Origin of the sequence: Archangium sp. (genome assembly GCF_036277355.1) — a bacterium.
Lineage (GTDB): Bacteria > Myxococcota > Myxococcia > Myxococcales > Myxococcaceae > Archangium.
The window spans coordinates 1-57,671 of record NZ_DASUNC010000148.1 but is presented as its reverse complement, the minus strand read 5'-3'; the positions used below and the strand labels follow the sequence as shown (position 1 = coordinate 57,671).

Annotated in this window: 35 protein-coding genes (1 of these 35 running past the window's edge); 19 read left to right on the top strand and 16 right to left on the bottom strand. The window is 69.8% G+C overall.

Annotated features, from left to right (window positions below):
* Window positions 1–1,243, top strand: the 3' portion of a protein-coding gene (locus VFZ09_RS36740) for a sensor histidine kinase (RefSeq protein WP_329732431.1). The gene continues 311 nt to the left of window position 1, outside the view; only the last 1,243 of its 1,554 coding nucleotides appear in the window; its start codon lies off the left edge, out of view; it ends in the stop codon at window positions 1,241–1,243.
* An 18-nt stretch (window positions 1,244–1,261) separates the two neighbouring features.
* Here the strand turns inward: VFZ09_RS36740 and VFZ09_RS36735 are convergent, their stop codons facing one another.
* Window positions 1,262–6,163 carry a hypothetical protein gene (locus VFZ09_RS36735; protein ID WP_329732430.1) on the bottom strand — a complete coding sequence of 1,634 codons (4,902 nt, stop codon included), beginning with the start codon at window positions 6,161–6,163 and terminating at the stop codon, window positions 1,262–1,264.
* 241 nt (window positions 6,164–6,404) lie between these two features.
* Here VFZ09_RS36735 and VFZ09_RS36730 point away from each other — a divergent pair, with 241 nt between their 5' ends.
* Both VFZ09_RS36730 and VFZ09_RS36725 read left to right on the top strand, forming a co-directional pair.
* Window positions 6,405–9,278 carry a PAS domain S-box protein gene (locus tag VFZ09_RS36730; protein ID WP_329732429.1) on the top strand — a complete coding sequence of 958 codons (2,874 nt, stop codon included), beginning with the start codon at window positions 6,405–6,407 and terminating at the stop codon, window positions 9,276–9,278.
* A 268-nt stretch (window positions 9,279–9,546) separates the two neighbouring features.
* A complete protein-coding gene (locus VFZ09_RS36725; RefSeq protein WP_329732428.1) occupies window positions 9,547–12,045 on the top strand; it encodes a PAS domain S-box protein in 2,499 nt (832 codons plus the stop codon).
* Between the two features lie 59 nt (window positions 12,046–12,104).
* Here the strand turns inward: VFZ09_RS36725 and VFZ09_RS36720 are convergent, their stop codons facing one another.
* The 3 genes from VFZ09_RS36720 to VFZ09_RS36710 form a co-directional block, all read right to left on the bottom strand.
* Window positions 12,105–12,374, bottom strand: coding sequence for a GlsB/YeaQ/YmgE family stress response membrane protein (locus VFZ09_RS36720; RefSeq protein WP_329732427.1), 270 nt, complete (start codon window positions 12,372–12,374; stop codon window positions 12,105–12,107).
* An 82-nt stretch (window positions 12,375–12,456) separates the two neighbouring features.
* Complete coding sequence (gene rpiA / locus VFZ09_RS36715) at window positions 12,457–13,164, bottom strand: ribose-5-phosphate isomerase RpiA (RefSeq protein WP_329732426.1); 708 nt, start codon at window positions 13,162–13,164, stop codon at window positions 12,457–12,459.
* Window positions 13,165–13,227: 63 nt separating this feature from the next.
* Window positions 13,228–14,823 carry a M20/M25/M40 family metallo-hydrolase gene (locus VFZ09_RS36710; RefSeq protein WP_329732425.1) on the bottom strand — a complete coding sequence of 532 codons (1,596 nt, stop codon included), beginning with the start codon at window positions 14,821–14,823 and terminating at the stop codon, window positions 13,228–13,230.
* Between the two features lie 303 nt (window positions 14,824–15,126).
* Here VFZ09_RS36710 and VFZ09_RS36705 point away from each other — a divergent pair, with 303 nt between their 5' ends.
* Window positions 15,127–20,496 (top strand): trifunctional serine/threonine-protein kinase/ATP-binding protein/sensor histidine kinase, encoded by a 5,370-nt coding sequence (locus tag VFZ09_RS36705; RefSeq protein ID WP_329732424.1) that lies wholly within the window; start codon window positions 15,127–15,129, stop codon window positions 20,494–20,496.
* Between the two features lie 12 nt (window positions 20,497–20,508).
* Here VFZ09_RS36705 and VFZ09_RS36700 read toward each other — a convergent pair whose 3' ends face one another.
* Entirely contained in the window at window positions 20,509–21,825 is a 1,317-nt protein-coding gene (locus VFZ09_RS36700) for a vWA domain-containing protein (RefSeq protein WP_329732423.1), read from the bottom strand.
* Window positions 21,826–22,523: 698 nt separating this feature from the next.
* Between VFZ09_RS36700 and VFZ09_RS36695 the strand changes: the two genes are divergently transcribed.
* Window positions 22,524–22,799, top strand: coding sequence for a hypothetical protein (locus VFZ09_RS36695; RefSeq protein ID WP_329732422.1), 276 nt, complete (start codon window positions 22,524–22,526; stop codon window positions 22,797–22,799).
* Window positions 22,800–22,820: 21 nt separating this feature from the next.
* Here the strand turns inward: VFZ09_RS36695 and VFZ09_RS36690 are convergent, their stop codons facing one another.
* The gene (locus tag VFZ09_RS36690; protein WP_329732421.1) at window positions 22,821–23,993 is read right to left on the bottom strand and encodes an FAD-dependent monooxygenase; all 1,173 of its coding nucleotides are present in this window, start codon (window positions 23,991–23,993) and stop codon (window positions 22,821–22,823) included.
* A gap of 54 nt (window positions 23,994–24,047) precedes the next feature.
* Window positions 24,048–24,743 (bottom strand): hypothetical protein, encoded by a 696-nt coding sequence (locus tag VFZ09_RS36685; protein WP_329732420.1) that lies wholly within the window; start codon window positions 24,741–24,743, stop codon window positions 24,048–24,050.
* 82 nt (window positions 24,744–24,825) lie between these two features.
* On the opposite strand from VFZ09_RS36685, the gene VFZ09_RS36680 reads away from it, so the two are divergent.
* The 5 genes from VFZ09_RS36680 to VFZ09_RS36660 all read left to right on the top strand — a co-directional run bounded on the left by VFZ09_RS36680 (window position 24,826) and on the right by VFZ09_RS36660 (window position 30,028).
* Window positions 24,826–25,356, top strand: a complete 531-nt coding sequence (locus tag VFZ09_RS36680; RefSeq protein ID WP_329732419.1) for a M12 family metallopeptidase — start codon at window positions 24,826–24,828, stop codon at window positions 25,354–25,356.
* 88 nt (window positions 25,357–25,444) lie between these two features.
* Window positions 25,445–26,326, top strand: coding sequence for an MliC family protein (locus VFZ09_RS36675; protein ID WP_329732418.1), 882 nt, complete (start codon window positions 25,445–25,447; stop codon window positions 26,324–26,326).
* 387 nt (window positions 26,327–26,713) lie between these two features.
* Window positions 26,714–28,015, top strand: coding sequence for an AAA family ATPase (locus VFZ09_RS36670; RefSeq protein ID WP_329732417.1), 1,302 nt, complete (start codon window positions 26,714–26,716; stop codon window positions 28,013–28,015).
* A 68-nt stretch (window positions 28,016–28,083) separates the two neighbouring features.
* Window positions 28,084–28,707 (top strand): HNH endonuclease, encoded by a 624-nt coding sequence (locus tag VFZ09_RS36665; RefSeq protein WP_329732416.1) that lies wholly within the window; start codon window positions 28,084–28,086, stop codon window positions 28,705–28,707.
* A 127-nt stretch (window positions 28,708–28,834) separates the two neighbouring features.
* Entirely contained in the window at window positions 28,835–30,028 is a 1,194-nt protein-coding gene (locus tag VFZ09_RS36660; RefSeq protein WP_329732415.1) for a cytochrome P450, read from the top strand.
* A 12-nt stretch (window positions 30,029–30,040) separates the two neighbouring features.
* On the opposite strand, the gene VFZ09_RS36655 is transcribed toward VFZ09_RS36660, so the two are convergent.
* The 7 genes from VFZ09_RS36655 to VFZ09_RS36625 form a co-directional block, all read right to left on the bottom strand.
* The gene (locus VFZ09_RS36655) at window positions 30,041–35,317 is read right to left on the bottom strand and encodes a trifunctional serine/threonine-protein kinase/ATP-binding protein/sensor histidine kinase (protein WP_329732414.1); all 5,277 of its coding nucleotides are present in this window, start codon (window positions 35,315–35,317) and stop codon (window positions 30,041–30,043) included.
* 162 nt (window positions 35,318–35,479) lie between these two features.
* A complete protein-coding gene (locus VFZ09_RS36650; RefSeq protein WP_329732413.1) occupies window positions 35,480–36,814 on the bottom strand; it encodes a sensor histidine kinase in 1,335 nt (444 codons plus the stop codon).
* Window positions 36,815–36,919: 105 nt separating this feature from the next.
* The gene (locus VFZ09_RS36645) at window positions 36,920–37,078 is read right to left on the bottom strand and encodes a DUF1427 family protein (protein WP_329732412.1); all 159 of its coding nucleotides are present in this window, start codon (window positions 37,076–37,078) and stop codon (window positions 36,920–36,922) included.
* Window positions 37,075–37,302 (bottom strand): DUF1427 family protein, encoded by a 228-nt coding sequence (locus tag VFZ09_RS36640; protein WP_329732411.1) that lies wholly within the window; start codon window positions 37,300–37,302, stop codon window positions 37,075–37,077. The genes VFZ09_RS36645 and VFZ09_RS36640 overlap by 4 nt, the downstream gene beginning before the upstream one ends.
* A complete protein-coding gene (locus tag VFZ09_RS36635) occupies window positions 37,299–38,924 on the bottom strand; it encodes an MFS transporter (protein ID WP_329732410.1) in 1,626 nt (541 codons plus the stop codon). The genes VFZ09_RS36640 and VFZ09_RS36635 overlap by 4 nt, the downstream gene beginning before the upstream one ends.
* Window positions 38,914–40,773 (bottom strand): amidohydrolase, encoded by a 1,860-nt coding sequence (locus tag VFZ09_RS36630; RefSeq protein ID WP_329732409.1) that lies wholly within the window; start codon window positions 40,771–40,773, stop codon window positions 38,914–38,916. The genes VFZ09_RS36635 and VFZ09_RS36630 overlap by 11 nt, the downstream gene beginning before the upstream one ends.
* Window positions 40,774–40,854: 81 nt before the next feature.
* On the bottom strand, window positions 40,855–41,514 hold the full coding sequence (locus VFZ09_RS36625) for a hydrolase (protein WP_329732408.1): 660 nt from the start codon (window positions 41,512–41,514) through the stop codon (window positions 40,855–40,857).
* Window positions 41,515–41,778: 264 nt separating this feature from the next.
* Here VFZ09_RS36625 and VFZ09_RS36620 point away from each other — a divergent pair, with 264 nt between their 5' ends.
* Window positions 41,779–42,411, top strand: a complete 633-nt coding sequence (locus VFZ09_RS36620) for a response regulator transcription factor (protein ID WP_329732407.1) — start codon at window positions 41,779–41,781, stop codon at window positions 42,409–42,411.
* A gap of 49 nt (window positions 42,412–42,460) precedes the next feature.
* Window positions 42,461–45,511, top strand: a complete 3,051-nt coding sequence (locus VFZ09_RS36615; protein ID WP_329732406.1) for a sensor histidine kinase — start codon at window positions 42,461–42,463, stop codon at window positions 45,509–45,511.
* Window positions 45,512–45,540: 29 nt separating this feature from the next.
* Here VFZ09_RS36615 and VFZ09_RS36610 read toward each other — a convergent pair whose 3' ends face one another.
* Window positions 45,541–46,452: a LysR family transcriptional regulator gene (locus VFZ09_RS36610; RefSeq protein ID WP_329732405.1), complete on the bottom strand. Its 912-nt coding sequence runs from the start codon at window positions 46,450–46,452 to the stop codon at window positions 45,541–45,543.
* 84 nt (window positions 46,453–46,536) lie between these two features.
* Here VFZ09_RS36610 and VFZ09_RS36605 point away from each other — a divergent pair, with 84 nt between their 5' ends.
* The 6 genes from VFZ09_RS36605 to VFZ09_RS36580 all read left to right on the top strand — a co-directional run bounded on the left by VFZ09_RS36605 (window position 46,537) and on the right by VFZ09_RS36580 (window position 56,037).
* Window positions 46,537–47,514 (top strand): NAD(P)-dependent alcohol dehydrogenase, encoded by a 978-nt coding sequence (locus VFZ09_RS36605; protein WP_329732404.1) that lies wholly within the window; start codon window positions 46,537–46,539, stop codon window positions 47,512–47,514.
* Window positions 47,515–47,627: 113 nt separating this feature from the next.
* Window positions 47,628–49,118, top strand: a complete 1,491-nt coding sequence (locus VFZ09_RS36600) for a hypothetical protein (RefSeq protein WP_329732403.1) — start codon at window positions 47,628–47,630, stop codon at window positions 49,116–49,118.
* A gap of 111 nt (window positions 49,119–49,229) precedes the next feature.
* The gene (locus VFZ09_RS36595) at window positions 49,230–49,535 is read left to right on the top strand and encodes a hypothetical protein (RefSeq protein WP_329732402.1); all 306 of its coding nucleotides are present in this window, start codon (window positions 49,230–49,232) and stop codon (window positions 49,533–49,535) included.
* On the top strand, window positions 49,532–50,104 hold the full coding sequence (locus VFZ09_RS36590; RefSeq protein WP_329732401.1) for a hypothetical protein: 573 nt from the start codon (window positions 49,532–49,534) through the stop codon (window positions 50,102–50,104). The genes VFZ09_RS36595 and VFZ09_RS36590 overlap by 4 nt, the downstream gene beginning before the upstream one ends.
* Window positions 50,094–50,576 carry a hypothetical protein gene (locus tag VFZ09_RS36585; RefSeq protein ID WP_329732400.1) on the top strand — a complete coding sequence of 161 codons (483 nt, stop codon included), beginning with the start codon at window positions 50,094–50,096 and terminating at the stop codon, window positions 50,574–50,576. The genes VFZ09_RS36590 and VFZ09_RS36585 overlap by 11 nt, the downstream gene beginning before the upstream one ends.
* A gap of 130 nt (window positions 50,577–50,706) precedes the next feature.
* The gene (locus VFZ09_RS36580) at window positions 50,707–56,037 is read left to right on the top strand and encodes an ATP-binding sensor histidine kinase (RefSeq protein WP_329732399.1); all 5,331 of its coding nucleotides are present in this window, start codon (window positions 50,707–50,709) and stop codon (window positions 56,035–56,037) included.
* 4 nt (window positions 56,038–56,041) lie between these two features.
* On the opposite strand, the gene VFZ09_RS36575 is transcribed toward VFZ09_RS36580, so the two are convergent.
* A complete protein-coding gene (locus VFZ09_RS36575; protein ID WP_329732398.1) occupies window positions 56,042–57,028 on the bottom strand; it encodes an alpha/beta hydrolase in 987 nt (328 codons plus the stop codon).
* A gap of 267 nt (window positions 57,029–57,295) precedes the next feature.
* Between VFZ09_RS36575 and VFZ09_RS36570 the strand changes: the two genes are divergently transcribed.
* Window positions 57,296–57,671, top strand: a 376-nt coding sequence (locus VFZ09_RS36570; protein WP_329732397.1) for a hypothetical protein, incomplete at its 3' end; no start/stop codon positions are given.

Genomic DNA, 57,671 nt, shown 5'->3' with positions numbered 1-57,671 from the left:
GCTCGGAGGCGCGGACGGCTACCTGGTGGCGCCGGTGGAGCCCGAGGAGCTGGTGGCCACGCTGCGCACCGTGCTGCGCACGCACGAGGTGGCCCGGGAGCGCGCGCAGCTGCTGGCGTCCGAGCGCGCGGCCCGCGCCGCGTTGGAAGCCGCCAACGCCCAGCTGCGCACGCAGGTGGACATCCTCGCCAACGTGCAGGACAGCATCATCGTGTCGGACCTGTCCGGCCGCATCACCTACTGGAACGAGGGGGCCACGCTGCTCTTCGGCTACGACGCCGCGGAGATGCTGGGCCAGTCGGTGGCGCTGCTCTACCCGAGCCAGGCCTCCCAGGAGCTGGCGAAGGGTCTCGCCGACGTCATCACCACGGGCGAGCGCTCGGGCGAGTGGCTGGGAAGGCGCAAGGACGGGAGCGAGGTATGGGTCAGCGTCCGCACCGTCCCCATGCGCTCGGCCCAGGGAGCGCCCACCGGCTTCATCGGGGTGAGCCGGGACATCACCGAGTTGCGTGCCCTGCGCGCCGACGCGCTGCACCGGGCGGAGCTCGCGCAACAGCTCATGGGCATCGTCAGCCACGACCTGCGCAACCCGCTCACCGCCATCACCCTGGCGGCGGAGTCGGGCCTGCGCAAGGAGGGCCGGGACGAGGCCGCCCAGGTGCGCCTGCTCACGCGCATCCGCAGCAGCGCCGAGCGGATGACGCGCATGGTGAGGGACCTGTTGGACTTCACCCAGGCCAGCATCGGCGGCGGCATCGTCCTCAACCTACAGCCCATCGATCTGCACGAGCTGACGCGGCAGGTGGTGGAGGAAGTGCAGTTCGCCCACCCCGGGCGCAAGCTCCGGGTGGAGTGCACGGGCGACGGCGAGGGAACGCTGGACGCCGACCGCGTCGCGCAGGTGCTGACGAACCTGTTGACCAACGCCCTCCAGTACAGCCCGTCCGATACCCCCGTGACCGTGCGCAGCATCGGCGAGGATGGGACGCTGCGGCTGTGCGTGCACAACCTGGGGACGCCCATCTCCCCCGAGGACCAGCGGCACATCTTCGAGCCCCTGCAACGCGGAGCGGACAGGACGGACAGCGCCCAGCGCAGCATCGGTCTGGGGCTGTTCATCGTGAATCACCTCGTGCGCGCCCACCACGGCGACATCCAGGTGCGCTCCAGCCCCGAGGAGGGCACCACCTTCCAGGTGCGCCTTCCTCGCCACGTAGGGGACGCCGGGTCCTCGAAGGACTGACCCGGCCGTCCCCTCGCCTCACGGACAGAAGCGGGTGTCCGCGTGCCGGCACGCGTGCAGGTTGCGAGGCACCTCGAGCCAGGAGATGTCCGGCGTGGTGTTCTTGCGCTCCCGCAGCGTCTCGCTCACGGGAGCCTGTCCCACGCCCGGCATCACCACCTCGTAGCGGATGCCGCCCGTCGAGGACACGGAGACGACCGCCGCCGGCTCCGGAGGCGGCGCGAACGCATCCAGCGTCTTGGCGGGCATGTACCCGAGCAGCCTGCCGTCCTTGTCCGTCACCCGGTAGCCCTCCGCCTGGTCCGGCATCCCGGTGATGACGTCCGCCTGCCACGAGCGGCTGATGTCCCCGCCCCCCGACAGCTTGCAAGCGGAGACGGTGGCCGACGCGGGAGGCGAGAAGCTCGGCCAGAACACGATGCCACCCAGCACGGCCGAGCCCGCCGCCGTCTTCTCCTGCAGGCCGCCATACCGGAGGAACCAGCCCGGCCCCTCCATCGTGCCCCGCGGGAGCGACGCGAGCGTGCTCGTGGGGACGTAGCGCTGAGGCCCCAGCTCCGGGTGCACGTACGTCGCGTAGGCGCTGTCCGGAAGGGTGACATCCACCAGCGAGCAGGCGACACCCGCGCCGCACGCGAAGGCGGTGTCCGTCACGCGCTTCTGGTCGAACGCGACGGCCTCGGTGGCGCTCTCGAAGTGGCGCTGCCAGCCGCCGTACGCGTGGAAGCCGAAGTAGCGGTTGTGCGGCACCTTGTCCGCGTCCGCGCCCAGGTTCAGGTCCCCGTGCGAGTCCGTGGGAAGCGTGGCCAGCGTGCACGACCACTCACCGCCCGCCTTCGCGCACTCGGCATCCGTGCTCGCGGGCGCAGAAGCTCCCGCCGCGGGGAAGTAGTAGGAGCCGCTGCCCAGCGCCGTGCTCTTGTCACACCGGATGCGCAGCCCCGTGAGCTCCATGCGCGCGGACGAGCACACCGGCGCCACCGAGCCCGTGAGCGCTCCCGTGTTCTTCACCAGCACCCCGTTGTCGTACTCGATGACGGACGTGCGCAGCAGACCGTTGATGTCCGCGGTGAGCTCCGCCTCCACGTCGCACTTCATCCGCACGCAGGCCAGCAGATCATCCGGGCCGCAGTTGGTCCCCTCCTTGGAGCGCAGGTGCTGCCGGTCTCCCGTGCCCAGGAAGGCACGCAGCCAGCCCGTCTCCGGCTGACGCACGGTGGAGGCGATGTGGAAGAACGGCTGCTTCTCGAAGTCCTTGCCACCACGCGCCATCTCCAGCGAGCGCGCGCCGAACCAGTTGTTCACCCGGCCATCGCTCCCGAGCACGCCCGGCGCATGGAAACGGAACGTCCACACCTGGCCTCCCATGTCACCTGCGACGAGCGTGTCGAAGAAACCATCCAGGTCCATCTGCACGCTCTCCGCGTCACCGATGTCCACCAGCGCGGGTGCCGCCGCGATGGGCAGCATCCGGTTGAGCACCTCCGTCGTGTACGCATCCGGCGAGGCCACACCGGGCCGCGCCTCCGCGGACCACAGCGTGTCACCCGTCCACGCATCCAGCATGTACACACCGCGGCCGCGCGACAGGTCCGTGCTGTACCCGCCGTTGAGCACCGCCACCCAGCGCTCCTCCCAACCGCGCGCATTGCTCTTCGCGAGCCGCACCGGGCCGATGGGCGGCGGCTTGGGCGCGAAGTTCGTCCACGACTGGCCCACCATGGCCGACTCCGGCTCGCACGCGTTGGGGAACATCCACCGGAAGGGCTTGCCGTCCGGCTTCAACATCTCGCGCGGGTTCGTCAGGTCCAACGCCGCGAAGCGCTGGCCCCCCGAGCGCTCGGTGAGGATGGCGAGCGTGTGGAACTCGCCCGCCTCCTTCACGCCGTTGCCCGTGGCGCCCGCCGAGCCGTCCGTCCAGACGTCGCGCACCATGGCCGTGCCGTCCACGAAGTACTCGTGACCGTTCATCATCAGCCCCAGCTTGGGCAGCAGGTCCGGCGGGATGAAGCCCCACAGCTCCTGGCCCGTGCCCAGGTCGTGCACGTCATCCACGGCGCTCGTCTTGTCCCGCGCGAGCGCCGTGCCCGCGTGCACGGCGTGCAGCATGCCGCCGTTGGAGCCCACCAGCACGATGCGCTCGCGCTTCGCGTTCGTCTTGCGGAACACGTCATAGGAACCGAACCGGCTCGCGCTGGAGCCGCGCGGTGGATCCATCGGCGTGGCCGCGTAGCAGGGCGTGCCCGCGGACGGCGTGGCGCACGACGTCTCGGACGACACCGAGGCCGTGAAGTCGTCGTAGAGCGTGGACAGACACTGGCCACTCAGCCCCAGCGAGCACAGGAAGGGCTCGATGGGCGGCTCCACCGTCACCGGCGTGGAGTGGAAGATGTCCGCGAGCTTGCACGAGCGCGACGTGCTGCCCGAGCACGGCCGGTCCTCGCCCGTGAGCAGGTCCCCGTCGTAGTCGAACACGTCCACGCCGCGCACGAAGCGGATGAGCGACTCCACGCACCCGGTCCGCTCCGCGGGCGTGCCCGTCCAGGCCTTCTTCATCTTCGCGAAGGCCACGGCGCAGAAGCCGTCCCCCGCCGACAGCAGGTACTCCTCCAGCTCGGCGCGATGGGCCACGTCGAAGGGCATGGGCGGGTTGTCCGCCGCCGTGAAGCGGCCATCCTTGTCACGGTCCACGAGCGTGAAGAGGCAGCGGCCTCCCGTGGGGTTGAGCGGATCCGCCGGGTCGCACGGCGCACTCGCGCTCCGCTGGCCGAGCGTCTCCGCCAGATCCCAGAAGGGCTGGGCCGGCGTGCCTCCCACCAGACGGCCATCGCTGGAGAGCGAAGCCGTCCGCACCTTCACCCAGACGCCCTCGGTGTTCTCCTGGACGATGTTGGCGCGCGTGAAGCTCGCGGGGTCCACCACCGCGCCCGGCGCGGGCGTGAAGCCCGCCGGCTTGTCGAGGAAGAAGGAGTCGTCGCAGTCCTTGTCTCCATTGAGATCGCGCGGGTCTCCCAGCGGGCTCCGGGCCAGCGACAGCTGGCAGCCCTGCGAGAACTCGCTGAAGAAGAAGAAGCGGTAGAGGTGGCCCTCGTAGGGACGGCCCCGGCGCGGCGTGAAGCGCGGCACGTACGAGGACTGCGAGCCTCCCGCCTGCACGCTCGCGACACTCGCGGACGAGAACGCCGTGGAGACCTCCTTCACGTCCCCGAGCGCGGCCATGAGCGCATCGCGCAGCTCTCCCGCGTTGTTCGCGCGGAAGAACCGGCCCTTGCCCGCCTTCGCGATGCTCTGGAGCATCGGGCTGTTGTCGCCGTAACCAATCGTGTACGTGCGCACCGACTGGTCCCCGTCGAGGTCGTCGCGCAGGTCCGCGTTGGCCAGGAAGAAGGCCACGTCGTCCATGAAGTTCTTGTTCGTCTTCGCCAGCCCCGTGGGCCAGTTCGCGTAGTCGCAGTCCTCCTTCGTCGCGCCGAACTCGTCGCAGTAGTTCACCCCACCCGGCGCCGGGTTCGTCTCCGGGCTGCTCGGGTCGAACGTGAGCGGCGTGCCGTCCGCGTGCTTCGCGCCCCGCGCCTTCAGCACCTCCATCATCTTCGTGATGGGCACCGTGTTGTCGTACCGGGGCGCGCCATCCGCCAGCACGATGATGGAGCTGGCCTGGCAGGCCGAGCACACGGAGCGATCCGTACCCGTGCCCTCCCACGGCTGCGTGTCCTTGAGCCACTCGTCCGGCGACTGCGCGCCCCACGGCTTGCCGTCCTTGCCCGTGAGCACGTCATCCACCGTGCCGCCATTGCAGCACCCCGGCCAGCCCCAGCCCGGGCTGATGGGGTTGGTGAACCACCTGGCCCACCGCCCGTCCACCTTCTGCGAGGAGAAGTACCCGCCCAGTCCGAAGAGCGCCTCGCCGATGGAGCGCTCGTCGTTGCGGAAGGAGATGGAGTTGATCGCCTTGCGCAGCTCCGCCCGCCCCAGCGCCGTCTCGTCCAGCACCGGCAGGGACTTGTCACACGAGGGCTTCAGCGGACGCAGCAGCACCGGTGGATCGAACCAGCCGTGGTCCGGGCCGAACGTGGCCACGCCCATGCGCAGGTCCACCGCCGTGGAGACCACGTCCTTGAGCACCTTGCGCGCCACCACGAACTTCGGCGGACGCACGTTGAGCACGCGGCCACTCAGCACCCACCTGCGCCGCGCCTCCACCGGCAGCGTCTCGCCCGCGGAAGGCGTGGGCGTGCTCGCCAGCGGACCTCGCCACCAGCCCTTGTCCGTCAGGCACTTCTGGCACTCCGCGTACACGGGCGAGCCCCACGGCTCGCTCCAGTCCAGGGCGTTGCCGCACACGTTCATCGTGTCCGTGAAGCCCAGCGTGCTCCGCATGTCCACCGGCAGCGAGTACGGGCCCTCCTCCACCTGCCACGCCAGGCGCCGCCCACGCGAGTGGTAGTACTTGTCCGGATCGAAGAAGTGCGTCTGCGTCGTGGAGAAGTCCGGATCCGCGTCGAACGGAATGGAGCCATTCAGCGCTGGATCCGCGCTCCCACGGTCGAACCACTTCATCGCGTCCACCAGCGCCGGGTCCGAGCAGCCCGGCTTCGAGGTGTCACCCACCTCGGGCAGGTACTGCGCGTACTCCTGCATGGACGCGTTGTTGCCCACCAGGAAGAGGGCGCCCGGCGGGCTCGAGGGCACCTCGAAGAACTCCTTGTCGCCTCCTCCCGAGGCGTTGATCATCGTGTCACCCAGCGCGGCCGCGCCCGTGCAGCACGCGGCCTTCCCGGGCACCGGCACACTGCCCGTGCGGCCAGGCAGGGCCAGCAGCCCCACGGCTCCAGCGGCCACCAGCCCCACCGCCAGTCCCACGCGACGGTTGAACCACCGCTTGCCCGCACGTCCCACTGCGTCGAAATCGATGCGCATATCCAGGCTCCCAGAGGACGGCCTCCCCCCACGGACTCCCTTCCACCTCGCATCCAGACAGCGTCGGGCCGCCCCCCTCCAGCAGAGTCCGGAGCCCTGACACCCCACACCCACCGTGAGGGTAAATGTGCCGTGGCATCGAATCCGCCCGGATTGAGGTCATAATGGGCCCGGCTCGGTGAGGACTTCCCTCGGCCCGGGGGATTGACATGGGCGGCCGGGCCCTTCTGGAGACCTGTTCATGCTCGCTCTGGCGCTCCCCGCACGTGACACCCTCCGCGTCCGTGCACTCCTGGCGGATACCCACCGGCTCGTCTGGGTCGTGGACGAGGCGGGACGGATGCAGGAGGCCTCACCCTCGTGGGCGGCCTTCACCGGCCAGTCCCCCGGTCAGATGATGGGCTGGCACTGGCAGCACGCCATCCACCCCGAGGATCGCGGTCCGTTGGACCCGGAGGGCGAGCTGCTCGGGCCCGGCAACTCCACGGGAGGGGAGCTCACCTTCCGCGTGCGCCGCGAGGATGACGTCTGGCGCGACGTCCAGGCGCGGGCACTGCCCGTGAAGGACGAGTCGGGCCGGACCGTGGAGTGGCTCTTCCTGGGCGAGGACATCACCGGGCACGCCAGCGCCGAGCACACCGCGGAGGCGCTCAACGAGAGCGAGGAGCGGTTCCGCTCGCTGGTGCAGACGTCGGCGTCGGCCATCTGGACCACCAACGCCCAGGGCCTGCCCGTGGAGGACGCACCCACCTGGCGGGCCTTCACGGGCCTCACGCTCGAGCAGTGGCTGGATGGAACCTCGTGGCTGGAGGCCATCCACCCCGAGGATGCGCCGGCCGCCCGCGAGGCCTGGAGGAACGCCGTCACCACGAAGACGCCGTTCGCCCGCGAGTACCGCCTCAAGCACGCCAACGGGAGCTGGCGCTGGGTCATGTCGCGCGCCGTGCCCATGTTCAACCTGGACGGCGAAGTGCGCGAGTGGGTGGGCACCAACACGGACATCTCCGAGCGGAAGAACGCCGAGGCCGAGCGCGACCGGCTGATGGCGGAGCTGGAGACGAACGAGCGGCTGCTGTCGGCCATCCTCGAGCAGATGCCCTCGGGCTTCCTGCTCGCGGGGCCCCATGGCGAGCTGACGTACGCCAACGCCCAGGCGGAGGCCATCTGGGGCCACGAGCTCATCCAGTCGCCGGACGTGCGGGGCTACGCGGCCTACCACCAGCACCGCCTGGATGGCACCCCGTACCCGCCCGAGGAGCTGCCGCTGGCGCGCAGCGTGCTGCACGGCGAGGTGGTGCGCGGCGAGGTGCTGTGGCTGCGCCGCCCGGACAAGGACAACCGCTTCATCAAGGTCAACTGCGCCCCCATCCGCGACGAGCGCAGCCGGACCATCGCCGCGGTGATGGTCTTCGACAACATCACCGAGGCCCGGCAGGCCGAGGAGCACGCCGCGCGCTTGCAGGTGGTCACCTCCGCCCTGTCCCAGGCCCTCACCCAGGCCGACGTGGCCCGGACGGTGCTGTCCGTGGCCGTGGGCGGCATGGGCGCCGAGGCCGGAGCCGTCTACCGCCAGCGCGCGGATGGCTCGCTCGAGAGCCTCCATGACGTGGGGTACCCGGAGCGCTTCGTCCGTCACGTGCGCGACCTGACTCCCGCGGCGAACAACCCCGTCGTCGACGCGGTGCGCACGGGCCGGGAGATCTGGCTGCGCTCCACCGCGGACATGCAGGCGAATTACCCGGAGATCGTCACCCTGCGGGCCTCCGAGCGGGACCATGCGGTGGCGGTGTTCCCCATGTGGGTGCATGGACAGTCCGTGGGCGCGCTCGTGCTGAGCTACCCCGACCCGCGCATCTGCGTCCCCGAGGAGCTGCAGTTCCTGCAGATGCTCGCGCAGCAGTGTGGCCAGGCCCTGGAGCGCGCGCGCCTGTACGAGGCGGCCGAGGCGGAGCGCCAGCGCGCCGAGCAGGCCAGCCGCCTCAAGGACGAGTTCCTCGGGGTGCTCTCGCACGAGCTGCGCACACCCCTGACGGCCATCCTCGGCTGGGTGCAGATCCTCCGCACGCGGCAGCTGCCCCAGGACAAGCGCGAGCGCGCCCTGGAGACGATCGAGCGCAACGCGCGGGCCCAGACACAGCTCGTGGAGGATCTGCTGGACGTCAACCGGATCGTCAGCGGCCGGCTGCGGCTGGACGTGCGCCCGACGCACCTGGAGAAGGTCATCGAGAGCGCGGTGGACGTGGTGCGCCCGGCCGCCGAGGCGCGAGGCATCCAGCTCCAGGTGTCGCTGGTGCCGCAGACGGTCTCCGTGCAGGGGGACCCGGACCGGCTGCAGCAGGTGGTGTGGAACCTGCTGTCCAACGCGGTGAAGTTCACGCCCCAGGAGGGCAGCGTGTCGGTGTCGCTCTCGTGGCGGCCCGCGCACGTGGAGATCCAGGTGCGCGACACCGGAGACGGAATCGCCCCGGGCTTCCTGCCCCACCTCTTCGAGCGCTTCACCCAGGCGGATGCCTCCTCCACGCGCCGCCACGGCGGACTGGGGCTGGGACTGGCCATCGTGCGCCACCTGGTGGAGCTGCACGGCGGCACGGTCGAGGCCCAGAGCGCCGGCAAGGGACAGGGCGCCACCTTCACCGTCCTGCTGCCCCTGGTGGCCCCCCGCCCGGACACGGCCGAGCCGGCCCGCGCCCTTCCCCAGCACCCGCCCCAGCTCCCCGCCGACTACCCGAAGGCGCTCCACGGGCGCCACATCCTGGTGGTGGAGGACGAGAAGGACACGCGCGAGCTGGTGGCCACGCTGCTCCAGGAGGGCAAGGCCCGCGTCTCCAGCGCGGAGAGCGCGGCCCAGGCGCTCGAGCTGCTGAACCGGGAGCCGCCGGAGTTGATCATCTCGGACATCGGCATGCCGGGGATGGATGGCTACGCGCTCATCCAGGAGATCCGCACCCGGGCCCCCGAGCAGGGCGGACGGGTGCCCGCCGTGGCGCTCACCGCCTATGCCCGTCAGGAGGACCAGGCCGCGGCGCTGCGGGCGGGCTTCGACTCGCACGTGGCCAAGCCGCTCGAGCCCGCGGAGCTGCTGTGGGTGGTGGCCACGCTGCTGAAGCGCTCCTGACGGTGCGGACTCCCCCCCTGCCGGTGGGCAGGGGGGCGAGTGAAGTCAGGCACGAGACGATTGCATCCATTTTCACGCGGCGGCTGTTCACTGCACGCTCCGGAGTTTCATGCGCAGGGCCCTGAAGCGGGCCCTCCTCCCGGGCATCATGCGCACCATCGGTCAGGGAGTCGTTGCCCGGCCATGGGGCCTTCGAGCGGCCGGTCATGAGGTCAGCCCACAGGAGATACGCTGGGATGAAGACGCCATCGCTGGAGAGGCCATCGACGTGAGCGGTCAACCCTGCAAGCTCCTCATCATCGCCCGTCATGCCGGGCTTCGCGCCGAGCTTCGTCAGTTGCTGGAGCAGGACACCGGGAGCCGGTACGAGGTTCTCGAGCTCGAGACCAGCACGGCCGCGGTGCACGCCCTGGAGGCTGGAGGGCTCGCGCCTGACTGCCTGCTCCTCGCCCATGAGCCGCCTGGCCTGGATGCGCTGGAGGTGCTGGCCGCGCTCCGGGCGGAGCGTCCTGTTCCCCCCTGCCCGGTCGTCCTCTTCCCGGCCGGCCCGGTGGACGGGCGCGACACCCGGCGAGCGGCACTGCGGGCCGGCGCCATGGAGGTCCTCGAGAGCAGCTCGCTGAATGCCCGGGCGCTCACCCACGCCATCGAGGACGCCATCGAGCGCTTCACCCCCTGGCGGACGGCGCGGGACGCCCATCGAGACGATCCCACCGGAAACAGCCGGGCGCAGCTCGAGGCCGTTATCGAGCGGAAGCACACAGAGGAGGCCCTCCGCCAGAGCGAGGCCCGCGCGCACCAGGCCGCCGCCAGGGCCGAGGCCGAGAGCCGCCTGCTGGACGCCGTGCTCGAGGCGGTGCCCACCGGCATCATCGTCGCGGACGCGAACGGCAAGCTCGTCCGGATGAACTCCGCCAATGCGCGGCTGTGGGGGCCCGCCCCCGCTTCCACGAGCGTGGACGAGTACCGCGAGTGGAAGGGCTGGTGGGCCGACGGCTCGGAGCGGCATGGGCGCCGCCTGGAGCCGGGTGAGTGGGCCATGGCCCGGGCCCTGGGCGGGGAGCTCGTCCCGGGCGACCTCGTGGAGCTCGAGCCCTTCGACGCACCGGGGACACGCCGCACCATCCTCAACTCCGCCGCGCCCGTACGGGACGAGGCGGGAAGAATCCTCGGCGCCGTGGTCGCGCAGATGGACATCACCGACCGCGTCCAGGCCGAGGCGGCCGTCCGGAGGAACGAGGAGCGGCACCGGCTCGTCAGCCGCGCCACCAACGACGTCATCTGGGATTGGGATCTCACCACGAACCGGCTCGAATGGAACGAGGCGGTGCGCGCGCATTTCGGCTGCACGCGGGAGGAGCTCGGCCCCACCATCGAGGGCTGGTACGGCCGCATCCACCCCGAGGACCGCGGCCGGGTGGTCTCCGGCATCCACGCGGCGATCGACGGGGGCCAGGACTCCTGGAGCGACGAGTACCGCTTCCGCAGGAGCGACGGCTCCTACGCCGCCTTCCTGGATCGCGGACACATCGGCCGCGACGCCTCCGGCAAGGCCATCCGCATGATCGGCTCCATGCTGGACCTGACCGAGCGCCACCGCACCGAAGCCGCCCTGCGCGAGAGCAAGGAGCGCTTCGAGGCCCTCGCCGACAACATCTCGCAGCTCGCCTGGATGACGGACGAGACGGGCTCCATCTTCTGGTACAACCAGCGCTGGTTCGACTACACGGGCACGACGCACGAGGAGATGCAGGGCTGGGGCTGGCAGAAGGTGCACCACCCGGACCACGTGCAGCGGGTCACCGAGCGCTTCGTGCGGCACATCGCCTCGGGCGAGGTGTGGGAAGACACCTTCCCGCTGCGCAGCAGCACGGGGGAGTACCGCTGGTTCCTCTCGCGCGCCCACCCCATCCGGGACGGCTCGGGCCAGGTGCGCCGCTGGTTCGGCACCAACACGGACATCACCGCGCAGCTCGAGGCCGAGGAGCAGCTCAAGGAGGCCCTGCGCTCGCGCGACGAGTTCCTCTCCATCGCGAGCCATGAGCTGAGGACGCCGCTCACGTCGCTGAAGCTGCAGATGCAGATGACCCAGCGCCGCATCGAGCGGGGGGACGCCGCCGCCTATGAGCCGGAGCGGGTGAGCAGGCTCGTGGAGCAGTCGAACCAACAGCTCGCGCGGCTCACGCGGCTGGTCGGCGACATGCTCGACATCGCGCGCATCCGGACGGGACGCCTCGGCCTCGAGCCGGTCCCGGTGGATGCCGTCGAGCTCGTCCGCGAGGTGATGGAGCGCCTGGGTCCGCATCTGGCCGAGGCACGCACCCCCGCCACGCTGGAGGCCCCGGAGCGGCTCGAGGTGGAGTGGGACCGCTTCCGCATCGAGCAGGTGGTGACCAACCTGCTCACGAACGCCATGCGCTATGGCAATCACCAGCCGGTGGCCGTAAAGCTGCGGCCGCGGGAAGGACGCGTGCTGTTGAGCGTGGAGGACCAGGGGCTCGGCATCGCGAAGGAGAGCCAGGAGCGCATCTTCAACCGCTTCGAGCGGGCCATCTCCGCGAGCGACGTGTCGGGGCTGGGCCTGGGGCTCTTCATCAGCCGGCAGATCGTGGAGGCCCACGGCGGCCGCATCTGGGTGGAGAGCGAGGGCCCGGGCCGGGGCTCCGCGTTCTTCGTCGAGCTGCCCGTGTTCCCCGACGTCAACCCGCTGAAGCTCGGAGGCCCGGAGCTGGGTGGGGCCTCGCGCCGCCCGAGCGTCAGGGCGTGAGCGGGTGGGGATGCCCGAGCCCCTGTGAGGCTCGGGCCCCCTCTCCCCCAGCATTCACCTCATGTCGCGCGGTAGCGCGTGCGGTGGATCGCCCTGAGCAGCAGGAGCAGGACACACGCTCCCACGAAGGCGACGATGATGGTGGACACGATGCCGCTTCCGGGTGCGCCGATGCCAAGTGCCCGGAAGAGCCAGCCACCGATGAACGCGCCGACGATGCCGACGACGATGTCTCCCACGATGCCGTAACCGCCGCCCACCACCGCCGAGGCCAACCAGCCCGCGATGAGGCCGACGACAAGCCAGATGACGAGTGTTTCGATGGTCATGAGAAGTACCCTCGAGTGCGAGTCCCCCTACAAGTAAGCACCCGAGCACGCGGAGCCGAGGGGACAGGCAGCCAGGAGAGCGTCACTTCGGCCGGCGATGCTCCACCCCCGAGGGACCGGCCACCACCAGCTCGGAGGTCAGGCCGATGAACAGGCCATGCCCCACGATGCCGGCCCGGGCCTCCAGCCGCGTGGCCAGCTGCTCCGGCTGCTCGAGGGGACCGAACGCGCAGTCGAGGATGAAGTTGCCCTGGTCCGTCCGGGAGAGCGCCCCGTCCCGCCCCCGCCGCGGGGTGATGCGCGCGCCGAGCCCCTCCAGGAAGAGCGCCTGCGAGCGCCAGCCGAAGGGCAGCACCTCCACCGGCACCGGCCAGCGCGTCCCCAGCCGGGGCGACAGCTTGCCCGCGTCCACCACGATGAGGACCCGCCGGCTCGCCTGGGCGACGATCTTCTCGCGCAGCAGCGCCCCTCCCCCGCCCTTGATGAGCCGCAGCGCCGGATCCACCTCGTCCGCCCCGTCGATGGTGAGGTCCAGCACCGGGTGCTCCTCCAACGTGGTGAGGGGCACCCCCGACGCGCGCGCCAGTTCCTCCGTCCCCACCGACGTGGGCACGCCCACCACGTCCGTCAGATTCCCCTCGGCGCGCAGGGCCGCCAGCCGGTGCACCACGAAGGCCGCGGTGCTGCCCGAGCCGAGCCCCACCACCATGCCCGGTTGGATGGACTCCACCGCCCGCTCGGCGGCCTGGCGCTTGTAGCGGGCGACGTCTCCCTCTCCGGTCGTGGACATGGCGGACACTCCCTTCAGATCTGCACCGCGCCCGTGTCCAGCAACGTGGCGGGGTGGGTGGGGCTATTTCGCGAAGCGGCGGAAGAAGCTGGTGTCGTTCCAGTGGGGGCGCTCAGGGGCGTTGGCCACGGTGCGGGCGAGGCCGGCGAGCAGCCGGACGAACTTCGCCGCGCCCTCCTTGTCCACCGGCTGGGCCAGGTCATCCGAGGGCGCGTGGTAGCGCTCGGAGTACCAGCCGCGCAGCGTCTTCTCCTCGGGGGAGCCCGGCACGGCGCCGAACTTGAAGGCCAGCGCGGGCACGCCCTCGCGGATGAAGGCGTACTGGTCGCTGCGCACGAAGCCCATGCGGTTGGGCTGCGGGTCCGGCAGCACCGTCACCCCGTGGGCCGCCGCCACCTGCTCGAGTGACGCGCCGAGCGTGGACTCCTCCTGGCCGTACGCCACCACGTGGGTGAAGGGCACGAGCGGCAGGAACATGTCCATGTTGAGGTCCGCCAGCAGCCCCGCCGCCGGCACGGTGGGACGGGCCGCGAAGTACTTCGCGCCCAGCAGGCCCTTCTCCTCGCCCATCACCAGCGCGAAGAGCACCGAGCGCTTCGGCTTCTCCGGCGAGGCCTGGAGCGCCCGCGCCACCTCGAGCACCGCCGCCACGCCCGAGGCGTTGTCCATGGCGCCGTTGTAGATGCGGTCCCCCCTCACCGGCTCGCCGATGCCCACGTGGTCCAGGTGCGCGGAGATGACCACGTACTCGCTCGCGAGCTTCGGATCGCTCCCGGGCAGGATGCCCACCACGTTGGCGGCCTGGACCGGGGAGGTCTCGAAGGCGACCTCGGCCTTCAGGCGCGAGGGCAGCTCGAACTTCGGCAGGGGCTTGTCCGCGTTCGCCAGCGCGACCAGCGCGTCATAGGTGTGCGGCGCGCCCGCGAACAGCTTCTGCGCGTGGGCCATGTTGACGACGACGCTCAGCTTCAGCCCCTGGTCATCGTTGAGGGCGGGGTCGGCGAACATCATCGCGGGCTGCTTGCGCGCCCCGGCGGCCCGCTCCCAGGGGACCTCCACCAGCTTGGGGTTCTGCAGCATGACGATTCCCACCGCCCCCGCCTGCTTCAGCGCCTTCACCCGCTCGCTCGTGGAGCCGTGGTGGGCTCGCAGCGCGCCCGAGACCTTCTCGGGGCCTCCCTGGAGGACGACGGCGATCTTCCCCTGGAGGTCCACGCCCGCGAGGTCCTCGTGACCGGCCTCGGGGATGGTGAGGCCGTAGCCCACGAACACCAGGGGGGCATCGACGGAGCCCGCCTCGCCCGTGCGGGAGGAGATGATGGCCTCCTTGCCGAGCGTCAGCCGCGTCTCCTTGCCCCCGCGCACCAGGGACAGGCGCGAGCGCTCCTCCACCAGCCGGCGCGACACCAACGCCACCTCCTGGAGGTAGCTCTCGCCGGCTCCGGGCTTCACTCCGGCGGCCGAGAGCTGCTCGGTGACATAGGCCGCGGCCTTGCGATAGCCCTCGCTGCCCGTGTCGCGGCCTTCCAGCGAGTCGCTGGCGAGGAACTCCACGTGCTTCCACCAGCTCGCCCCGGTCGGAGCGGGTGCTTCGGCCTGGGCGGCGGAGGCGATGAGGGCGAGCGCGGCGAGGAGCGGAGTACGAGGAGAACGGCGCATGGAGGACTCGCTTTCGGCCCGGAGGAGCCCGGGCACGGAAAAAACGGCGCGGCCCCCAACACCCGGCCGGGCGGATCATTTCCGGCGACTCGCGCGGGTGCACCCCGCGCCCGCGTGGAGTGGTTCTGGGGTGCCGCCGAGGCCGTTGAGCTGTCAGCCGTGTCCTTGTGACGCCGTCCTCCCGGGGGGTGTGATCCAGGCCACAGCGGCCGAGCACTCGCGGAGGTAAGAGGGTGGATGACCATGCCCTCGGGGCGTGGCCTTCCAGCGACTGGACAGCCGCTGAACCTCGAAGGAGCAGCCGTGGCACACCGGGCGGGGTACACCCTTCACGAGCAACTCCACTCCAGCCAGCGCTCCACCCTCTTCCGCGCCACGCGGCTCAGGGACCAGTGCCCGGTCATCCTCAAGCTCACCACCAGCGACTATCTCGACCGCCGCCGCACCCTGGAGCTGCGCCGCGAGTACGCCATCGCCCGCCGTGTCGAGGGTGACGGCATCCTCCGCGTCCTGGGCCTGGAGGAGTTCCCCGACCGGGCCGCGCTCGTCCTGGAGGACTTTGGCGGCATCTCCCTGCGCCACCTGCTGGACGAGCGCGGGCCCCTGGAGGTGAGCACCTTCCTGGACTTCGCCGTGCGCATCAGCGCGGCCCTGGGGCACATCCACCAGCACGGCGTCATCCACAAGGACATCAAGCCCCACAACATCATCGTCAACCCCACCACCGGCGAGCTGAAGATCACCGACTTCTCGCTCTCGGTGGGGCTGTCGCTGGAGGCCGTGACTCCCGAGCTGCCCACGCACCTGACGGGCACGCTGGCCTACATGGCGCCCGAGCAGACCGGACGCATGAACCGGGGCGTGGACTCCCGCGCGGACTTCTACGCCCTGGGCGCCACCTTCTTCGAGCTGCTCACCGACCGCCGCCTCTTCATCACCCACTCGCCCCTGGAGTTGCTGCACGCGCACGTGGCCCAGGTGCCGCCCTCGCCCCGAGAGCTCAACCCCGAGGTGCCCGAGCGCGTCGCGGCCATCATCCTCAAGCTGCTGTCCAAGGCGCCCGAGGAGCGCTACCAGAGCACCTGGGGCCTCATCGCCGACCTCGAGCAGTGCCAGCGCCAGCTGCGCGAGGGCGGCTCGCCGCCGTCCTCTCCCCTGGGCCTGGCGGACCAGCCCCACCAGTACCGCCCGCCCCAGGGACTGCATGGGCGCGACGCGGACGTGGCCCTGCTCACCCGGATGTATGCGCGCGCCGCCGCCGGCCGGGGCCAGTTGCTGCTCATCTCCGGCCCGGCGGGCATCGGCAAGTCCTCGCTCGTCAACGAGCTGTACCGCGTGACGGCCGCCAGCCGCGGGCGCGTGGCCATGGGCAAGTGCGACCAGCTCCTCCACAGCGAGCCCTTCGATGCCGTCCAGCAGGCCCTGCAGGACCTGGTGCGGCAGACGCTCGGGGCGGGCGAGGCGGAGACGGCCCTCATGCGCGAGCGGCTCCAGGAGGTGCTCGGGGCGAACCTCTCCGCCCTCGTCGAGGCCGTTCCCGACACCCGCGCCCTGGTGGGCGAACAACCTCCGTCCCTCCCGCTCTCCTCCTCCGAGTCCAGGAACCGCCTCAACCTCGTGCTCGCACGCACGCTGCAAGCCTTCGCCACACCCGAGCATCCACTCGCGCTCTTCCTGGATGACCTCCAGTGGGCCGACACCGCCACGCTCACGCTGCTGCGGAGCCTCGCCCGGGATACGTCCTCCCAGCACCTGCTGCTCGTGGGCACCTACCGCGATGCGGAGGTCTCCCCGGAGCATCCGCTCTCCCTCGCGCTCGACGAACTGCGCGCCACCGGCACTCCCTGGGAGCAGCTCCACCTGGCGCCGCTCGGTCTCAAGGAGGTCGCCCGGATGGTGTGCGAGAGCACCTCCGTGGAAGCCGAGCGCGCGCTGGAGCTGGCCCGCCTCATCCACGCCTGGACGGGCGGCAACCCCTTCTCCGTCAAGACGTTCCTCCGCTTCCTGCACGAGCGCGACCTGTTGCGCTTCGACCCGCGCAGCCGCCGCTGGGAGTGGGACCTCGCCCGCATCGAGTCCCAGGGGCTCCCGGAAGACCTGGCCGCGCTCATGGTGGCCGAGAGCCAGCGGCTGCCCGAGGACACCCGCGCCCTGCTCCAATCCGCGGCGTTCCTGGGCGTGACGTTCGGCTTCCATGATCTCATGGTGGCCCATGGAGCCTCGGCGGCGGAGACGGCACGCGCCCTCTGGACGGCCATCGAGCGCAGGCTCGTGCTCCCGCTCGGCAAGGACTACGTGCTGTTGGACCCCCAGGGCGGCGCGGTGGATCCCACGGAGCTGGACGTCTCCTTCCGCTTCCAGCACGACCGCGTCCGGCAGGCCGCCTACTCGTTCGTCCCCGAGAACGAGCGCACCGCGCGGCACCTGGAGGTGGGCCTGCGTCTGTACGAGGACGCCCGCGCCACGAAGACGCTCGACGAGCGGATGTTCACCATCCTGCCGCACCTGGGCCACGCGCCCGAGCGCATCGGCCCGGACGCGCTGCGGCTGGAGCTGGCCGACCTCCACCTCGCGGCGGGACGCCGGGCGAAGAGCTCGGGCGCCTACCGCACCGCCTGTGAGCTCTTCCGGACCGGTGCCGGACTCATCCCTCCCGCCGACCTCGAGCAGGAGCACGAGCGGACCTTCGCGCTGCGGAAGGAGCTCGCCGAGTCCCTCTATCTCACGGGGGAAATCGAAGCGGCGGCCTCCGGCTTCTCCGCCCTGCTCGCCCAGGCGCGCACCCCGGCCCAACGCGCCAGTGTCCTCTGCCTGCAAGCCATCCTGAGCACCCTCAACGACCGGCATGCCGAGTCCCTGGAGCTCGGCCTCGAGGGTTTGCGCCTGCTCGGAATCGACATCCCCTCCGAGCCCGAGGACGCCACCCTGGCCGTGGAGCTGCGGCGGGTGGAGACGGCGCTGGAAGGCCGGCACATCGAGTCGTTGCTCGACCTGCCCGCGATGAGCGATCCCACCGCGAAGCTCGCCGCCGAGTTGCTGGGCGCCATCGTCATCGCCTCCTACTTCGTCTCCCAGCGGCTGCTCGTCCTGCTGACGCTCCGGCAGGTGCGGCTGAGCCTGGAGCACGGCAACAGCCGCTTCTCGCCCTATGGCTACGCCGCCTATGGCTTCGTCGTCTCGACGCTCCGCGACGACCCCGCCACCGGCCGGCGCTTCAGCCTGCTCGCCCACGAGCTCGCCACGCGCCTGAAGGATCCGATGCAGCAGGCCCGTGCCCTCTACATCCACGCGGGCTACATCGAGCACTGGACGAAGAGCGCGCGCACCGGCATCCCCCAGCTCGCGCAGGCCTACAAGGTCCTCCTGGAGAGTGGGGACTGGCAGCACGCGGGACATTGCTTCACCTTCCTGTCCTGGCGGCGGCTCGCCCTGGGAGAGTCGCTCCAGGAGGTGCTGGCGGAGAACCAGCGCTTCATCGAGCAGATCTCCGCCCAGAAGGACACCTCCAACCTCCAGGTGCTCCGGACCTTCCGGCGGGCGTTGCTGCAGCTCACCGGGGCCCCGGAGGAGGAGTCCTCGCGGGAGCCCCTCCCCACCCGGCTCGGGGCCGCCGCCATGGCCTATATCTCCCAGGTGCAGCTGGAGCAGCGGTACCTGTTCCGCCAGCACGAGGAGGCGCTCGCCCTGGCGCGGGAAGGCGCGGTCTACATGCGCGCCATGCCCGGGGCCTTCCTGCTGACCACGCACGCCTTCTATTCGGCGCTGAGCGCGGCGGCGGTGTACCCGGGTGCCAGCGAGGACCGGAAGCAGGAGCTGCTGGCGGCCCTGGAGCAGCAGCGGGCGTACCTGGAGAAGTGCGCCCAGCGCGCGCAGGAGAACTTCTCGCCCTACCACCTGCTGGTCCGCGCGGAGCTCGCCCGCGTGAAGGGGCAGCACGTCGAGGCCCACACCCGCTACGAGGAAGCCATCGCCGCCGCGCGCGCCAGCGGCTTCACCAGCGTGGAGGCCATTGCCTGTGAGCAGGCCTGCCGCTTCCAGGCGGAGCTCAACCGTCTTCCCCTCGCCTCCGCCTACCTGGTGGAAGCCCTCAACGCCTACGAGCGCTGGGGCGCGGCCGGCAAGGTGCACCTCCTCGCCGCCGAGCAGGCCCACCTCCTCCATGCCTACAGCTCCAGCCTCCGGGCCTGGGACCACAAGCTCCAGCAGGCGGGCCTCTCGGAGCTCCCGTCCAACCCCGACCTGTCCAGCACGGACTCACTGGCCGAGGTGCTCGACGTCTCCTCGGTGATGAAGGCCTCCCAGGCCATCTCCAGCGAGCTGCACTTCCCCCAGCTCGCCGCCAACCTCATCGACATCCTCATGGAGAGCACCGGCGCCCAGCGCGGCGTCCTCGTCCTCCAGCGCGAGGAGGACTTCTTCGTCGAGGCCTCCGGCGAGCTGGGCCACGGCAGCGCTCCCCTGCTCCCCGTCGAGCGCATGGCCCAGAGCGGCGCGCTCTGCCACACCATCGCCGAGCTGGTGCTCTCCACCGGCACCCACCTGCTCCTCGACGATGCCTCCTCCCAGGAGCCCTTCCGCTCCGAGCCCTACGTCTCCCTCCACCACGTCCGCTCCGTCCTCTGCGTCCCCATCCTCCACCGCAAGCAGCTGCTCGGCCTCGTCTACCTGGAGAACAACCTCACCGCGGGCGCCTTCAACTCCAACCGCCTCAAGGCCGTGGGCATGCTCCTGGCCCAGGCCGCCATCTCCCTGGAGAACGCCGGCCTCTACCGCAAGCTCGAGAAGTCCCACCGCACCCTCGAGCACCGCGTCCAGGAGCGCACCGAGCAGCTCCACTCCAAGAACGCCGAGCTCCAGGGCGCCCTGGAGAGCCTGCGCGCCATGCAGGCCCAAATCATCACCCAGGAGAAGCTCGCCTCCCTCGGCTCGCTCACCGCCGGCATCGCCCACGAGCTGAAGAATCCCCTCAACTTCGTGAAGAACTTCTCCGAGCTCTCCCTGGAGCTGCTCCAGGAGCTGCGCGAGTCGGTGCAGAAGCACGAGGACCCCGGCTCCCTTCTCCAGGAGCTGGAGCAGAACCTCACCAAGGTGTGTGAGCACCAGCAGCGCGCCAGCGGCATCATCAACGGCATGCTGCGCCACGCGCGCAACAACCGGGGCGAGCGCCGGGCCATCTCCATCAACCAGCTGGTGGAGGACGCCGTGCGCCTCGTGGACCATGGGTTGAGGGCCCGGCGCCCTCCGCGCCACGTGGCCTTCGACGTGGCCTTCGACGACACCGTGCCCCCCTGCCACCTGGTGCCCGAGGACCTCAGCCGCGTCATCCTCAACCTGCTGGACAACGCCTGCTACGCCGCCCAGCAGAAGGCGGACCGCGACACGGACGGTCAGCCCCGCTTGAAGGTCTCCACCCACTGGACGGGCAACGAGGTGGAGATCCGCGTGCGCGACAACGGCAACGGCATCCCCGCCTCGGTGCGCAACAAACTCTTCACCCCCTTCTTCACCACCAAGCCCACCGGCGAGGGCACCGGGCTGGGCCTGTCCCTCAGCCACGACATCATCGTCGTCACGCTCGGCGGCAAGCTGCGCGTGGAGTCCGAGGAGGGGCAGTACGCCGAGTTCACCGTCGTGCTTCCCGGTGAGCTCGCCCGTCCCCGGCTCCGGAGCTGACGTCCCCGTGGCTCAGAGGTACGTCACCGTCCCATCCGCGCGCGTGCAGGAGCCATCCTGCGCGGGGTTGCCCACGGAGCGGAGGATCTCCGTCCCCGAGGCGGGCAGCCGCCGTCCCGCCAGCTCGGAGCCGATGGCGCGCACCAGCAGGTGCTTGAGGAGCTGCACCTGGTAGCAGGGGATGTGCGGCTCCGCGTGCGAGTCGCCGATGCCCGAGTCATTCGTGAGGAAGATGTAGCGGCCCAGGGTGAGCTGGGCGGCGACGCGCATCAGGTACTCGGCCTCGTCGGCCACGCCGCTCGCCGCGACCGGGTACACCTTGATGCCGGAGAGGCGGGCGCGGTTGGCCTCGCGCAGGAAGGCCTGGTAGTTCTGCACGTGCGTCGGCGCGTCCGCCACCAGGAAGGTGAGGCGCGCGGTGTTGCCGGTGCGCCACGAGAGCTGGTGGATGGCGCCCAGCCCGCGCTCCATGGCCTCGGGGTAGTCGCCACCGCCCTCCGCCCACTGCTCCGACAGCCGCTGCCGGAAGACGGCCACGTCCGCGGTGAAGTCGAAGGGCCGCACCACGTACGCGTCTCCGTCGTCGCGGTACATCACCAGCGCGAAGCGCGCCGAGACGTCCGGGTAGGCGCCGCGCACCGAGTCGACGATGTTCTGGATCTCCGCCTTCAGGTAGCTGATCTCATCCCCCATGCTGCCGGTGGCATCCACCACGAAGGCCACGTCCAGCTCGGTGGGCAGCACGCCGCGCGCGCCCGGCAGCGTGACGTTCCACGCGGTGCCCTCCACGGTGGTGGTGACGGGCGTGCCCGGCTGGCCGGGCGGAGGCGACACCGTCACCGAGAAGCTCCCGGTGCCCTGCGCGCCATCCTGCGTGGGCAGGAAGAGCAGCCGGCCGTCGGTGGCCGTGGGCGCCTCGAGCCGCTTGCCCGCGGCATCCCCCACGGTGACGCGCGCATTGGGGACGGGGATGCCGTCCTCGTCACGCACGGTGATGAGGATGCGATCCGTGCTGGGGTGCGCGGGCATGCCCTGGGGCGCCTCGGTGAGGTACTTCTGGAAGAAGGAGAAGTTGAGGTTGTCGTCCCAGTCTCCGGCGGTGAGCTGCCCGGGGGACGGGGTGGAGCCGCCCTGGCCCGGCTCCGGGGAGCCCGAGCCTCCCGGCACCGCCACGTCTCCCGAGTCGCCACCGCTCCGGGGTGACTCATCAGGCGGGCTGGAGTAACCACCGCCCGAGCCATTTTCCGAAGAGTCGCCTGCTGCACCACAGGCCGAGAGCAGGGCCAGGGCCGCCACCAGCGCGCCGAGAGCGAACGGCTTGTGTCTCATGTCTGTCTCCGGGTGAGGGGATGAGGAATCGGAGCGGCGCGACTGCAAGCGCCTTGCCTCGCGATTCACCGCCCGCGCGCGGGGAGAGACTCCGGACGCGGCACCCGGCGCTCACGGTTTTCCACCACGGAAAACCGAGCGGCCAGGGCTCATGCGCCAGAAAAAAAAATCGGGGAGGAGCCACCCCCGTAGCTCCTCCCCGACCCACTTCCCCGTACTGCCCCCGAAGGACCGCTGTGCTGCCCCCGACAACGCCCTGCCCGTCAAACTCTTCCCGACCCCGACAACCCCACCCCCACCCCCACCAACCCGCCGCCCCCGACCGACCCCGACCCCGTCCCGCCCGTCGTACGCTTCCCAGCCCCACCCGACCCCGCCCTGCCCGACCACCCCACCCGCCCTGCCCCGCTGACTTCTTGCCTGGACATAGAGCATCCCGCGTGCCAGCCGGCCTCCAGGGACAAAGGCCCGTGATTTCAAGCGCTTGTCTTTCGATGAAGGGCGGAACCTGTCCCGAAGTCGGTAAGACTTACAGGAGAAAATTGCCGTGGAGCAGTAAGAGGTGCCCGAGGGGCGATATGCGAGTCGCGACCGCGCGTTCCAGGCGCATTCCGCTTCATCCACGTCGGGAGAGAACTGGATGCACCGCGCGCGTTGGCTGTCCGGGGGGATGCTGGTCGGGCTGTTGCTGCTGGGTCGTGCTCAAGGAGCTCGCGGACGGCCGCGTCGTGGTGAACGCGTTCCGCGCCAGCTACACCACCATCGGGCGGACCGCGCCCCACCCCGGCTCCACCCAGACGGATGCGAAGACGGGCTATCAGATGACGTACGACGGTGACCCCATGTCCTATGTCCGTCCGGAGATCGTCCGGGACCTGGAGCTGGAATGGCAGATCCTCTCGCGGGTCTCCCCCTCCGCGGCCCGCGAGCTGGAGACGCAGGTGGACGAGTACCTCGCCGAGCAGTCGAAATAGCCCACGCGAAGAGCGGAGGGACTACGCCAGGAAGTCGAAGCCCACCGCGAGACGAAGCTGCTGGAGCGCCACGGAGGGAGGCAGGGCCCGCATCAGCAGGTCCCTCCCCCACCGCGCCACCGGGTTGCGCAGGTAGCGGATGGATCCCGAGCGCAGGCTCAGCGCGGCGATGTGCGCGGTGCGAGGCCGGCGTCTCGCCTCGTAGGCGCGCAGCGCGCGGACGCGGTCGGAGTCCTGGCGCAGCAGCTTCGCCAGCACCACGGCGTCCTCGATGGCCTGGCAGGCCCCCTGGCCCATGTCGGTCACCATCGCGTGCGCCGAGTCACCCAGCAGCGTGACCGGGCCCTCGCCCCAGCGCGGCAGCGGCTCCAGGTAGTGGATGTCCGTGCGAAGGATGTGGGACTCCGCCGTGGCACGGACCAGCGGCTCGACGGGCTCCATCCAGCCCCGGACGTGGCCGAGCACCGCCTCCTGGTGGCCTCCCGGCGCGTCCTGTCCGCCCTCGGGCGCGGGCGCCAGCAGGAACCAGTACATCCGCCACGTGCCCTCCGGACTCCGGCCGAGGTGACAGATGCCGAAGCGGGCCCCCGGACCGTAGATCTCGAACTGGCTCCCTTCGGGAATCACCTCGGAGGCGACGTCCACCACCCCGCGCCAGGAGGTCCGGCCGCTGTACTTCGGCCGCACCTCCGGGAACAACCGCTGGCGGACCACCGAGTGCAGCCCGTCCGCGCCGATGAGGCAAGAGCCCGTCACCCGCCGGCCATCGGCGAAGGTGACGTGGACCTCTTCGCCCTCGACGTGGAAGCCCGTACAGGCGGCGCCCAGGTGCACCCCGTCCGGCCCGAGCTCCCGCAGCAGCACCTGCTGGAGCTCCGCGCGGAGCAACCCCACCGTGGGCTGGCCCACCTCCCGGCACAGCTCCTCCACGGCCAGGCGGGAGAGCACCTGGCCATCGCAGCGGTGCATCACCGTCTCACGCCACGAGGCCCCCACGCCGGCCACCTTCCCGGCCAGCCCCAGGGCATCGAAGGCCCGCATCGCGTTGGACCAGAGTGACAGCCCGGCGCCCACGGGCCGGTACGCCTCGGCCCGCTCGTACACCGCGACCTCGAGACCGGCCTGACGCAGGGCGATGGCGGCACTCAGCCCGCCCATCCCCCCGCCGATGATGACGACTCCGCGTGACGACATGAGGCCCTCCCCCCGTGCAGCGGGAACGGACCTCGGCGGAGACCCGTTACCGCGTCAATAGTTCCGGTACTCGAACACGTCCAGGACGTACGAGACGCCGTTGCGGCACTGGATGAGAAACTTGGCGGTGCCACCCCGGGTAACGTAGTAGCGCTCGACGAAGACCTCATTCGCGACCAGGGCCGGAACGGTCACGGTTCCCCCCGTGGGCTCCGTGGGGCCGAAGACAGCACCTTCATGGCTCCACCCGGTCGAGGACTGCGAGGCGCAATTCGCGCCGCCTCCGGCCGGGCCCATCGGACCGGTGTCGCCCTTGTCTCCCTTGTCTCCCTTGGGCCCCGCGGGCCCCGCGGGCCCCGCGGGCCCCATGGGCCCGGCTGGACCGGTATCTCCCTTGGGGCCTTGCTGACCGACCGTCACACCCAGCGCGGAGTTCTCCTCCGGCAGGGACCCACGCGAGACGCTGACGAGATAGGTCCCCGGGATGTTGAGCAGTCCAAACGGAATGGCGAGGGTCAGCGTCGTCTCCGAAGAGAACACCACCGAGACGGGCAGCCCCGCGAAGACGGCGGAAGGGGCCGTCGCCCCGAAACCCTCGCCATACACATGGAGCCGTCCCGTGGAGGGCTCCGGATACACGGAGGTGATCAGCAGGCGGGTCGCCGCGGAGCCCACCGCGGGCCAGAGGGCCAGGAATGCGGCCGCGATCAGTGCACGGCTCTGAACATCGAATCCTCTACGCGAGGTCATGGTTCATCCAATCAGACGGACAACGGGTGAAAGGCAGCGGACGCTTCGTGTACACATGAAATCCCATCCTGGCGAGGCTTTCATGCTCATCGATTGCACCCGAGCGCCTCGCCAGCTCCATCCGAAACGTCACGGCCTGATTTTTCGCATGACGCTCTCCCGCGCCGGCCGGGGAGCTTCCAGGCCCTGCGGACCGTGGTGCTGGTGGCCGGATTCCCCGGCCGGATGCGCGCCCACCGACACGCCGGAGTTCAGCCTCGGGCTCGCCTGTGGGAACACCGGCATCGCCATGCACGAGCTCATGCACGCCCTGGGCTTCTACGATGAGCGCCAACGGCCCGATCGCGACCCGTATGTCAAAATCAATCTCCGGAACGTCCACCCCGACTACTCGCGCGACTTCAACGTGTGCCAGCAGTGCACGACGCAAGACCTTCCCTATGACCATGCATCCATCATGCATGTGGAAGGCACCTACCGTTCTGTCAATGAGCCCCCCACTCCCACCCTCGTGCCCAGACAAGCAGGCGTGCAGCTCATGGCGCCCCCTCGCAAGGCAGGCCTGACGGCTCTGGACGTCAAGAAGATCAACAAGCTGTATCAGTGCCACTGACGGAGTGCCCGTGGTAGCAACGGTCGCGGGCCATCGCCGAGTCGTTGATGACAGACATGAAGCGTGGAGGTGAATCGTGACCAGCAGAATGCCAACCCGAAGCACCTCGAACAGGATCGCCCCGGCCGCGCTGGTGTTGATGCTCGCGGGCTGTCAGCACGCACCGGAGTCCCAGACCGTTCCATCGTCGCCAGCGCCTGCCGCGGCGGCGCCCGTGAACCCCGGGCCCGGCATCTGGACCTACGTCTGCGAGAATGGCGAGACGCTCCGGGCGGACTACCCGGGCGCCGGCACCGCGGTGGTGGAGCGCAACGGCCGGACCCATCCACTGAAGGCCGCGCGAGCCGCGAGCGGTGCGCGCTACACGGGCCCGGGCCTGCAGTGGTGGACCCGGGGCACCCACGCCACCCTGAGCCAGCTGAAGCCCGGTGAAGAGCTCGCCAGCGATCCGGGCGTGGTGTGCCGGGTCTCCGTCGACGCCCCCGTCTCGCCGCCACCTCCCGGGGCGCCCGGCGGACTGCCGGACGATCGCACCCCACTGTCGGAAGCACCCACGGGACCGAAGAGCCCACAGGCCGCGGGCGATGTGGTGCAGACCTATTTCGCGCTGCTCGAGGCCGGGAAGTACGGCGACGCCTGGCGGCTCTGGTCGGATGACGGAAAGGCCAGCCAACGCACGGAAGCCGGGTTCGCCGCCGACTTCGACCGCTACGCCAGCTACCACGCCCAGGTCGGCGCGCCTGGCCGGCCCGAGGGCGCTGCGGGCTCGGTCTATGTCCAGGTCCCGGTGGTCATCTACGGGCGGTTCAAGGCCGGGAACGAGCTCCACCAATCGGGAACCGTCACGCTCCGGCGCATCAACGACGTCCCCGGTTCGACGGAAGAGCAACGCCGCTGGCACATCTTCCGGATCGAGCTCTCACCCGAGACGAGAGGGCTGGGCGCGCCCGAGACCCGAGGGACCCCCTGAGTGCGCCGACCGCGCGCACATGTGCTCGGGCCACCTCAGAGGCTGAGGCCATGGGGCGCCCAGTACTGGCGGACCCGAGGTGCTGGGCCAGGAAGACCGAGCCCATGCCTCCCTTCCCGAGCTCCGAGATGAGCTCGTAGGTCTCTCGCAGGATGGTTCCGACGCGAATGGGAGCCGGGGCGGGATGGGTCATGGGAGCCGCTTTCTTCCCATCCGGGTCTGACGCATCCCCCCCACGACACGACACCTCCCAAGGTGTCGGAAACATTGGAGAAACAAACTGGACAGCCGGGGCGGCGGACCTAGTGTCCTGGGCTTTGACGTACGCTCGTGGTCTCCCCGCGGTGCCACAGGCCAACCGGGTATCCATGCGGAGCAGGAGTACGGATGAGGATCGAGCGCCTCACACTCAAGAATTTTCGCAGCTTCGAGTCTCGTACTTTCGATCTCGCACCCTCCTTCAACGTCCTCATCGGCGATAACGGCGCCGGAAAAACGGCTGTCCTGGATGCACTCGCGATCGGCGCGGGCGCGCTCTTCCTCGGGCTCGATGGCGCGTCGCCCCCAGGCATCCACGGAGACGACGTGCGCCGTGTGACCCATGGCCTGGGTGAAGTCCCCACGCTGGAGCGGCTCTACCCGGTGAAGGTCACGTGCGAGGGGATTGTCGACGACGACCGTATCGAATGGACACGCACCCTCGAAGGGCCCAAGAAACACACCACGCATGGTGGCTCCAGCAATCTGGCCCAGCTCGCCGGAGAATGGGGTGAGCAGGTCAAGGCAGGACAGCCCATCACCCTCCCGCTTCTCTCCTACTACGGCACGGGACGCCTATGGCTGCAAAGGCGCGAGCGGCGTTCGAGCTCCTCGGATGGCGCTCGAGTGTTGAAACCCGGCTCCAGGCTCCGGGGATACCGTGGGTGCCTCGATCCAACGTCGAATCACAAAGCGTTCGTCTCCTGGTTCAAGACCATGGAGCTCATCCAACTGCAGCGGGGGGCGCTCGAAACACTCGAATCCGTCAGGCGCTCGATCGTCCGCTGTCTGCGCGGCTGGGACACCGTGCTCTATGACTTCCGCCTCGGAAGTCTGGTGGCTCGCAACCCGCACACCCAGCTTCCCTTCGAGATGCTGAGTGATGGTGTTCGGAACATCCTCGCCATGGTGGGGGACATCGCCTACAGAGCCGCCACCCTCAATCCCCACCTGCGCGAGGAAGCCGCCCTGAAAACACCTGGCATCGTCTTGATTGACGAGCTCGACCTGCACCTGCATCCGCTCTGGCAGCGAGAGATCGTGGATGATCTCAGGAACGTCTTCCCCTCCATCCAGTTCGTGGCCACGACGCACTCTCCCTTCATCATCCAATCCTTACGAGCCCATGAGCTCATCAACCTGGATGACCGGAACCGGGAGTCGTTGCCGAGCCGGAGCATCGAGGACATCGCCGAGGCGGTCATGGGGGTCGAGGTTCCCCAGCGCAGCTTCAGGCACCAGCAGATGATGGACGCGGCCCGCGCCTATTACGAAGCGCTCGAGGAGGCCAAGGGCGCCAAGGGCCCCAGGCTCGCCGAGCTCAAACAGCGGTTGGATGAGCTCTCGGCACCTTTCAGCGACGACGTCGCCTATCACGCGTTCCTCGAGATGAAGCGGCGCGCGGCGAATCTCCCGGGGGACGATGAATGAGGCCCGTGGAACGGGGACCCTGGCCCCTGGATCCCGACGGCACCCCGCGCCCGTTTTCGGAATATGCCATGGCGCGAGGTGAGCTCATCAAGCGCATCGGCGATTACTGCTCGTTCTGCGAGCGGAAGATCAACGCGAGCCTCGCGGTGGAGCACATCCTCCCGAAGATCCACCATCCAGCGCTCAGGTTGGACTGGAACAACTTCCTCCTGGCATGCGTGAACTGCAACAGCACCAAGGGCGACGAGGATCTGAAGCTGGGGGACTACTTCTGGCCTGACAGTGACAACACCGCGCGTGCCTTTGCGTACTCCGAGGATGGACTCGTGGGTCCAGCGCCCCACCTGACGGCCGCGCAAAAAGAGGTCGCGGAACGGACGATCCACCTGACGGGGCTCCACAAGACCCCGACCCATGATCCAGCGGCCAGTGATCGACGTTGGAAGCAGCGCCTCGATGCATGGGGTAGAGCAGAAGAAGCCCGAGAGGATCTCTCCAAGAACGACAGTGAGATCACGAGAAGGCTCATCGTCAGGCAGGCAACCGCGCTCGGGTTCTGGTCCATCTGGATGACCGTCTTCGCCTCGGATCTCGATATGCGCCAGCGGTTCATCACCGCGTTCGAGGGCACACCTGGCGCCTGTTTCGATGCACGGACACAACCCGTCCAACGCTCAGGTGGCGCCCTCTGAGCGGCTGTCCCGTCCACCGCCTGGCGACCGCTGCCCCCTCCAGGGACAGGCGGCTTCACCGGGCGGGTCCCCGCCCGGGCCACCCGGCTATTGCCGCCCAGGAGCCCCCTGCGGTCAGATGCTCCGCATGTCCGCTCCGCTCTCGCCCGACGTGCTCAATACCCCCGAGGGAATCTCCAACCCCTACCCCGCCTACCGGGCCTTCCAGGGCCCCAACCCGGTGCGCTACCTGAGGCTCCCCGCGGGGCCGCTCACGGGCCGGACCGAGCCGCTCTACGCCTGGGCGCTGCTCCGTCACGCCGATGTCCTCGCCGCCATCCGCGACCCCGCCACGTTCTCCTCGCAGACGCCGCCGGTGTTCAAGACGATGCCCCGCTTCGCGCTCCTGCACGATGACCCGCCCTACCACACCCGGATGCGGCGGCTCGTGAGCAAGGCGTTCAGCCCGCAGCGCATCGCCTCGCTGTCGGAGTGGATTGGCCGCCTCGCCCACGAGCTGCTCGACACCACGGGCAAAGGCCCCGTGGAGCTCATGTCCGCGTACGCCGTCCCCCTGCCCATGCGGGTCATCGCCGCGATGCTGGGCGTGCCCGACCAGGACTATCCGTCCTTCAAGCTCTGGTCCGAGGCCGTGGTCGCCTACGTCGGCCTGTCCAAGGAGGAGCGCATGCGCAAGATGCAGGAGATGGCGGAGTACCTGGACCGGGCCATCGCCGCGCGCCGCGCCCAGCCCGCCGAGGATCTGCTCTCCGCGCTCGTGGAGGCCCGGGTCGAGGGCGAGGCCCTCACCGACCTGGAGATCCGCAGCTTCGCCGCCGTGTTGCTCGTCGCGGGCAACGAGACGACCACCAACCTGATCGGCAACATGCTGGCCCTGCTCGCGGATCGTCCGGAGCTCTGGCGCCGGGCCCGCGAGGATCGCTCGCTCGTGGAGCCCATCATCGAGGAGGTGCTGCGCTACGAGAGCCCGGTGCAGCGCTTCCCCCGGGTGACGACGCGGCCGGTGAAGATCGGCGACGTGGAGATCGCCGCGGGGGAGATCGTCGACATGGTCTACGGGGCGGCCAACCGGGATCCCTCCGTCTTCGAGGATCCGGACTCCTTCCGGCCCGAGCGCCCGACGAACGCGCAGCACCTGGGCTTCGGGCTGGGGACGCACTTCTGCCTGGGTGCGCCGCTGGCCCGGCTCGAGGCGCGCGTCACGCTCAACGCGTTCCTGGACCGGTTCCCGGCGCTCGGCCGGGGAGCGGGCGCCGCGGTGCGGCAGGGGTTCGCCCCGGTGAGCCTCGGCTACAAGTCGCTGCCGCTCGTGCTCGGCTGAGCCGGGGGCCCGCTACACCAGCGGCAGCTCCAGCGTGGCCGTGGCGCCCTTGCCCGGCCCCTCGCTCTCCAGCGTGAGGCGCCCGCCCAGCTTCCGGGCGGCCAGCGCGCTGGAGTGCAGCCCCAGGCCATGCCCGTCCTCGCGCGTGGTGAAGCCCTGGCGGAAGAGCCGGTCGCGCACCTCGGGCGCGATGCCGATGCCGTTGTCCACCACCTGGATGCGCGCCACGTCCTCGCGCGCGTCGAGCCGCACGTACAGGTGGCGCTGGCCCGGGGGGAGCGCGGCCATGGCGTTCTTGGCGTTGGTGATGAGGTTGATGAGGATCTGCAGCACCTTGTGCTTGTCCAACCGCGTCCGGGACAGCGTGGAGAGCTCCCGGACCACGTTGATGCCATGGCTCTTGAGCGTGGGCATCTGGATGCTCAGTGCTTCCTCGACGACCAGGGGCAGATCGCACTCCTCGGTGACGAGCGTGTCCCCGGCATAGCTCTGCTGCACCTTGACGATGGCGCGGATGTGCTCGACGTGCTGGGTCGTCGCCTCCAGGCCCTCCTTCAACACCGTCTGCTCGTGGAGCAGCTCATCGGAGAGCTCGGAGAGGTATTCCGGCAGCAGGGAGCCGCGCGGATCCCGGGCGAGGAAGTCCGCCAGCGCCCGCCGGTGGTCCGCGAGCATGCTGGCCACCTGCTTCAACCGCCCCAGGCGCGAGGTGGCCACCGTCTGGTTCATCATCTGCACGTTGACGATGGCGCTGGTCAGCACGTTGCCCACGTTGTGGAGCACGTTGTTGGCCACCTCGGCCATGCCCGCCGCGCGCGCCGTCTCCACCAGCTGGGCCTGGGCCTGCCGCAGCTCCCGCGTCCGCTCGTCCACCCGCCGCTCCAGCTCGTCGTTGGCGCGGCGCAGGGCGCTCTCGGCGCGCTGCACGTCGGCGTACAGCCGCGCGTTCTCGATGGAGATGGCGGCCTGCGAGGCGAGCTGTCCCAACAGCGAGAGGCGCGCGGGCGTGAAGGCGTTGGTGGTGAGGCTGTTCTCCAGGTAGAGCATCCCGCGGAACTCCTCCTGGCGCAGCAGGGGCAGGCACAGCAGGGAGCGGGCCTTCCCGCGCTCGAGCCAGGCATCCGACGAGAAGGAGTGGGGCTGGGAGGCATCGCCGATGAGCACGTGCTCGCGCGTGCGCTTGACGTAGGAGAGGACGGTCCACGGCAGGGGCGTCTCGTCCGGGGAGCCCTCGGGCACCGCGCCCGAGTGGGCCACCACCGAGAGCGTGTTGCCGTGGGGCAGCAACAGGGCGCCGCGCTGGGCGCCCGCGTTCTCGATGGCCACCCGCAGCAGCGTGGCCGCCAGCCGCTCGAGGACGATCTCCCCGGAGATGGCCTGCTGGGCCTTCACCACCGTGAGCGCGTCGAGGAGCTGCGTCGAGCTCGTGTCCGAGAAGGTCGCATCGGAGGCGGACGCGGTGGTGGCCAGGGACGGCCATTCGGCGTCCAGGTGCCGCACCTTGCCGTGGGCGCCCCAGCGCAGGTACGCCTCGCGGGCCTTGGACGCGTAGGCCTCGGCGATGGTGGGCACCTGCCGCTCGCGCCAGTAACGGGCCGCGAGCTCGTTGGCCAGGGCGGCGTTCTGGAGGAAGCCATGCTCGCGAGCGGACTGGACGGCCTCCTCGTAGGCGTGCAGGGCTTCCTTCTCGCGGCCCGTGAGGCGGGCGAGCTCCGCGAAGACCATGCGCTCGGGCGCGCGGAAGGTCGAGGGGACGTTGCGGGCCCACCCGGCCAGCCGGTGCTGCGTCTCCCGCAGCGTCTCCAGCGCCTGCCGCTGCTCCTCCGGGCTCAACTCGCCGAAGCTGGCCGCCAGCGTCAGGGCGCGGTAGAGGTGGAAGTCCAGGGCCTGGAGTTGAACGAGCATGGCCCAGGACAGCTCGGCCGCCCGCGCCCCCGCCTCGCGCGCCTCCGCGTAGGCCCCGCTCAGGTAGCGCGAGCGCATCTTGAGGATCCAATAGAAGCACCGCATGGTGCTCATGCGCTGGGGTGACAGCCCGGCCTCGAAGGACTCCTCGTCGAAGTCCTCCCCGCTCAGCGAGCCGAACGCGCGCGAGACACCGCGCAGGTCCTGCACGTGCCGCTGGATGTGGTGGAGGATGTGTTGCACGTCCTGGAAGCCCGCCTTGCGGACGAAGGCGAGCCGCGCGACGGACTCCTGGTACACCTCGTCCAGCGGGTGCCCCACGGCGAAGCGGTCCGTGAGGATGTTGATGCAGCAATAGCAGGCCGTCTGGAACTCACTGCCCTGCAGCGCGAGCTGGAAGCCCCTGCGCAGCGGCTCCAGCGTCCCGGACAGGGGCCGGGTCCAGTAGGTGATCATCGCCATGAGGTAGATGATCCGGCTGCGGAAGGCGGTCAGGTCGTAGCGCTCGACGAGCGCGCAGGCCAGCTGGCCGAAGGCATCTCCCTCCGGGTAGCGCCCGAAGGCGGAGCCCAGCACCGCGCCGTACCAGCCAAACCCATAGGCGGCCGCCTCGGTCATCCCGTGGCGCAGGACGAGGGAGACCATCCGGCACAGGTGGAGGATGAACAGGTTGCGGTCGAAGAAGGACGCGGGCGCGGAGAGCGTGGAGAGCACGCTGATCACCACCTCCAGGTCCGGGTCCGTCATCCGGGGCAGGTCGATGAGGCTGGAGATGGGGCGCTCGCCCAGCAGGGCCTGGACCTCGTCGTTGGCGGCGGCCACCTCCTCCCAGGTGGGGTGCGGAGAGATGGGCAGGCCCATCCGGGCCAGACACTCCACGAGGCAGGTGGTGGCGGCGTGGATTTCGCCGGCGGCGAGGTGGATGCCGCTCTTCAAGCGGTAGACGGCCGCCATGTCCGCGCGGGTGCGCGCCCGGGGCAGGAGCTCCTCCAGCAGGCGGCGGGCCTCGGCGGCGTTGCCGCTCATGAGCTCGCAGCTCGCCTGGTCGCGCCGGAGCTTGAAGGCCAGCGCGGGGGCGGTCTCCCAGGGGTCTCCGGGGAGCAGGTGGAAGGCCGTGGACAGATAGACGACGGCCGAGCGGAAGGCGGTCGAGGCCTTGGCCCTCCCACCGGCCTCGGCGTTGAGGCGGGCCACGCGGTGGCGCTCCTCGGGCTCGGAGAGCAGCTCCGCGCCGGCGTTGAGCTGGCCCACCACGTCGAAGAGCTTCTCGTGCACCTCCTCGGGCGACAGGCTCGCCAGCAGCAGGCGGCCGATGTGCAGGTGGACGGCCTTGCGCTGGGCCTCGGGGATGAGGGCATGGGCCGCCTGCTGGATGCGGTCATGCAGGAAGCGGTACTGCCCGGGGCCGGCGCTCATCAGCAGGCCCTCCTGGAGCGCGGGCTCCAGCCCCTTCTCCACTTCGGCCGTCTCCGCCATGTGGGAGATGACGAGCAGGATGCGCGGGGAGAAGGTGTTGCCCACGCAGGCGGCGAGCCGCAGCAGGTGCTGGGTGCCATGGGGGAGCTGGCGCAGCTTGCCCACCATGAAGTCCACGACGTTGTCGGAGTAGCCCCGGGCCCGGACCCCCTCGGCGTCCCACCGCCAGGAGCCCTCGGAGGTGCGCGCCAACAGGCCGTCCTGGTTGAGCGTGAGCAGGAACTGCAGCAGGAAGAAGGGGTTGCCGCCGGTCTTCTCCCGGGCCAGGGCCGCGAGCGGTTCGATGAGGTCCGCCCCCGCGCCGGGGAGCGTGTCCGCCACCAGTCGCTGGACGTCCTCCAGCGCGAGCGGCTCGAGCGGGAGGTCCGTCACCCAGGCGTTGGCCTTGCGCACCACCTCCAGCGTCAGCGCGAGCGGATGGGTGGGGCCCACCTCGTTGTCCCGGTAGGCCCCGAGCAGCAGCACGGGCGGTGCATCCGGGTGGGTGAGCAGGTGTTGGAGCAGCTGGAGGCTGGCGAGGTCGGCCCACTGGAGGTCATCCAGGAAGAGGACGAGCGGATGCTCGGGCGTGGCGAACACGCCCAGGAGCCTGCGGAACACGCGGTTGAAGCGGTGCTGCGCCTCGACGGGCGGCAGCTCCGGGACGGGCGGCTGCTTGCCGAGGATGAGCTCCCACTGGGGCACCACGTCCACGAGCACCTGGCCATGGCCCTCCAGGGTCTGGTGCAACTGCTCGCGCCAGCACGTCAGCTCCTCGTCCGTCCCCGAGAGCAGTTGCTGCGTCAGCGCGCGGAGGGCCTGGGACAGGGTGGAATAGGGAATGTCCTGCTGGAACTGATCGAACTTGCCGCTGAGGAAGAAGCCGCGCTGGCGCACCACCGGCTTGTGCAGCTCGTGCACCACCGAGGACTTGCCGATGCCGGAGTAGCCGTGCACCAGGACGAGCTCCGGCCGGCCATACCGGGCCACGCGCTCGAAGCTCTGGAGCAGGGCGGCGGCCTGCGTGTCGCGCCCGTAGAGCCGCTGCGGGAGCTGGAAGCGGGTGGGCACGTCGTGGACGCCGAGCGGGAAGTCCTCCGGCTCGTTGCGGAGCAGGCCGTCGCGGCAGCGCTCCAGATCGGCCCTCAGCCCCTCGGCGCTCTGGTAGCGCTCCTCGGCCACCTTGGCCAGCAGCTTCAGGACGATGGCGGACAGGACGGGCGGCAGCTCCTTCACCCGCTCGAGCGGGGGCTGCGGCGCGAGCGCCATGTGGGCATGGAACCACTCGAGCGGGTCGCGTCCCTGGAAGGGGCGGCTGCCCGTCAGCAGCTCATAGAGCGTGATGCCCAGGGAGTAGAAGTCGGTGCGGTAGTCCACCGAGCGGTTCATGCGCCCGGTCTGCTCCGGGGACATGTACGCCAGCGTCCCCTCGATGAAGGACGCCTGCAGCGCGTCCACGTGCTCGACGAGCTGGAGGCTGGCGATGCCGAAGTCGATGAGGTGGGTGTCGCCCGAGGGGGTGAGGATGATGTTGGAGGGCTTGATGTCCTTGTGGATGATGCCCCGGCGGTGGAGCCCCGCGAGGGTCGAGGCCAGGGAGATGGCCATCTCCAGGACGCGGAGCACGTTGAAGGGCTGGCCGGTGAGCTCGGACAGGGGAATGCCCTCGATCTCCTCCAGCAGCAGCACCGGGCGCTCCTGGAACTGCTCGCAGGCGAGGGCCCGGGAGATGCCGCGCACGTCCCGGAGCCGCTGGAGGATGCCGAACTCACGCTGGTAGCGCTCGCGCTCGCGGGAGCCCGGGGAGGAGGCCACCGGCGTCTTGAGGATGAGCGGGAGCCCGTCCGCGTCGCGCACGGCGTGGAGCAGCAGGTTCATGCCAGTCGACTTGACGACGCCTCGTGGCGTGTAACCTGGGATGTTCAGCATCTCGGGCGTCCTGGGCTGGGAGCCGCCCGCACAGCGGCCAGACCACCATGGGTGGGGCGCGGATGGGACCAGACCCGGGGGGGATCCGCAACGCGGGAATGCACGCCAGGAGCGTGCTCCCTCCCCCGCGAGGCGGCCACATGGAGCGGGCCCGCTGCCCGTTCACGCCTGCCTGACCGCCGGGGAGGCGGGCTCCCGCGCCACCGGGACCCGCAGGACGAAGCGGGCGCCCCCCTGGGGGCGGTTCTCGGCATGGAGCGAGCCTCCGGCCCTCGAGACGTACTCGCGGCACAGGGCCAGCCCCAGCCCGGTCCCCTTCCCCGGCGGCTTGGTGGTGAAGAAGGGCTCGAAGAGCCGCGCCAGCACCTCCTGGGGAATCCCCGGGCCGTTGTCCTCCACCTCCAACCACACCTCGCCCGCCACCGGCCGGGCCCTCACCACGATGGCCGCCCGGCGCGCGGGCACCGCGTCCTCCACCGCGTCCGCCGCGTTCAGCAACAGGTTCAACAGCACCTGCACCAGTTGCCGCTGCCCCAGCCGTACCGGCGGCAACCCCGGGCCCACGTCCAGCGACACCGCCCCCAGTCCGCGCAGCCGTACCATGGCCAGCCGCTTCGCCTCGTCCATGGCGTCCTCCGCCAGCCCCTCGTCCCCCTCGCCGCCCTCTCGCGAGAAGCGCCGCAGGTCCATGACGATCTGCTGGATGCGCAGCACGCCCTGCTGTGTCTCGGTGAGCACGTCCCGCAGCTCCGCCAGGTCCCCCGGCCCGCCCTCGTTGCGCAGCTCGCGCTCCAGGAAGCCGAGGTTGGACTTCACGAAGGCCAGCGGGTTGTTCACCTCGTGCGCCACCCCGGCGGCCAGCTGCCCCACCAGCACCAGCCGCTCCACCTCCGCGCGCTCGCGCTCGGCGTGCACCCGGCGGCGCTCGCTCTCGGCGAGCTGCTCCAGCACCGCCAGCCGCTCCTGCTGCGCCACCTTCTCCGCGTCACGCATGCGCCGGTACGTCTGCCCTCCGACGATGGCCGCCGCGCCCAGCAGGCCGAAGCTCGACACATGCAGCAACATCTCCCGCGACGGCAGGCCGGCCATCATGTCCAGCACCCCGGTGCTGGCCAGCACCCCCACGGAGGCCACCACCGTGGGCAGGCGCGAGTCCGGGCTGAAGATGGCGAGGGCAAAGGGCAGGGAGCCGAGCATCGGAAAGCAGGGGCTGCCGGGCCCACCGGTGTGGTGGATGAGCGCCGTCACCGCCAGGAGCGTGGCCGTCCCGGTCCACATCCCCGTCGACTTCACGGGAACCCACCCCAGCCCCACCGCCACCCCAATCACCCCGAAGCTCGCGCTCCACCCCAGATACGCCAGCACGAGCTCCAGGCTGAAGTCGCCCGACGCCATGACATGGGCGGCGCAGCCCCCGAGGAGCAGGGCCGCGCAGACGAACAGGTTCTTCCTCTTCACCCGGCGCAGGGCCTGCAACTCGGAGGGGTCAGCCGTCATTGAAATGCAATGCTAACATTCCGGCCAGCGGGGATGAGGGGGGCCCCCACCATGCGTTCCTGGCAACACATCAGGAGACGGCGCCTGCCCGGGCACGCCGCCAGCTCAGCCCAGGAGACGCTCGCCGAGCAGATAGCCGACGGTCATCGCCAGTACCAGCAGCGCGCCTTGCAGTTTCGGCGGTGCGGGCAAGGGGATGTCGAGCAGGCGGCAGCCGGCTCCGATGGCCAGCGCCAGGACGGGACCGATCATGAGCTCCATCATGTGCGCGTCTCCTTCGTCTCACCGCTGGGCCCGCCACAGTCGTGGCGATGATGCGCGGGGTGCGTCGCGATGAAATGATCGGCCAGCAGGTAGCCGCTCGTCATGGCGACCACGAGTGAAGCGCCCACCAGCATGGGCGGCGCGGGTACCGGAATGCCCAGCCAACGGCAACCCAGGCCGATGGCGAGACCGAGCAGCAGGCCAACACAGAATTTCCAGCTCAAGGGACGTTCTCCAACGCGACGACGTGAGGGCTCGAGGGCGTGGCACCCATGAAGTGGCGCACGGTGGGAGGCTGCGCGTCGCGATGCAGGGCGCGAATCTTCTCCTGCAAGCGCTGCTCCTCATGGGTGACACGCTCATGCTGGCGGAGGTGCTCCAACCAGGAATCGACGATGAAATATTCGAGGAAGCGGCCTGGCTGCGCCGCGTCCTCCATCACCCCCCACTGCACCGCACCGTCGCGCCGGCGGGTGCCTCCGAGCAGGTGGAGGTGGTGCAGGAACTCGTCACGATCCGCCTGCGCGATGAGGTATTCCACCGTCACGAGCACCGGACCCCGGGCATGGGCGACCTCCTCGGCCACGGCCGGTTGCGGCCAGTGCGAGGACGGGGTGGTATCCCGCCCCATGGCCACGCTCAGACGGAAACGCAGCGAGAAGATCCCCGCGAGCACCGCCGCTACCGCCGCCACGGTCAGCGAAATGCGGGTACCCGCCTGCTGCGCGAGCGACCCCCAGATCAGGCTGCCCCCCGCCATGCCCGCGGAGAAGACCACGATGTAGAGCGACAGCGCCCGGGCGCGGACCCAGGCGGGCACCGAGACATGCGCGGCGGTCTGCAGCGATGACAGCACGGTGATCCACGACAGGCCGTTGGCCAGCATCGCCACGCAGAGGAACCGCGGGTCACGGAGGTTCGCCAGGACCAGCATGGTGAGCGCGTAGAGCAGGGTCGCGGCCGGCACCAGCGTGTCGGCATCGAACCGTTCGCGGAGCTTCGGCAGGACGATGGCACCACCGATGGCACCCGCCCCGATGAACCCCAGCAACAGTCCATAGGTGCCCGCACCGGCGGAGAGCTCCTGCCGGACCACGATCGCCATCAGCGCGGGAAGGGCACTGGCGAACACGAAGAAGCAGGCCGATTTGACCAACACCGACCGGAACTCGCCGGCTTGCACCGCGTAGCGCAGCCCCGCGCGCAGAGCGCCGCCGAAAGACTCGGCGGGCAGGGCCGAGGCGGACTTCGCCCGCTTCCATCGCCACAGGACGAACACCAGGCCCAGGAACGACAGCGCATTCAGGGAGAACGCCCAGGATGCACCGAATCGCGCCACGACCAGTCCGCCCAGGGCGGGGCCGATGGAGCGCGCGATATTCACACCGATGGAGCTCAAGGCCACCGCCGGTGCCAGCATCGGGCGCGGAACCAGGTCGGCGGTGGTCGCGGCCTGTGCGGGCATCCCCATCGCCGCGCCCGTACCGAGCGCGAATGTCAGACACAGCAGTGACCAGGCATCGAGCCGGCCAGCATGAGCCTGCACGGCGACCGCCGTGGCCACGAAGAGCATCCACAGCTGTACCCAGAGCAGGTACCGCCGGCGGTCAACGATGTCCGCCAGCGTGCCGGCCACGAGCGCGAACGCCACAACTGGGAGCGTCGTCGCGGACTGCACCGCCGCGACCATGAGCGGTGAGCCCGTCCGCTCCGACATGAACCAGGAGGCGGCGACATCCTGCACCCAGGTTCCGATGTTGCTGGTCAGGACCGCCAGCCAGAGCGCTCGGAAGCTGGGATGGCGCAGCGGAGCCCATGCGCCCGTCACCTGAGCATCAGAAGGCATGGCACAAGCAGCCCAAGGCACCCCAGAAGTCGCGCGGACCGCTGACCGGCGCGGGGTGGTGCGCGGCATGATCCTTCCCGTGACCATGCACGGCACACGACGTTCCGTGTGCGTGCGCATGCGCTCGCTCGAACATGGCGCGGGCCTGCGCCTGGGTGGCGCCCTGGTAGCCACCGAACCGGTTCACCGGCGACCAGTCCGGCATGGGCCTGGGCAACACGGGAGCGAGCGGGCCGAAGTCATCACTGCCGTGCACCACCTTGCCGCCCACCACGGTCAGCACGCTGGTGATGTCCTTGATGGCCTCTTCCGGCACGTGGAGGAAATCCGAGGACAGCAGCGCGAAATCGGCATAGAGGCCTGCCTTCAGGAGGCCCTTGCGATCCTGCTCATGGGAGAACCACGCGCTGCCGTGCGTATACAGGCGCAACGCTTCTTCCCGCTCCAGCAGGTTGTCGTCGCCATACATCGACAGACCGCCCACGGTGCGGCCGGTGACCATCCAGTACAAAGACATCCACGGGTTGTAGCTGGCCACGCGGGTGGCATCGGTGCCGGCACCGACCGGCAGGCCCGCATTCAGCATCTTGCGCACTGGCGGCGTGTTCCGAACCGCCGCGCGGCCGTAACGCTCCGCGAAGTACTCGCCCTGGTACGCCATGCGATGCTGGATGGCGATACCGCCCTGCAGGGCGCGCACGCGTTCGATGTTGCGATCGGAGATGGTCTCCGCGTGGTCGATGAACCAGTGCAGTCCGTCGAAGGGAACCTCGCGGTTCACCTTCTCGTAGACATCGAGCACGCGGCTGATGCTCTCGTCGTAGGTGGCATGGATGCGGAACGGCCAGCGGCGTTGCGCCAGCAGGCGGACCACGTCCTCCAGCTCGCCCTCCATGCCCTGTGGCAGCTCTGGGCGCGGTTCACGGAAGTCCTCGAAGTCCGCCGCCGAGAAGACCAGCATCTCGCCAGCGCCGTTGTGGCGCAGCATGCCGTCACCCTGGAGCGGCTTCAGCATCCGCGACCACCTGTCGAAGTCCGCGAGCTCGCCCCCCTTCTTCTGGGTGAACAGGTTGTAGGCGATGCGCACCGTCAGCTCGCCGTCGGCATGCAGCTTCTGGATGATCTCGTAGTCTTCCGGGTAGTTCTGGAAGCCTCCGCCAGCATCGATCACCGAGGTGATGCCCAGCCGGTTCAGCTCGCGCATGAAATGGCGGGTGGAGTTGAGCTGGAATTCCGGCGGCAGCTTCGGTCCCATCGCCAACGTCGCGTACAGGATCAGCGCATTGGGCTTCGCCAGCAGCAGGCCGGTGGGATTGCCGGCCGCGTCCCGCTCGAGCCGCCCACCGGGCGGATCAGGACTGTCCTTGGTATAGCCGACCGCGCGCAACGCGGCGCGGTTGATGAGGGCCCGGTCATACAGGTGCAGGATGAAGACCGGGGTCTCCGGCGCGGCCTCGTTGAGTTCCTGGAGCGTCGGCAGCCGCTTCTCGGCGAACTGGTGCTCGCTGAAGCCGCCCACCACCCGCACCCACTGCGGCGCCGGTGTCCGAGCCACCTGCTCCCGGAGCATCGCCATCGCATCGGCCAGCGTGCGCACGCCGTCCCAGCGCAGCTCCATGTTGTAGTTCAGACCACCGCGAATCAGATGCAGGTGGCTGTCATTGAGGCCGGGGATGAGGCGCCGGCCCCCGGCATCGATGATCCGGGTCCCGGCGGTGGCATGTGCCATCACCGTGGCCTCGTCGCCGACGGCCAGCACATTGCCGCCGGCGACGGCCAACGCCGTCGCCGATGGGTTGTCCGGGTCCAGCGTGGTGATTCGGGCGTTTCTGACGATCATGTCGGCCATCGGTACAATCCTTCTCATTCCGGCGGCTCGCGCCGGAGACAATCGTTTTCACCTATGGACAGACCGATGGCCGCATGGCCATCAGTGACCGCCTTCGGACGCGCTGAACATCTGCTTGGCGTACTGGATGCCGATGCCGTAGCCACCGCCGTGGATCTTGGCGATGCCGGTGGTCAGGCCATACGTGGCCTCCCGCGCCCAGTCGCGCTGCAGCTCGAGCAGGTACTGCAGGCTGGTCATCGGCGCCGCACCGGCCTGGATCATCCGGCTCACGGCGCGCTCGTGCGCCTCGTCGGTCACGTCACCGCAGGCATCGGTGATGACGAACGTCTTGAAGCCCTGGTCGATCGCCGACAGCACGGGACCCACGATGCACACGCCGGTCCACAGGCCCGCGAACACCAGCCGCTCCCTCTCGAACGCGTTGATCTGGGCGATCACCTGCTTGTCTTCCCAGGCATTCATGGAGGTGCGGTCGTAGACCTTCGCGCCAGGAAACGCGTCGGTGATCTCCGGGAACAGCGGCCCCGAGAAGCTCTTCTCCGCGACGGTGGTCAGCAGGGTGGGCACGCGGAAGCCGGCGGCGGCCTTGGAGATGAGCGCGGTGTTGTTGCGCAGCGTCGCGATGTCGATCGAATGCGTCGCGAAGGTCATCTGCGACTGGTGATCGATCAGGATCAGCGCATGGTCGGTGGGCGACAGGAGGCCCTTTCCGGGCGTAGGGGTGGCCTTGGGGGTCATGAAATTCTTCCTCTTCGGGTTGGGGTGATGCCAGACAGAGTAGAGAGTCAGGACCCGAGGCAAAACACCCGAAAGCACATGAAACGGCTCACCCGAAAGAGGGAGCGGACACCCACCAGCCGCTATGCACCCCCGCGGGCCCCCTGGTGCGGTGCGATCGTATCTGGGATAAGGGACTCCCTCCTCCCCATTTCGGGGGATTCCAACGGCGTCGATGCCGGATATCCAGCGAAGCTCCCCTGGTCGAGATCAAGGACGGAAGCGATGAGCTCCACGAACCCGCCCATTCGCATCCTGATTGTCGACGACCATCCGCTGCTGCGTGAAGGGCTCAGCAGCCTGATCGCCGGACAACCGGACATGCAGCTGGTCGCCGAGGCGGAGAATGGAGAGCAGGCCCTGCAAGCCTTCCGCGACCATCAGCCAGACATCACGCTGATGGACGTGCAGATGCCCATGATGAATGGCATCGATGCGATCACGGCGATCCGCGCCCAGTACCCCACGGCGAGAATCATCGTCCTGACGACCTACAAGGGCGACATGCAGGCGTTGCGCGCCATCAAGGCTGGCGCCTCCGGGTATCTGCTCAAGAGCATGTTGCGCAAGGAGTTGGTGGAGACCATCCGCAGCGTGCATGCGGGACGCCGCCGCATCGCCGCGGATATCGCCACCGAGATGGCCGAGCACGTGACGGACGATGAATTGACGGCGCGGGAATGTGACGTCCTGCGCCTCGTGGCCGCCGGCAACGCCAACAAGGAAGTCGCCGCCCGGATGGGCATCTCCGAGGAGACGGTCAAGACGCACATGAAGAACGTCATGACCAAGCTCGGGGCCAGGGACAGGACGCATGCGGTGGTCGTCGCGATGAAGCGGGGAATCATCGACATCTGAGCGTGGGTGCTCGGTGGCAACGGCTCGTACCCGCTGAGGTGGAAGACCGATGGTGAGGCTCTGGTATCAGGCGCTGTTCCTCGGGCTCATCGCGGTGCTCGCATGCTTCGCGGAGACGGCGCTGGCGTTCAGTCAGGACCGGCGCCTCACGCAGTTCCACCACACCCGGTGGACCATCAAGGAAGGCGCTCCCGGGCAGATCTCCGCGATCGCCCAGACGGAAGACGGGTATCTGTGGCTCGCCGCGGCCGCTTCGTTGTACCGGTTCGATGGTGTCCGCTTCGAGCGGTTCGAGCCGCCCTCGGGTGAACCCTTCTCCGCCATCCAGACCTTGTATGCCCCGCCCGGGGGGGGGCTGTGGATCGGCTTCCAGCTCGGCGGCGTCGCGTTGCTGAAAGAGGGACGCGTGACCCGGTACCGAAGCACTGATGGCGCACCACCCCGGACGGTCTCCGCCTTCGCCACGGACCCGGACGGCACCGTGTGGGCCTCCGACATGGGTGAAGGACTGTACCGTCTGTCCGGCGCGCGCTGGGAACAGGTCGGAGAATCCTGGGGGTATCCGGCCGAGGAGTGCCGGTACGTGCTCGTGGACCGGGACGGCACGCTGTGGGTCGCCACCGAGACGACACTGCTGTATCTGCCGCGCGGCGCGCGCAGGTTCGTTCCCACGGGCGTCCGCGCCGGATGGGTGTTCCAGTTGAGGCAGGCGCCGGATGGACGGCTCTGGATGACGGAATCGGGCGGTGACGTGCGGCCGATTCCGGTGCCCGGCCATGGACAGACGGAGAATCCACCGGCCCTGCACGTGGAGTCGGCGGGCCTGCTGTTCGCCCGCGACGGGAGCCTGTGGCTCACCACCCTGGGGGATGGGATCCGCCGCATCGCCCATTCCGAACGCCTGCCCGCTGGCGACGCGGCGGCGGTGCGCGGGGCCGTGGAGTCGTTCACCGAGAAGGACGGCCTGAGCGGAGATTACGCGTGGCCGGTGCTCGAGGATCGCGAGGGCAATGTCTGGGTGGGCACCAGCGGCGGACTCGATCGCTTCCGCACCAGCTCGATGGTGCTGGCGGAGTTCCCGCGCGGTTCGCACGATTTCGCCCTGGCCGCGGGGGATGCCGGCGAGATCTGGGCGGGTACCACCAACCGTCCGCTGATGCGCTTGCGCGACGGCGAGGTCTCGTTCGAGCAGCTCGGTTCCCCGGTGCGCTCCGCCTACCGTGACGAGGAGGGCGTGCTCTGGCTGGGAGCGGACAACGGCCTGTGGCGGCTCGAGGACGGCCGGCTGGGTCACGTCACGCCCCTGCCGGCTCCGTCCACGCATGTGCAGGCCATGACTCGCGATCGTCGTGGCACGCTCTGGGTGTCCATGACGGGTCGTCCACCGATGCAGTGGAGGGAGGGCCGTTGGCACCCGGTGAAGGAGTGGCTGGGACTGTCGGACGACGAGCGCATCCACATCGCGATGACCGATGGCCGCGGGCGGGTATGGCTGGGGCATCAGCGGGGCATCATCACGCGGGTGGACGGCGACGAAGTCCGGCGGTTCACCGAGGACGATGGACTCAATCTGGGAGTGGTCACCGCCCTGGCCGCCGGCCGCCAGCAGGTGTGGGCTGGAGGCCATTTCGGACTGGCCTTCCATGACGGCGAGCGCTTTCGTCCACTCGTCGCCGACGGTGACGAGTCGTTCCGCAACGTGAGCGGTATCATCGAGCGCCCCGATGGAAGCCTGTGGGTGCATGCCGTGCCGGGGGTCTTCCATATCCCGGCCGAGGAGATCCAACGCGCGATGGCCGACCCCGGCCACCGGGTGCGCTACGAGTTGTTCGACTTCCTCGACGGGCTTCCGGCCAGGCCCACGCTGCTGCGTCCACTGCCCACCGCGGTCGCGGGCGGCGACGGGCGCCTGTGGTTCGCCACCAGCAACGGGGTGGTGTGGATCGATCCCGAGCGGATCGCCCGCAATCCGTTGCCTCCGCCGGTGTCCATCCTCTCCGTGAAGGCCGATGGCCGCTGGTACGCGCCATCCTCGGACGTGACGCTTCCGATCCAGCCCGCGAACCTGGAGATCCACTACACCGCGCTCAGCCTGTCCATTCCCGAGCGCGTGCGCATCCGCTACCGGTTGGAAGGCGTGGACGAGCACTGGCAGGACGTCGGGACGCGGCGCACCGCCTATTACGGCAACCTGGCGCCGGGGCGGTACCGCTTCCAGGTGATCGCCTCGAACAACGACGGCGTGTGGAACGAGCGCGGCGCGAGCCTCGAGCTCGTCGTTCCACCCGCGTTCCACCAGACCTGGTGGTTCCGCGCGCTCTGCGGGATGACCGGACTGCTGCTGCTCTGGCTGCTGTATCTGCTGCGTCTGCGCCAGCTGACCGCGAAGATGCGGGGCCGGCTGGAGGAGCGGCACGCGGAGCGCGAGCGCATCGCCCGGGAGCTGCACGACACCCTGTTGCAGAGCGTGCAGGGCCTGGTGCTCCGGTTACAGGCCGTCGCCGAGCAGCTCCCCGAGCACGAGCCGGCGCGGCAGGCGATGGAGAAGGCCCTGGACCGCGCGGACGAGGTGCTGGCCGAGGGCCGAGACCGGGTGATGGAGCTGCGCTCGACCGCCCACGATGGCCGCGACCTGTCGGACGCGCTCGTGCAGGCCGGGGAGGAGTTGGCGGAGGACATGCCGATGTCGTTCCGCCTGGTCGTGGAAGGTGAACCACGGGAGTTGGACGCCGCCATGCAGGGGGAGATCTTCTTGATCGGCCGCGAGGCCCTGCTCAACGCGTTCCAGCACGCCGAGGGCACGGCCGTGGAAGCGGAGCTCCGCTACGGCTCCGACGCGTTGCGCATGCGCATCCGGGACGACGGCAAGGGCGTGGCCCCGGAGATTCTCGAGATGGGCGGCCGTCCGGGCCACTGGGGCCTCGCGGGGATGCACGAACGGGCCGCGAGGATCGGGGCCACGCTGCAGGTGTGGAGCCGGACCGAGGCCGGCACGGAAGTGGAATTGAAGGTCCCGGCGGCGATCGTCTACCGGCGCAGGCCGAAAGCGGCCTGGTGGAGCGGGCTGAAGAGGGCCACCCGCCTGGGACGAGGGCGCTGAGCGCGCCCCTCGGTGGCATCTCGCCTCCCCTACTCCTTCGCCCGGGCCGCGCCCGGCCGGCCCAGCTCCTCGGCGAGCAGCTCGGCGACCAGCCGGACCCGGCGGCTCGTGCGCACGTCCTGATGCGTGACGAGCCACATCGGCAACGTGAAGGGAGGAAGGTCCTTCAGCACGCGGCGGACGGAGGGGTCGGCGTCGCCCACCTCGGAGATCATGATGCCGATGCCCGCGCCTTCGCGGACGAGCGCCCACTGCACGTGCTGGCTCTGGCTGAGGAGGGGGAAGTTCTTCTCGGTCAGCGGCAGGCCGAGCGCCACGAGGCCCTTGAGGTAGGTGTCCGCGCGGCCGAAGCCGATGAAGCTCGCGCGCGAGAAGTCGTCCCGGGTGAGCTTCGTGCCGAGCGTTCGCAGGTACTTCGGCGCCGCGTACAGGTAGGCCTCGTTGTCGCGGATCTTCCGGGCGATCAGGTCGGGCTCGGTCGGGCGGAAGCTCCGGATGGCGATGTCGGCCTCGCGGCGGCGGAGATCCAGGGGGGCGTTCGAGGCGACGATCTCCACCTCGATGCCCGGATGCCGGGCGCGCAGTTTCGCGATGACCGGCGGCAGGAGGTAGGTCGCGATGATCTCGCTGGCGGTGATGCAGACGGGGCCATCGAGCGACACCGTCTGTCCGGCCGCCACGCGTGAGACCCGGAAGGCCGCGTCGCACATGATGCGGACGTGCTCGATGAGCTCGAGCCCGGTGGGCGTGAGGGCCAACCCGCGCCCCACGCGCTCGAAGAGCGTCACGCCCAGCTCGGCCTCGAGCGCCGCCACCTGGCGGCCCACCGTTGGCTGCGCGATGCCGAGCGCGCGCGCCGCGGCGGAGAAGGACCCCTCGTCGGCGGTCACGAGGAACGCGCGGACGTGATTCCAGTCGAACTCCACGTGGCTCCAATCCATGCACTTCCGCATAGCACATCGGCGGTTCTGGCCGAGGACAGGTGCGGTCCTGCATGGCAGAACAGTGACCCAAGGAGAACGCGGATGAAGGCAATCGTGTACGAGGACTACGGCCCGCCAGAGGTCCTGAAGCTCCAGGACGTCGTGAAGCCCGAGCCCGGGGAGGGCGAGATATTGGTGCGGGTCCGAGCGGCGGCGGTGACCACGGCGGACAGCACGTTCCGCAAGGGCGACAGCTTCAGCACGCGGCTGGCGGCGGGTCTCGGGAAGCCGCGCAAGCGCATCCTGGGCACCGAATTCGCCGGAGACATCGAGGCGGTGGGCAACGGTGTCACGCACTTCAGGCCGGGCGACGCGGTCTTCGCCGCGACGGGAACCGCCTTCGGCGCCCATGGCGAATACGTGTGCCTCCGTGAGGACGGAGCGGTCGCGCACAAGCCGTCGAACATGAGCCATGACGAGGCCGCGTCTCTGTGTGACGGAGCCATGACGGCGCTGCCCTTCCTCCGCGACCACGGGCGCGTGCGGAGCGGGCAGACGGTCCTCATCAACGGCGCTTCCGGAAGCGTGGGCTCCGCCGCGGTGCAGCTGGCCAAGTACTATGGCGCGCATGTCATCGCGGTCTGCAGCACGGGAAATGTCGACAGGGTGCGAGCCCTCGGAGCGGACGAGGTCATCGACTACACGCGGGAGGATTTCACCCGTCGCCGGGGCGCCTATCACGTGGTGTTCGATGCCGTGGGGAAGAGCTCCTTCTCCCGCTGCAAGGAGGCGCTGACGGACGGGGGCATCTACCTCTCCACCGTTCCCACCCTGGGGATGTTCGCGGACATGCTCTGGACGCGCTTCTTCGGCAGCAAGAGAGCGGTCCTGGCGCTGACCGGCCTGCGGCCGCCGGGCGAGAAGAAGAAGGACCTGTGCTTTCTCAAGGAGCTCGCCGAGACGGGACGGATCCGCGCGGTCATCGACGGCCGCTATCCCTGGGAAGACAGCGCCCAGGCCCACCGCCGCGTCGACTCGGGACACAAGCAGGGCACCGTGCTCCTCCAGATGGGCGCGTGAGATGATGGGTCAATTGCCGACGAGGAAAACATACTCCGAGTCAAGAAAGGGTTCACAGGAAAGCGAGACCGGTATAACCTGGAATCTTCACTCCTGCTTGTGAGTCATTGTCAATGTTGAATCATCTGAAACACCCGGGCCTGGGGAGCGTGCTGGGCGCACTGTTGTGGATGGCCTGTGGCACCCCCGCCGAGCCCCTGCTGCCCTCCGGAGAGCCCCTGGACGAGCGGCTGTCGGCGCTGTGCTCGGGCCAGAGCGTCACCTCGCTCACCCTCACGGGCCTCAGCTCCTATGAAGGGGAGCTGGCCGGCAGCGGCTCCTGGACGGTGTCCAGCCCCGGCAACGCCGCGCGCCTGGAGTACCGGGTCAATGGTGTCCTGAGCAGCAGCGAGGAGCGCACCGGTGCTTCCGGCACCTGGTACTTCAGCGCCTCGGGCACCCGGTGTGGCTGGCACACCGTCGAGGTGAAGGCCTGGCCGATGGTCATCGACAGCTCGGGCAACCGCACCACCTGCTGGAACAGCCCCAGGAGCATGAGCCGGAGCGTCCCGCAGACGTGCCCGGCCGCCCTCGCCGCGGGCTACCAGAACACGACGCTGTTGAAGGAGGACGGCACCGTCTGGGCCTGGGGCCAGAACTATTTCGGCCAGCTCGGGGATGGGACCACCACCAACCGCTCCACGCCCGGGCAGGTGATGAACCTCAGCGGCATCACCACCCTCGCCGCGGGTGGCTCCCACAACCTGGCGCTCAAGGGGGATGGCACCGTGTGGGCCTGGGGCTACAACTCCTCCAACCAGGGCGGAGGGTGCGGGGCCGCCAACTGCACATGGCCCCAGCAGGTGCCGGGCCTCGGCGGCGTCATCGCCATCACCGGGGGTGACCGGTTCTCGGCGGCGCTCAAGCAGGACGGCACCGTCTGGACCTGGGGCGACAACTTCAGCGGCCAGCTCGGGGATGGGACGATCAACACCCGCCCCACGCCCGTGCAGGTGGTGGGCCTCGGCAACGTCATCGCCATTGACGCGGGCTACCATTTCATGGCCGCGCTCAAGGCGGATGGCACCGTGTGGGCCTGGGGCCAGAACCTGGGCCAGCTCGGGGATGGGACGACCACCCAGCGCAACGCGCCCGTGCAGGTGGTGGGCCTCGGGGACGTGGCCGCCATCTCCGCGGGAGGCTTTCACATGATGGCGCGCAAGCACGACGGCACCCTCTGGGCCTGGGGCGCCAACAGCTACGGCCAGCTCGGTGACGGAACCACCACCAACCGTCTCACGCCCGTCCAGGTGCCCGGCATCAGCCACCCCGCCCTGCTCAGCGGGGGCGGCCTTCACTCCGCGGTGATGAAGCAGGACGGCACCCTCTGGGGCTGGGGGCGCAACACCTATGGAGAGCTCGGGGACGGGACGGCCACCAACCGCTCCACGCCGATTCAAATGGGCACCCTTGGAAACGCCACCCACCTCTACAGCAGCACCTATCACACGGTGATGAGGCAGCAGGGGGGCGCCGTCTGGGCCTGGGGAACCAACGCCAACGGCCAGCTGGGAGATGGGACGACCACCAACCGCTTCACGCCCGTCCAGGTGATGGGCCTCTAGGCCCGCCGCGTCGGGGCACTCGCGGAGCCTGCAACGCGCGGAGGGGTCGGGCATCTCTGCGGGGCGCGTGTCCCCATGAGGGGACCGCGGACCGGAGACAAGGGAGCAGAGATGTCCGAACCTTCGAAGAGTCCCTGGCGCCATGCCCTGGCGCTGGGGGGCCTGGGCTTGTCGTTGCTGGGGGGCACGGGCTGTGAAGGCAGACAGCCGCAGTCCGCCTCCTGCCAGAAGTTCGTCGCGTGCGTGAATGCCCTCGATGAGGCGAGGGGCAGCCGCACCAACCTCGCCCGTTTCGAGCCGGAGGGGGCGTGCTGGGGCAGCCCCGAGGGCGCGAAGCTCTGCGGGGATGCCTGTGAGCGGGGCGTGGGGGTGATGCGGGAGCGCATGCCGGAGCTGCCGGGAGCGTGCGCGCCATGAGCACCCGTCTTCGTTCATTGCTGGCGCTGGCGGTCCTCCTTCCCATCATCGCGCGGGCCCACAGCCCGTCGGTGCTCTCGCCGGGGGTGCCCACGGTCATCGAGGACACCTCCATCTCCTACGCGCTCTACGGCGTGTTCGAGACGGGGGACGAGGTGTTCCGCGTCAAGGTGAGCTTCCCGGAGGACTTCGCCCTGCCGGTGGAGCTCTTCGTGCCGCACCGGGAGGAGCTGAAGGAGCACCGGCCGGCCTTCGCGCTGGTGGGTCCCGGGCTCTTCTTCACGCCCACGGCCGAGGAGCGCGCCGCGCTGCCCCTGCCGCTGCCCGAGGGCGCTGGGGCGTACGTGGACCTGAACCGCGTCTCGCCGCGGCCCGTCTTCTACGAGACCTTCACCCGGCGCTTCTTCTGGAGCACGGGGGTCGTCGCGCTCGTGGTGCCCAAGGGGGACTACGAGTTCTGGATGTGGTCCCCCCACAAGACGCGCGGGAAGTTCGGCATCGGCTTTGGTGTGGAGGAGGGCGGCGACTTCAGCCGCGCCTTCGAGGATTGGAGCGTGTATGCGTATTAGTCTGATGGCGCTCGGCCTGCTGGCACTGCCGGCGAGCGCGCGGGAGCCGTCCGCGCCGGGCCGCTTGGAGCTGTTCATCGCCCCGGAGGTGACCCTGGTGGGCCTGTCGGCGGGGGTGCGGCCGGAGCTGCTGGTCCGGCTGGGAGGAGAGGGGCCACACCGGCTGCGCCTGGCGCCGGGCCTGCTCGTGGGCCCCGAGTTCACCTACGTGCCGGTGGCCCTGGGGTACCGGGCCTCGTTCCGGGACGGGCAGGTGGTGCGCCCGCTGGTGGGCGCCGGCCTGGAGTACCAGTACCGCTTCGTGAGCGATGGGGAGCCGGCCCGTCAACTGGCCTTCTACCTGGAGGCGGGTGCCACCTTCGCGGTGTCGTCCCGGCTGTCGGTGGGACTGGCCGGCAGCGCGGATGTCACCTTCCGGGGAGGTCCGGGCGCCGGGCTCGGCGTCCGCGCGCTCGTGGGCTGGATGCTCTGAGGGAGACCCGCCGGGCATCGGGTTGCCACGGCGGGGTGTCACCCCGGGCCTGCTCCGCGAGCGGCCACTCGGCGGGCGCTCCTGGCGAGGTATCCTCCAGACGGATTCCAGGGAGAGCCCCCCGACAGTCATGATGCATCTGCCCACACCCACGTCATCCGCCCACTCGCTGGACATCCCAGGCTACAGGTTGCTCGGCTCGCTCCGTCTGACGGGCGCCAATGTGCTGTTCCACGCGGTGGGTGAGGCCGACAACCGGCCCGTCATCATCAAGACGCCAGCGCACCCCTCTCCCGGCCCGCGCGAGTGGGAGCGCTACCGCCGCGAGCACGGCATCCTGCAACGGCTCCAGGAGGTGCGGGGCGTGCCCCGGGTCCTCTCCTGCGAGCTGCTCCAGGAGCGTCCGGTCCTCATCCTCGAGGAGGTGGAGGGCTCGCCCCTGGTGGAGTCGGTGGGCCAGCGTTTCGCGGTTCCCCCCTTCCTCGAGCTGGCCATCTCCCTGGCCTCGGCCCTCGGGGAGATCCACCGGCGGGGCGTCATCCACAAGGATCTCAAACCCTCCAACATCATCGTCACGCCCGCGGGAGAGGCGCGCATCATCGACTTCGGGAGCGCCACCCTCCACCGGATAGAGCACGTGGATTCGGCGGCCTCCAGCCTCATCGAGGGGACGCTGGCGTACATGTCCCCCGAGCAGACCGGGCGCATGAACCGCACCGTGGACTCCCGCACGGACCTCTATTCGCTGGGGGTGACGTTCTACGAGCTGCTGACGGGCAGCCTGCCCTTGCGCGGGAGTGATGCGCTCGGCTGGTTCCATGCGCACCTGGCCCAGCAGCCCAGGCCGCCCCAGCAGCTCGTGGCGGACCTCCCCCCCGCCCTGTCCGCCATCGTCATGAAGCTGCTGGCCAAGGTGGCCGAGGAGCGCTACCAGAGCGCCGAGGGACTGAAGGCGGACCTCGAGCGGTGCCGGGAGGAGCTGCGCCAGGGCGTCTCCCGGGTGTTCCCGCTGGGCGAGCGCGACTTCCCCAGCCACTTCCAGCTCCCCCAGCGCCTCTACGGGCGCGAAGCCCACGTGGCCACCCTCTTCCAGGGCTTCGAGCGCATCGCCCAGGGAGGGCGGCCAGAGCTCATCCTGGTCAGTGGCTACTCCGGCATCGGCAAGTCCTCGGTGGTCAACGAGCTGCAACGGCCCGTGGTGGAGCGGCGCGGCTTCTTCCTGCGCGGCAAGTTCGATCAATTCCAACGCGACGTGCCCTACGCCACCCTGGCCCAGGCCATCCGCGGGCTGGTACGGCAGCTGCTCGCCGGCACCGACGAGGAGCTGGCGGCATGGCGCGAGCGGCTGCGGCAGGCCTGGGGAGAGCAGGGCCAGGTGCTGGTGGACCTGGTTCCGCAGCTCGAGCTCGTCGCGGGCAAGCAGCCGGCCCTCCAGGAGCTGCCGCCCTCCGAGGCGCAGGTCCGCTTCAACCGCGTCTTCATCCACTTCCTCCGCGTCTTCTCCACCCGCGAGCACCCGCTCGCCGTGTTCCTCGATGACCTGCAATGGGCGGACCTGGCCAGTCTGGGGCTCCTCCAGCACCTGCTCGGCGAGCCGGACGTGCCGCCGCTGCTGCTGGTCGGGGCCTATCGCGACAACGAGGTCAGCCCCTCCCATCCGCTGATGCTGATGATGGAGCAGGTGCGCAAGACGGGCGCGCGGGTGACGGACATCCGGCTCGAGCCGCTGAGCCCGGCTCAACTCCAGCAGCTCGTCGCCGAGACGCTCCCGGGGGCGGGCGAGGAGCTCGTCGTGCCCCTCTCGGCGCTGCTGCTCGAGAAGACGGGCGGCAATCCCTTCTTCCTCATCCAGCTGCTGCTGACGCTCAACCAGGACGGCCTGCTGGCGCGCACGCCGCAAGGGGCATGGCGGTGGGATGCGGCGGGCGTCCGGGCCAAGGCCTACTCCGACAACGTCGTCGACTTCATGGTGGGCAAGCTGCGCCAGTTCCCCGCTGGGACGCAGCACCTGCTGCGCCTGGCGGCGTGTGTGGGCAATGGCTTCGCGCTGCCGATGCTGGCCATCATCTCCGGCGTCGAGCCGTCCGAGGTGGAGCAGAGCCTGGAGCCCGCGCTCCAGGAGGGCCTGCTGGCCCGGCACGGCCTGGAGCACTACCGCTTCCTCCATGACCGCATCCAGCAGGCCGCCCAGGCCCTCATCCCCGAGGAGGAGCGCGCGGCCGTGCACCTGCGCATCGGCCGCCTGCTGCTGGCGAGCCTGTCCGCGGAGCAGGTGCGCGAGAAGCTGTTCGATCTCGTGGGGCAGCTCAACGCCGGGGCGGCGCTGCTCGAGGACCCCGAGGAGCGCCTCCAGGTGGCGCGGCTGAACGCCGAGGCGGGCCGCAAGGCCAGGGCGGCCATCGCCTACCGCTCGGCCATCGCCTACTTCGAGACGGCGTTCGGCCTGCTGCCGGGCGAGCCCTGGACGGCCCACCCCGAGCTGGCCTTCAAGCTGCGTCTGGAGCAGGCGACGTGCGAGTTCATGAATGGCCATGCCGCCGGGGCGCGCCACCTGCTGGCGGAGCTCCGCCCCCGGGCACGCACCGCCCCGGACATCGCGGCCGTCTACCGCCTGACGAGTGAGCTCCACCTCGCCCAGGGGGAAATCCAGGAGGCCCTCACCTGCTTCCTGGAGTGTCTGGCCCTGCTGGGCATGCCGATGCCGCCGCACCCCACCTGGGAGGAGGTGGTGGCCGCCAACGAGGAGGTGTGGGCCCTGCTGGACGGGCGCCCCATCGAGAGCCTCATCGATCTGCCCCTGCTGACGGATGCGGACATCCAGGCGGTGCTCGGCGTGCTGGGCGCCATGTTCGCCGTGGCCTACTTCACCGACAACAACCTGCTCGCCCTGCACCTGTGCCGGCTGGTCTCCCTGACCCTGCGCCACGGCAACAGCGAAGCGGCCGTCCACGGCTACACCTATTACGGCGTGGTGCTGGGCTCCACCTTCAAGAAGTACCGGGAGGGCCATGCCTTCGGCACGCTCGGCTGCGCCCTCGTGGAGCGTTACAACTACGCCTCCTCTCGGGGCAAGGCGCTCTTCACCCTGGAGATCATCAGCTTCTGGACCCGGCCCCTCTCCGTCGCGAGGGAGCTCGCCCGCGGCGCCTTCCACCACGCGCTGCAGGCCGGAGACATCCCGATCGCCAGCTATTGCTGCAACCACATCGTCACCAACAGCCTCTCCCAGGGAGACAAGCTGGAGGACGTCTACCTGGAGTCGGTGGCGCGCCTGGATTTCGTCCGCAAGGCGGGCTTCCTGGACGTGCAGGACATCATCCTGGGCACCCAGCGCTACGTGCAGCAGTTGCGCGGGCTCTCGCGCTCCTTCGACACGCTGAGTGGGGATGGCTTCGAGGAGGAGGAGTTCGAGGCCCGGCTGACCCCCGGGCGCATGAGCACCCTGCGCTGCTGGTACTGGCTGCACAAGCTGCAGTCGCGCTTCATGTGCGGGGCGTACGCGCAGGCGCGCGAGGCGGGAGAGAAGGCCGCTGCGCTGCTGTGGGCCTCGCTCAGTCACATCCAGCTGCTGGACTTCCACCTCTACCGGGCCCTGACGCTGGCCGCCAGCTTCCAGGGGGCCGCGCCCGAGGAGCAGCGGCGGTGGCTCGAGGCCATGGAGGAGCACCAGCGGCAACTGGCGGAGTGGGCGGGCCATTGCCCGGAGACGTTCCTCGCCCCCGAGCGGATGGTGTCCGCGGAGCTGGCCCGCGTGAAGGGCCGGCCGGAGGAGGCGATGAACGCCTACGAGGAGGCGCTCCAATCCGCCCGGGCGCACGGCTTCATCCACCACGCCGCCCTCGCCAGCGAGCTGGCGGCGAACTTCTGGCGCGCGCGCGGCCTGGCGAGCATCGCCGAGGGCTGTGCCCGCTCGGCCCGCGAGGCGTACCAACAGTGGGGCGCCCGGGGCAAGGTCCAGCACCTGGAGTCCCGCTGGCCGCACCTGGTGTTCGCCGGGGCCTCCCCGGACACCAGCGCCTCCTACGACACGGGCTCGGCGCAGCTCGACGCGCACACCGTGGTGAAGGCCCAGCAGGCCATCTCCGGGGAGATCCTCCTGGACCGTCTGGTGACCACGCTCACGCAGGTGGCCATCGAGAGCGCCGGCGCCCAGCGCGGTGCCCTCCTGCTCCCGAGGGGGGACACGCTCCAGGTGGTGGCCATCTCCGCGGGCGCCTCGCCGGACGCGCCCCTCATCGTTCCGGGCGAGGGCGTCCCCCAGGAGCTGCCCTGGACACTCATCGCCTACGTCAGGCGCACGCACGAGCACGTGCTCATCGGTGACGCCACCCAGCCCCACGCCTTCTCCTCCGACGAGTACTTCGGGCGGGCCCGGGCCCGCTCCGTGCTCTGCCTTCCGCTGCTGCGCCAGGAGACCTTCTCCGGGGTGCTGTACCTGGAGAACAGCCTGGCGACCGAGGCCTTCAACCCGGCGCGCATCGCCCTGCTCGGGCACATCGCCTCCCAGGCCGCCATCTCCATGGAGAACGCGCGCCTGTACGCCGAGGTGCAGCACGCCGAGGCGGCCCTGCGCCGTGCCAATGACGAGCTGGAGACACGGGTGGAGGAGCGCACGCGGGAGCTCCGGGATGCCCAGGCCCAGCTGGTGGACACCGCGCGCGCGGTGGGCATGTCCGAGATCGCCTCCAATGTCTTGCACAACGTGGGCAATGTCCTCACCAGCGCCGTCGTCAACCTCGAGCTGATGCGCGAGTCGGTGGGCGCCTCACGCGTCGGCCGGCTCACGCAGCTCGCGCAGATGCTCCACTCGCACCGCGACGGCCTGGCGGACTTCCTCACCCGGGATGCCCGCGGCAAGAACCTGCCCCACTACGTCTCCGCGCTCTCCGAGGAGCTCTCCCGCGAGCAGCAGCGCCTGCGGGAGAGGTTGGAGGAGATGGGCTGGCACATCGACCACATCCGCTCCATCGTCCAGGTACAGCAGACCTACGCCAAGACGTCGCTCCTCATCGACGAGTGCGACCTGTCGCGGCTCGTCGAGGATGCGCTGCGCATCCAGCGCCCGGCGCTCGAGCGCCACGGCGTCTCCATCACCTGCGAGCTCGCGAGCACCGCCCGGGTGCGGGTGGACAGGCACAAGGTGCTGCAGATCCTCATCAACCTCATCAGCAACGCCCAATACGCCATGGGGGGGCTGCCCGAGGGACAGCGGCGGCTGCTGGTGCGGCTCACCACCGGGGAGCGGCTGGCCCGCGTCCAGGTGGTGGACAATGGGGTGGGAATCGCGCCGGAGGTCCGCGAGCGGCTCTTCTCGCATGGCTTCACCACGCGCAATGATGGCCATGGCTTCGGCCTGCACTCGAGCGCGCTCGCGGCGATGCTGTTGGGAGGCACCCTCCAGCTGGAGAGCGAAGGGCCGGGCCAGGGGGCCACGGCCACGTTGGAGCTCCCCCTCCCGTGAGCGCTCAGCCGAGGAAGTCCAGCACCAGCTGGTTGAACTTGTCCGGGTTCTCCAGGAACATGAAGTGGCTGCCGCCCTCGGAGGCACTGAAGATGGAGAGCTGGGCCCCGGGAATCTGGCGGGCGATCCACTGCTGCGAGCGCGGGTGGAAGATGCTCACCTCGCCGCCGACGACCAGGGTGGGCACGTCGAGGGTGGGGATGAGATCCCTCCAGTCCTGGCCGCAGTGGTCCACCAGCAGCCGGGCGGCGGCGGCGCGGGGGAACTTGAGGTTCTGCTCGATGACCTCAGCGAGCGCGTCCTCGGGGAAGGAGCTGGAGAAGAGGCCCCGCACCAGCCCCTCGGACACCCGCACCCCGTCGGGTCCGGCCAGGCCCGCGGCCGTGTCATAGAGCGACTGCGGGGTGAAGAGCGTGCCCGCCTCGGCCCGCTCGTCCTCGGACCAGCCCGGCCAGGCCGTCACCGCCGGCGCTTGATCGATGAGGATCAGCCGATCCACGCGGCTGCGCCCGAATTGCTCCCACAGGCTCCAGATGACCGAGCACCCCATGGAGTGCCCCGCCACGGTGATGTTGCCGCCGTCCATCTTCTCGAGGAACTCGTGCAAGTCCTTGGCCAGGCGCGCGATGCGGTAGCCGCCCGCGGGCTTGTCCGAGTCGCCGTGCCCGCGCATGTCCAGGGCGATGACCCGGTGGTGGCGGGACAGCGCCTGGAGTTGCGGCCAGTACATGGCCGCCGTCTGCGACCAGCCGGGGATGAGCACCAGGGGCTTGCCCCGGCCCGCCTCCAGGTAGTGCAGCCCCACCCCATCGCTCGTCACGAAGGTGCCGGAGCGCACCTGGGCGGAGCCCTCCGGCCGCGCGCCCCTTGCATCCGCGGCCCGGGGCCAGGCCACCAGGCCCCCACCGAGGGCGGCGGCCCGCCGGAGGAATTGACGCCGACTTCGGGACACGGCCTGGGAATCATTGCTCTGGGGGTTCTTGGAATCCATGGCGCCTCGCTTTTGGAACGAAGCTCAATCTACGGAACAACTCCGTGGCGGAACAACCCCGAACAACCCCTTCCCCAGGGAACTTCCGTCAACGCTCGACGCCGGGTTGACGCTGGGCTGACAACGCTGACGCTGGGCTGACGATCTCCTCGCGGGATGGCGTGACAGACTTCACGTCCTAATGGCTTTACGTCAAAGGAGGGGTGGGCTACAGACACCGGTGCCTCGACGAGTCAACTCCTGACGGTTCGAGGGAAAGGATTTCCCATGAAGAACCCTCTGACTTCGGCGCTGGCCGCCCTGGGCCTGGCGCTGGGCGTGGGCGTGCCCGCTGGCGCGCACGCGGCGGTGCCCTTCGACTGCCGCACCCTGGACTACGGCATCTACTGGTACGGGCTGAGCAACGCGTCCCAGAAGGCGGTCGCCGGCGTCTACAATCCCTACTTCAACGCCGCCAAGCCCACCGTCATCTACGTGCACGGCTGGCAGAAGGACGGCGTCATCAATGGCAAGCGCGAGACGTTCAACTACGCGGAGAACGATCCCACGTACGGCGTCAACGTGAACATGGCCGACGCGTGGATCAACGCGGGCTGGAACATCGGCATCTTCTACTGGAACCAGTTCGCGGACGAGCCCGAGG

Excerpts from the sequence above, each read along its gene's own strand:
- VFZ09_RS36735 (WP_329732430.1), bottom strand. The coding sequence starts at position 6,163 with ATGCGCATCGATTTCGACGCAGTGGGACGTGCGGGCAAGCGGTGGTTC.
- VFZ09_RS36730 (WP_329732429.1), top strand. The coding sequence starts at position 6,405 with ATGCTCGCTCTGGCGCTCCCCGCACGTGACACCCTCCGCGTCCGTGCA.
- VFZ09_RS36720 (WP_329732427.1), bottom strand. The coding sequence starts at position 12,374 with ATGACCATCGAAACACTCGTCATCTGGCTTGTCGTCGGCCTCATCGCG.
- rpiA (WP_329732426.1), bottom strand. The coding sequence starts at position 13,164 with ATGTCCACGACCGGAGAGGGAGACGTCGCCCGCTACAAGCGCCAGGCC.
- VFZ09_RS36710 (WP_329732425.1), bottom strand. The coding sequence starts at position 14,823 with ATGCGCCGTTCTCCTCGTACTCCGCTCCTCGCCGCGCTCGCCCTCATC.
- VFZ09_RS36700 (WP_329732423.1), bottom strand. The coding sequence starts at position 21,825 with ATGAGACACAAGCCGTTCGCTCTCGGCGCGCTGGTGGCGGCCCTGGCC.
- VFZ09_RS36690 (WP_329732421.1), bottom strand. The coding sequence starts at position 23,993 with ATGTCGTCACGCGGAGTCGTCATCATCGGCGGGGGGATGGGCGGGCTG.
- VFZ09_RS36685 (WP_329732420.1), bottom strand. The coding sequence starts at position 24,743 with ATGACCTCGCGTAGAGGATTCGATGTTCAGAGCCGTGCACTGATCGCG.
- VFZ09_RS36680 (WP_329732419.1), top strand. The coding sequence starts at position 24,826 with ATGCTCATCGATTGCACCCGAGCGCCTCGCCAGCTCCATCCGAAACGT.
- VFZ09_RS36675 (WP_329732418.1), top strand. The coding sequence starts at position 25,445 with ATGCCAACCCGAAGCACCTCGAACAGGATCGCCCCGGCCGCGCTGGTG.
- VFZ09_RS36670 (WP_329732417.1), top strand. The coding sequence starts at position 26,714 with ATGAGGATCGAGCGCCTCACACTCAAGAATTTTCGCAGCTTCGAGTCT.
- VFZ09_RS36665 (WP_329732416.1), top strand. The coding sequence starts at position 28,084 with ATGGCGCGAGGTGAGCTCATCAAGCGCATCGGCGATTACTGCTCGTTC.
- VFZ09_RS36660 (WP_329732415.1), top strand. The coding sequence starts at position 28,835 with ATGTCCGCTCCGCTCTCGCCCGACGTGCTCAATACCCCCGAGGGAATC.
- VFZ09_RS36655 (WP_329732414.1), bottom strand. The coding sequence starts at position 35,317 with ATGCTGAACATCCCAGGTTACACGCCACGAGGCGTCGTCAAGTCGACT.
- VFZ09_RS36650 (WP_329732413.1), bottom strand. The coding sequence starts at position 36,814 with ATGACGGCTGACCCCTCCGAGTTGCAGGCCCTGCGCCGGGTGAAGAGG.
- VFZ09_RS36645 (WP_329732412.1), bottom strand. The coding sequence starts at position 37,078 with ATGATGGAGCTCATGATCGGTCCCGTCCTGGCGCTGGCCATCGGAGCC.
- VFZ09_RS36635 (WP_329732410.1), bottom strand. The coding sequence starts at position 38,924 with ATGCCTTCTGATGCTCAGGTGACGGGCGCATGGGCTCCGCTGCGCCAT.
- VFZ09_RS36630 (WP_329732409.1), bottom strand. The coding sequence starts at position 40,773 with ATGGCCGACATGATCGTCAGAAACGCCCGAATCACCACGCTGGACCCG.
- VFZ09_RS36625 (WP_329732408.1), bottom strand. The coding sequence starts at position 41,514 with ATGACCCCCAAGGCCACCCCTACGCCCGGAAAGGGCCTCCTGTCGCCC.
- VFZ09_RS36620 (WP_329732407.1), top strand. The coding sequence starts at position 41,779 with ATGAGCTCCACGAACCCGCCCATTCGCATCCTGATTGTCGACGACCAT.
- VFZ09_RS36615 (WP_329732406.1), top strand. The coding sequence starts at position 42,461 with ATGGTGAGGCTCTGGTATCAGGCGCTGTTCCTCGGGCTCATCGCGGTG.
- VFZ09_RS36610 (WP_329732405.1), bottom strand. The coding sequence starts at position 46,452 with ATGGATTGGAGCCACGTGGAGTTCGACTGGAATCACGTCCGCGCGTTC.
- VFZ09_RS36605 (WP_329732404.1), top strand. The coding sequence starts at position 46,537 with ATGAAGGCAATCGTGTACGAGGACTACGGCCCGCCAGAGGTCCTGAAG.
- VFZ09_RS36600 (WP_329732403.1), top strand. The coding sequence starts at position 47,628 with ATGTTGAATCATCTGAAACACCCGGGCCTGGGGAGCGTGCTGGGCGCA.
- VFZ09_RS36595 (WP_329732402.1), top strand. The coding sequence starts at position 49,230 with ATGTCCGAACCTTCGAAGAGTCCCTGGCGCCATGCCCTGGCGCTGGGG.
- VFZ09_RS36590 (WP_329732401.1), top strand. The coding sequence starts at position 49,532 with ATGAGCACCCGTCTTCGTTCATTGCTGGCGCTGGCGGTCCTCCTTCCC.
- VFZ09_RS36585 (WP_329732400.1), top strand. The coding sequence starts at position 50,094 with ATGCGTATTAGTCTGATGGCGCTCGGCCTGCTGGCACTGCCGGCGAGC.
- VFZ09_RS36580 (WP_329732399.1), top strand. The coding sequence starts at position 50,707 with ATGATGCATCTGCCCACACCCACGTCATCCGCCCACTCGCTGGACATC.
- VFZ09_RS36575 (WP_329732398.1), bottom strand. The coding sequence starts at position 57,028 with ATGGATTCCAAGAACCCCCAGAGCAATGATTCCCAGGCCGTGTCCCGA.